Source organism: Vulcanococcus limneticus LL, assembly GCF_943369875.1.
Lineage (GTDB): Bacteria > Cyanobacteriota > Cyanobacteriia > PCC-6307 > Cyanobiaceae > Vulcanococcus > Vulcanococcus limneticus_A.
This window is the reverse complement of record NZ_CALROT020000019.1, coordinates 1-44,308: the sequence shown is the minus strand read 5'-3', so window position 1 is coordinate 44,308 and position 44,308 is coordinate 1. Positions and strand designations below refer to the sequence as shown.

Genomic DNA, 44,308 nt, shown 5'->3' with positions numbered 1-44,308 from the left:
TCGATGGTCACCGCCAACCGCTTCTGGAGCCAGATCTTCGGGATCGCGTTCTCCAACAAGCGCTGGCTGCACTTCTTCATGCTGTTCGTGCCGGTGATGGGTCTGTGGACCAGCAGCATCGGCATCATCGGCCTGGCCCTCAACCTGCGCGCCTACGACTTCGTGTCGCAGGAAATCCGCGCCGCTGAGGACCCCGAGTTCGAGACCTTCTACACCAAGAACATTCTGCTGAATGAAGGTCTGCGCGCCTGGATGGCGCCGGCTGACCAGCCGCACGAAAACTTCGTCTTCCCTGAAGAAGTGCTGCCCCGCGGCAACGCTCTCTGATCCCGGTCGACGTGCAGGATCGAGCCATCGGACGATCCGGCTAGCTTTCTCCAGCGCCCCCCAACGGGGCGCTTTTTTATGGAGTTTTAGGCTGCCTCTCTGCTGGGGCGACTGCCGATGCCAAGGTTCTTCCCCGGCAGGGGGCGTGCTGTCGGTGGCGGCGTCCCGGGCCCGGTGGATCGGTCCGCCTGGCTCGTCTTCTGGTGTGCCTTTGCCCTCTACTTCGGGGCTGTCGTGGTGCGCCACGCCTGGTTCCAGACCTCCGCCTGGGATCTGGGCATCTTCGATCAGGCCGTCTATCTGATTGGCGAGGGCCAGCCGCCGTTCAGCAGTTTTCTGGGATTTCACATCCTGGGGGATCACGGAGCCCTCGTGCTCTATCCGCTGGGATGGATCGATCGGCTGCTGCCATCGGTCTACACCCTGCTGGCCCTGCAGTCGGCGGCCCTGGCCTCCGCCGTCTTCCCCCTGCATCGCCTGGCCCGGCGGCGCCAGCTGGGGCCGCCGGCGACCCGCACCAGCCTGTGGGTGCTGGTGCTCTACCCGGTCGTGTTCAACACGGCCATCTTCGACTTTCACCCCGAGACGCTCGCCTTCCCGCTGGTGATGCAGGCGATCGTGTTGCTGGAGGAGCGTCGCCGCAGCGCCGATTGGCAGGTGGTCGGCTGCCTGCTGTTGGCTCTCACCTGCAAGGTCTCCCTGGCCCTGCTGGTGCTGGGCCTTGGTGGTTGGCTGCTGTTGCAGGGCCGCCGCTGGCTCGGTTGGCTGCTCTGTGGCCTGGCGGTCAGCTGGTTGCTGCTGATCGGTGGCTGGCTGATCCCCGCCTTTGGCGGTGAGGCCGCGTCCCTCAGCCGCCACCTGGGCAAGTTCGGCCTGGAGAGGGACGGCGGCTCCGCCGCCGGGGTGGCCCTGGCGATGCAGGCGCTGGGTTCCCTGGTCGGCCAGCTCGTCTCAGGGGCCAACCTGGCCTATGGGGTGCTGCTGCTGGCGCCGGTGCTCTATCTGGTGCTGCACGCCCGGCGCTGGCGGTTGTTGGCGGGATTGCTGCCCTTTGCGCCGCTGCTGCTGCTCAATCTGCTGGCCTCCCAGGCGAGCCTGAAGGATCTCGTGCATCACTATTCGCTGTTTCTGGTGCCGCTGCTGGCGGCCCAGGTGCAGTCCACCCTGGCTCCCGTCGGCCCTGCAGGGGTGGCGGGCTATCCCAACTGGCTGCGGCCCCGCCTGCTGCCGGTGGTGGTGGGCTGGGCGCTGCTCGCCTTCGTGTCCCTGTCGCGGCTGTCGTTTTTCCTGGGCCCGTTTCAGGAGTCCCTCGACAATGCTCCGGCGATGCGCGAGGCGATGGCGCTGGTCCGCCCCGAGGCGTCGGTGGTGGCCACCAACGCCCTGGCGGCCCATCTGGCCCGGCGCCCTTCCATCGATCTGCTCCGTTCCGAGACGGCCCGCAACCTCTCTGCTGTGGATCAGGTGCTGGTGGATGCCCGCCGCGGCAGCTGGAAAGCGTCGCCCAAGTTGATCCGCACGCTGCTGCGTCAATTGCGGGCAGATCCGGCCTGGTCAACCCGCTTTCAGCGGGACGACATCTGGCTGTTTGATCGCCGCTCGACCGCGAACTCCCCTACGATGGCGAGGTCCCGTCAGCAGTGATGTGGGCAGGGTTGTCGCAGCTCGTCTGCCGTCTCCCTGTTCCGAATGCATCGCCGGCTGTCAACCATCCAAACCAAGGAGGAGGTGCCCGTGAGTCACAGTTGTTCCAAGCAGGGTCTGCTGATCGCGGAGAACGCCGGCTGATTTCGGCGCCTGATTCCTGATCATTCGGTTCCGCGGCAAAGCGGACCCGGCGAGAGCCCCTGGGAGACAGCCGTCAGGTTGTGTCCCAGGGGCATCGTTTTGGTCGCAGGTTTTTGGCCAGATGGTCTTGGTTGAGCCATTTGGCTGAATCTTTTGACCGATTGTTGTCGGCAAGGTGTTTCGTCCCGGTTGTTTTCGGGTGCATGATTTCGGTTGAATGATTTCGGTCTACAAGTTTCGGCCCAAAGATTTCGCCTCGATGATTTCGGTCCAATGAATTCGGCCCAAAGGTTTCGGTCGAATCGTTTCAGCCCCTTCGCTTTGGCGCTCAGTTCGATCGAGTCAGTGGTTCGATCTGTCGCCCTCGTTGCACCGGGCGGCGACGTTGCACCGGCGGCGATGGCTCGCCTAGTCCCGGTCCTCAGCGCTCCAGCCAGGGAGCCAGGGCCTGGCGGGCGGCCGGGTTGTCGGGGCGGCCGCGCTGCAGGATGGCCACGCCGTCGCGGACGGTCTGCACGCCATAGCTCCCGGTGAGCTCGCGCAGTTGCTCCTGGCTGCGCTCCAGGGCCCGTTGGTCGCGGCGAAAGGCCACCCCGTAGCGCCGGAACCAGTCCAGATCAACGGCGATCCACTCGACCTGCCGCTCCTGGCCCGCCCGATCCCGATAGGTCACGCCGTCGGGGAAACGCACCAGCACCTCGCGCTGGGCCAGGTGGGGCACCAGGGGCGTGCTGGCCGCCACGCTCGCTCCCGCCGGGATCAACTGCAGGGCCCGCTGGGCCTCCTGGCCGTGCTGCCACTGGGCCAGCGGCGCGCTGTAGACCCAGGGCTGAACGCTGTCGGGGATCAGAAAGGAGAGGCTGCGGTTGGGGTTGCCCCCCACGGTGAACAGCAGCGAGAGGGCGATGCAGCCCGCCCACACGGCCCGCAGCCGGCGCGACTGGAAGGCCTGGGCATGGCGTTCCCACCAGAGCACCGCGCCCGCGAACAGGCCCGGCACCACCAGCAGGGTGTAGCGGATGTTGATCGAGAGCGGGTTGTTGCTGCCCTGGGCCAGCAGCAGTCCCAGCAGCGGCAGCCCCATCAGCAGCCAGCTGTCCAGGGCCACCAGCGGCACCAGCATCAGCGGCAGCCCCTGGCCCAGCAGGTAGCGCAGGGTCTGCCCCGGCGGACTCACCAGCTCGCGCAGCAGGATCAGCGGTTGGCCCAGGGCCTGGCGCAGCACCTGCAGGCTGCTCGCCTGCTCCTGGCCGGGGATGTACTGGCCGAAGTTCTCCACCATGAAGCGGCGGGAATTGTCCTCGCTGAACAGCGGCATCAGCACGTTGGTCACGATCACCACCCAGGCCCCGCCGTAGACCGCCAGGGCCAGGGCCAGGGGCCAGCGATCCCGCTGCCGGATCGCCAGCCAGAGGCCGATGCCCACCAGCAGCACGCCGGTGTCCTCGCGGATCAGGGGGATCGGCAGGGCCGCCAGGGCGATTAGCCAGGGCCGACGGTGTTCGAGGGCCAGCAGCAGGGCAAACACGCAGATCGGCAGCTGGCAGAGGTCGGTGAAGTTGCCCCAGGTGGGCCCCAGCACCGCGTTGGCCCCGTAGAAGGCGATCGTCAGCATCGCCGCCAGGCCAGGCTCCAGGCGCCGGAGAGCCAGGCGATGCAACACCAGTCCGGCCCCGGTCATCAGCCCCACCTGCACCAGGGGCAGGGCCCACTTGCCCAGGAGCGCCACCAGGGGGATCCAGAGCGCCAGCACCGGTGTGAAGTGCTGGCCGAGGCGGTGATAGCCGAGGGCCGGCCACTCGCCGCCATGCACCACGTTGGTGGAGAGCTGGGAGGAGAGGGTGCTCTCGAAGGGGTGGCCCCGCAGGCCGTTCCAGAGCACCTGCAGGAAGATCCCCTGGTCGTAGGAGGCGGTGAGCACCTGCAGGCGCCACCACTGCAGCAGCAGGCCCACCAGGGCGAACAGCGCGGCCGCCAGCAGCACCCGCCGCTGCGGAGAGAGGCGGAGGGGGGCGGGGGACATGGCTGGACCGACGGGGCTCGGCCGGAAATCTATGGGGGCTGGGGAGGCTCCGGCCATGGCCGCTAGGGTCGACGGTGCCCCGGCCTGCCTCCCTCGCCGCAGTGCCCAGCCCCCACGCTCCTGTGACCCAGACCGCCCCCGATCATCCGCAGCGGATCATCCGCACCCCCTGGGGGGAGTTGCGGCCGACGGTGGATCTGGCGCCCCTGCTCTACATCCTGGTCCTCTACGGCGTGGTGTATTTCCTGCCCTTCGGGGTGTTCGAGGCCTGGCGCAAGGGCGAGGACGGGCCTGCGGAATGGGTTCATTTCTTCGGCTATGCCGGTGCCTGCCTGTGTTCGCTGCTTGTGCTGTGGCGGCGGCGGCGGCAGGCGTGGCGCCCTGGCTGGATCGCCTGGCTGCTGCTGGCCCTGTTCTGCTTCTACGTGGCCGGCGAGGAGATCAGCTGGGCTGAGCGGCTGACCCAGCGCGGGGTGGAGGCGATCCAGGCGATCAATGCCCAGAAGGAGACGAATCTGCACAATCTGCCGGTGCTGCAGAACTATCTCCACTTCTCGTTCATTGTCAGCGGTCTGTTCCTGGGCTGGTTCGGCTGGCGCCTCTGGCCCGGCATCGATGCCCTGCCCTCCCGCTGGTACAGCCTCTACTTTCTGATTGTCGCTCTCTTCTACACCTACTGGGATCTCTCCTGGATCACCCTCGGCGATCGCATCCGCAACGACCAGGAGGCGATTGAGGTGCTGATGGCGGTGGGGCTGTTCCTGCACGCCCGATCGTTCGCCTTCCCGCCCAGGCGCCCGGACCCGCAGGGCTGAAGGGTGCCGCCGGCCGTCCTCAACGGGTCTCGGCCTTCACGGCGCTGATGGCCGCGGGCAGGCTCTGGCGCAGCTGCAGAAGGGCCTGGGGCTGGCCGCAGAGGCCCTGGCTCAGGTCGCGCAGGGCCTGGCGGATCGCCGCGGCGCTCGACTGGGCGGATGGCGTCTCGAGGCCGCGCCCCGCCGCACAGGCCCGCCAGTCCGCCAGCAGGACCACACTGCGGTAGGCCCCGGGCCAGGGATTGCTGGGCTCGGCCTGCTCCAGCCGGCTGAACCACTGGGCGGCGCCGTTGGGCCGGTTGCGCAGCACCTCCAACAGGGCCAGGCTCCAGAGGGCGTCGCGGTCGTCGGGGCGGCGGCTGAGCCGGCGGCGGGCCCATTGCTCCACCCGACGTTGGTAGAGGAAGTGGGGATCGAGCTGGTGCTGGGGGCCGATCGCCGCGAACAGGGGTGGCAGGCCCTCCGCGCCCCGCTCCAGGCCGCGGGAGAGGGCTTTGAACTGGGCGTCAAAGCGCTGGGGTGGGCCCGCCTGTGGGCGCCGCTGCCACAGTTCCAGCTGGCGTCCCTGGCTCCAGGGCCAGCGCTGCACCATCTGGAAGCGGCCGTCGCTGCGGACCCGCCGGCTCAGCTGCCGGGCAGCGGGGCGGCGTGTGCCCTGATCGCCGGTGGCCAGCAGCAGCCACTGGCTCTGGGCCAGCACGGGCTCGTGATCCTGGGGCCGTTGGCCCAGGCGGCGGGCCAGCACGGAGGCCCCCGCCAGGCGGCCGAAGCTGGTGAGGGTGTGCTCGTTCAGATCCTCGGTGTTGGCCACCAGCATCAAGGTGGCGGGGCGCTTCCCCAGCCGCTGGCGCAGGCTTGCCATCACCTCCGCCGCCGGCGACCCCGCGCTCCGCTCGATGGCCTGGGCCTGCTGCTGGGCCGTGCTGCCGGCGGCGCCGAGCAGCCCCAGGCCCAGCAGCCCCGCTGCTGTGGGGCGGCCCAGGCGTGGCTGCAGCCAGATCCCCAGCTCCCGCCAGCCCCAGCTCAGCATCAGGACCAGCAGGGGCAGCACCGGCGCGAAGTAGCGCGGATCCTTGTTGGGGCTGAGGCTGGTGAGCAGCCAGCCGCTCAGGCCGCAGCCCAGCAGCCAGGGCCAGCCGGGAGGCAGCTCCCGCAGCGGCTGATGCAGCAGCGACGGCAGCCTGCGGCGGCAGCGCCAGGCCGCCAGGGCCAGCCCCCCCAGGCCCACGCCCACGGTGAGGAGCCCCAGCTGGGAGGGCCACAGCCGTGGATACCAGAGCAGGCTGGCGAGGCCGAGGCCGGAGGGATCCCCCTCGGCCGCGCCCGACTCCACCACCGCCCGCTCGGTGCCCCCCAGGGTGGTGATCCAGTTGTGGTGCAGCCAGGGCAGCACCAGGACCAGCACCAGCGCCAGGACCGCCAGCACCTGCAGGCGCCGGCCCCGCTGCGCCAGACCCCGCCCCGCGGCCCAGAGGCAGGGGGGCACGAGCACCAGCAGGGCGCTCTGCTTCACCAGGATGGCGGCGGTCACCGCCAGGGCCGCGGCGATCGCCTGGGGCCAGCGGCCGGCGCCGGGGGCCTGCCAGCGGCCCAGCAGCCACAGCGCCAGCACGGAGGCGGCACTGACGGGCAGGTCCAGGGTGTAGTCCACCCGCAGGCTGGTCAGGGCCGGTGCGCTGGCCACCAGGGCTGCGGCCAGCAGCCCGAAGCGGCGCCCCTGCAGCTCCCGCCCCCAGCAGGCCACCACCACAAGCAGCAGGCTGTGCCAGAGGGCCAGGGCCCAGCTGGCCTGGTCAGGGGCCTGGCCGCTGATGGCCATCACCGTGCCGTTCACCAGCGAGGCCAGCGGCGGGATCTTGGGCGAGAGGTCCAGCAGGCCCTCCCACCCTGGCCAGCCACCGCCAGCCAGCAGCCCCAGGGCCCGGCCATGGTCCACGGCGCTGTTGAGGTAATCGGCCTGGTCCCAGGCGGGCAGGCGCTGATCCAGGGCCAGCCAGAGCCGGTCGGCGGCGGTGCTCAGGGCCCAGAGCCCCGACAGGGCAAGCCACCAGAGCCAGGGGCGGCGGTCGAACGGACTGGTCAGGGGGGATCCGGCAGTCAGCCGGCAGTCTGAAACGCGGGCCAACGGGCATCCCAGCCGACGTGTGTTCTGGCACACCCGACCTGGTGGTTCCCTCGGCCTGGCCAGAAACTGTGGACCTGGCGCATTGCGCCTTCCTCTTTTGGTGTGAGGACCATGAAACTGTTCCAGAAGCTTCTTCTGGCGCCTGCTGCCCTGGGCCTGATGGCTCCGATGGCTGCATCCGCCGCTGACCTGAATCTTGCCGGCGTCAACCAGTACGCCACCAGCGACGAGCAGGTGACCTCGATCACCCAGTTCTCGGACGTGCAGCCGACCGACTGGGCCTACCAGGCTCTGAGCAACCTGATCGAGCGCTACGGCTGCGTCGCTGGCTACCCCAACGGCACCTTCAAGGGCAAGCAGGCGATGACCCGCTATGAAGCGGCCGCCCTGCTGAACGCCTGTCTCGACCGGATCACCGAGGTGACCGACGAGCTGAAGCGCCTGATGAAGGAGTTCGAGAAGGAACTCGCCGTGCTGAAGGGCCGCGTGGATGGCCTGGAGGCCAAGGTGGGTGAGCTGGAAGCCACCCAGTTCTCCACCACCACCAAGCTGAAGGGCATCGCCACCTTCGTGCTCGGCGCCAACAGCTTCGGTGGTTCGGTTGAAGGCCTGCGTGACGCCGCTGCCGCCGTGGAGGGTGCCACCACCTTCAACTACGACGTTCGGCTGAACTTCGACACCAGCTTCACCGGCAAGGATTTGCTGCGCACCACCCTGCGCGCCGGTAACTTCGCCGACTCTGCCTTTGGCAACGGTGGCCTGAACCAGCTGGAAGTGGCCTTCCAGGAAGATTGCGGCACCGACGCCGACTGTGGTGACGTGGTGGCGATCAACCGCCTCTTCTACCAGTTCCCCATCGGCAGCAACTTCACCGCCACCATCGGTGGTCGTGTTCGCCAGGACGACATGCTGGCCATGTGGCCCAGCGCGTATCCCGCTGATACCGTCCTGGACATCTTCACCTACGCCGGTGCTCCCGGTACCTACAACCTGAACCTGGGTGCCGGTGCCGGTATCTGGTGGCAGAGCAACGGCTGGAGCATCAGCGCCAACTACGTGGCCGCCAACGGTGACGTGGGCAACCCCAACAACGGTGGTATCGGCACCGATGGTTCCCAGGAAACCGGGACCGTTCAGCTCGGTTACGCCGCCAAGAACTGGGGCCTGGCCGCCGCCTACAACTACAGCAACGGTGTGAGCCCCGCCAGCGGCACCCCCCTGGCTGTGGGTCTGGGCAGCACGGGCGCCTTCTTCGAGACGGTGAACTCCGTCGGCATCAGCGGCTACTGGCAGCCCACCACCAACGGTTGGGTTCCCTCCATCAGCGCTGGCTGGGGCATCAACTCCTACAACGAGGACAACGACGCCGCCAACTTTGATGGCGTGGCCAGCCAGTCCTGGTACGTCGGTCTGCAGTGGCAGGATGCCTTCATCAAGGGCAATGCCCTTGGTATGGCCGTGGGTCAGCCCACCTTCGTCACCAGCTGTGGCGACTTCTGCGACAAAACCCCCTTCGATGCCGGCTACGCCTGGGAGTGGTGGTACAAGTTCCAGGTCACCGACAACATCAGCGTGACCCCCGCCATCTTCTACCTCAGCAATCCGCTGGGTTCCGTTGGCAACGCTGCCCGTGTTGCCGCTGGCGAGAATGGTGCTGCTCTGACCAACTTCGGCGGTCTCGTCAAGACCACCTTCAAGTTCTGATCCAGCGCTTCGGCGAACTGATCCGGTCCGGTCTCAACCCTCACACAGTCCGGACCTTTTCCTCCTCACAGTTCTCGTTCACCTCATCTTCTGGCCGCGGCAACTGCCGCGGCTTTTTTATTGCCCAGGCGATCCACCAATCCGTGCTGGGGTGTCACCCTTGCGCTGCCGTCCAGGGTCCAGCTGGCCGACCGCATCGCCATGCCCCCGGCGGTCTTCCGGTTGCCCTGCCGCCTGGCCCAGGACACGTTCAACGGTGGTCCCGCCCCCAAGGACCGGGGCAGCCCCAACAGCTTCGGCTCCAGGGTGTAGACCACCTTCCGCCGCTGAGCGGATGGTCTGATCCCGGATGATGGGACCTGCTCCGCCGCTCGCCCATGCCCCAGGCCGCCCCCGACCCCTATCAGGTGCTCGGGGTGGCGCCCCTGGCCTCGGCCGCCGAGATCAAGGCCGCCTACCGCGCCCTGGTGAAGCAGCACCACCCGGACACCGGCGGTGACGCCCACACGATCCTGGAGCTCAATGCGGCCTGGGAGGTGCTGGGCGACGTGGACCGCCGCCGTCGCCACGACCAGCTGCGGGGCGGGGCTGCTGGCTCGGTGGCGGCGGCCCCAGGGGTGAGGACCGCGGCGGCCGGGGCCCGCGCGCCTGGAGGCGCGAGCTCAGGTCCGACCCGTCGGCGTCGTGCCGCCGACCAGGACAGCGAACTGGGCCAGTGGCTGCAGCTGGTGTATGCCCCGATTGATCGCCTGCTGGGCCAGGTGATCAATCCCTTCCCGGCCCAGTTGCGGGCCCTGTCGGCCGACCCCTACGACGACCAGCTGATGGAGGCGTTCTGCGCCTACCTCGAGCAGAGCCAGGCCCGGCTGGAGAAGGTGGTGGGTCTCTACCGCTCCCGGGCCTGTCCAGCCTCGGCCCAGGGGTTTGGGCTCAGCCTGTACCACTGCCTCAGCCAGGTGCAGGACGCCCTGGCCGAGCTGGAGCGCTACACGATGGGCTACGTGGACAGCTATCTCCACGACGGCCGCGAGATGCTGCGCGAGGCCAAGCGCCGCCGCACGCGGCTGCAGGAGGAGCGCCGGCGCCTGGATCTTTGAGGCCAGGGCCGCGTTCAGCGGCGATCCGCCGGCCGCGACGGACTCAGTAGGCCAGCAGCTGGTCGAGCCGCAGCCAGATGTCGGGCACGGGACGACGGAAGCGCAGCTGGGCGTAGTCGCCCTTCAAGGCCAGGATCTCGGCGGGACCTTCAAAGAGATAGTCCGGTGCGACGGGGTCGCTGGCGCCGGCCTCCAGGCTGCCGGCGTAGGCGGCCCGGTTCACCTTCACCAGGCTCCCCTTCTTGAGGGGGGCGGATGTCGGCGCTGGGCTCGGCGTCGCTGTCGGCGTCTCGGCCATGGGGAAGCGGGCGGTATGCCCAGGCTAGAGCCCCTGGTGCTGACTCTGGTCCGGGGGAGGCGATCCCGCCCTGGCGCTGGCCTGCCCTGCCGGTCCCTAGCCTGCGGCCAACCTTCGTGCGGTCTCGGCGTGCGCATTCTGCTGGTGGGCTGCAGCGGCTTCGTGGGCGCTGAACTGGTGCCGCTGCTGCTGGAGCGGGGCCATCAGCTCAGCCTGGTGAGCCGCCAGGCCCGGCCCCTGCCGGCCGTGGCCGATCCGCGCCTGGAGCGCCTGCAGGCCGACCCCGCCGATCCGGCCAGCTGGCAGCGCCCGGACCTGCAGGCGGCCCTGCAGGCCGCCGAGGCCGTGGTGAACCTGGCGGGCGAGCCCATCGCCGACCAGCGTTGGACGCCGGACCAGCTGCGGCTGCTGGAATCCAGCCGCGTCGCCACCACCCGCGCCCTGGTGGCGGCCCTGGCGGCCCGGTCCCAGCCCCCCGCCGTGCTGGTGAACGGCTCGGCCATCGGCTACTACGGCACCAGCACCACGGCCCGCTTCGATGAGAGCAGCCCTGCCGGTACTGACGTGCTCGGCCGGCTCTGTCAGGCCTGGGAGGCGGCGGCGGCCGAGGCGACGGCCTTCACCCGCCTGGTGATCCTGCGGATCGGCATCGTGCTCGCCCCCGGCGGCGGCGCCCTGGGCAAGATGCTGCCGGTGTTCCGCACGGGCTTCGGTGGGCCGATCGGCAGCGGTCGCCAGTGGATGAGCTGGATCTGCCGCACGGACCTCTGCGCCCTGATCGCTGCCGCCCTGGAGGATCCGGCCTACAGCGGCACCTACAACGCCGTGGCCCCCAACCCCTGCACCATGACGGCCTTCGCGTCTGAGCTGGGACGCACCCTCGGCCGCCCCAGCCTGCTGCCGGTGCCGGCGCCGGTGCTGCAGCTGCTGCTGGGGGAGGGCGCCCAGGTGGTGCTGGAGGGCCAGCGGGTGCAGCCGGCCCGGTTGCAGCAGCAGGGCTTCGCCTTCCGCTACCCCGAGCTCAGCGCTGCCCTCGCCGCTGCCACCAGCCCAGCAGCCCGCTGACCAGGGCGGCCGCCATCAACAGGCCGATGGCGGGGGTGAACAGGGGCTCCCAGAGCCTCTGGAACAGCGCCAGCGGTCCCCCGATCCCCTGGCCCTGCAGCACCACCGCCACGGCGAACCACAGGGCGCCGGCGATCACCAGGAACACATCGGCCACCAGCAGGCCGTCGAGCCAGCCCTTCAGGCGCTGCGGCAGGCCGGGATTGGGCGTGGTGCTGGGGGCCGTGGCGTTGGCGCTGGACTCAGGCATGGGGCTGGGGAACCGGGGCCGCGCCCTGCAGCTCGGCGCGGATGTCGGCGGCCATCCTGGCGGTGCCCCCGGGGCTGCCGATCCGCTCGCGGCCATTCGTCACCAGGGCGGTGTGGAAGCCGGGATCGCGCTCCAGCCGCTCTAGCAGAACCGCCACCAGCTGGGCGGTGCCCCGCAGCTGTTGCTCACTGCCGGGGCCGCCCCTGGCGCAGCTCAGGGAGGGCCCCAGCAGCCGGCGCTGGGCCTCGGCGAAGTTCTCCGTGAACTGGGGCCCTGCGCCCGCCAGCTGCAGCACCGGCTTGCCCAGCCCCACGGCCTGCTCGGCGGCGGTGCCGGCCGCCGCCAGCAGCAGGTCGCACTGCTGCACCACCGCGGCGAAGCGGCCCCACTCCAGGCCCACGGCCAGGGGGCCGCGCCGCAGCCAGCCCTGGCCTTCGCCCGCCAGCTCCAGCCGCCAGCCCAGCCGTTGGGCCAGCGGCGCCAGGGCGTCGCCATGGAGCTTGCCCACCAGGGCCGCATGGATGCCGAGGCGACCGGGGTCCTGCCAGGGGGCCTCCAGCTGTTCCAGGCTGCGCAGCATCAGCTCCAGGTTGTGCAGGGCTTCCGGCAGCCGGCTGCCCGGCAGCAGGCCGAGGCGCTGCTGCGGTGCCGCGCAGCCCGGCCCGCCGGAGGAGGGCGGCTGGGCCAGGGGCTCGGCTGGGGTCAGGGCCCCATCGAAGAACGGATTGCCCAGAAACTCCACTGGCCGCCCCAGCTGGGCGCTCAGGTCGCGGGCGGTGAGGGCATCGCGGCTGAACACCCGGCGGAAGCGGCGGCTGCGCAGGCAGGCGCCACAGGGCCAGGGCAACCGCAACCGACCCTCGTAGTGGCTCGAATAGGCCACCAGATAGGTCACCACGGGCCGGCGCGTCAGCCAGGCGGCCACCACCGGGATCACATCGCCCACCACCACGACCAGGGCATAGCGGCCGGCGATGCGGAACAGCAGCAGCAGGCGCCGCACCAGATAGGCGGCCTGGCCCTCCAGCACCTCCTTCAGGCGGGCGCCGCCGCTGGTGTATCCCAGGCCGCCGGTGCTGTATTCGCGGGTGCGGCCCAGCAGCGGCAGCCCGGCCTGGAGGTAGGCGCGGCCGTGCCCCACCAGCGGCAGGGCCTCCACCTCCAGCCCCTGCCGGCGCAGTTCCGTGCCGATCAGGGCACCGCTGAGGTCCTCCCCGTGGCCGTTGCTGACCAGCAGGATGCGGGCGCTCAAGCCGTCAGCCAGGCCTTGACCTTCTCCAGGGCCTGCCAGTCGGGCCGCCGGGCCAGGCCATCGGCGATCGACTCATCCAGCTCGGCCGCCAGTTCCGGGGCCATCAGCCGGATCCGCTTGACCAGATCGATGTGCTCGCGCACGCCCTTGGCATTGGTCTCCAGCATCGCCAGGCTGAGGTTGATGCGGGCCTGGGGGTCCTGGGGGTTGAGCTTCACGGCGGTGCGCGCCGCCCGCAGGGCCGTCTGGGGCTGGTTGTCGAGCAGCTGCAGCCAGGCCAGGCAGGTCCAGCCCGCCGAGAGCCGCGGCTCCTGCTGGGTGATGGTCACGAAGTCGTCGATCACCTCGGCCAGGGGAGCGCCCTGCTGGTAGCGGCCGATGGCCTGTTCGAACAGGGAGGCCCCCGCCGAGGGCGTGCTGGCGTCGGGGCTGGCGTCTCCCGTGGCGGGGGTGGTGGCCGTCATGGCGCTGCAGTGGGACGTGCGATGCCCTCAGATTGCCATTCGGGCGGCTGGCGGCGCCTCAGACGGCGAAGGAGCTGCCGCAGCCGCAGGTCTGGGAGGCGTTGGGGTTGCTGAAGTTGAAGCCGCCGCCGATCAGGGCCGTGGAGAAGTCGAGCTGCATCCCGTAGATGTAGAGGAGGCTCTTGGGATCGCTCACCACCGTGAAGCTGGGGGCGCCCTCCGGCTCGTAGAGGTACTGCTCGTCGTCGTCGCGGATCGTGCCGGCCTCCACGAAGTCCATCGTGTAGCTCATGCCGCTGCAGCCACCGGAGCGCACGCCCACCCGCAGCACCGTGTCGCCGCCCTGTTGGCTCATCAGCAGGGCCAGCTGCTTCATGGCCGGCTCAGTCACGAGGATGCCCTTGCCGCCCTGGGCCGTGAAGGTGGCCTGGGGCTGGTTGGTGTTGGCCTCCGGTGCTGCTGCAGCAGCCGGGGCGCCTGGATCGGTGGCGGCCGGGGTGGCCGCGGCAGGGGCTGTCGCGGTGGCCGTCGCGGTCTCGCTGGTCATGGCTGGCCTGACGCCGTTTGAAGCCACTCTATGGAGGCTGCCCCGGGCCTGGGCCGGTTTCCCCGCCCGCCGCTGCCCCCGCCGCCGGCAGGCCTCTCCATAGAGTCGTGCCCACTCAGGGAGCAGCAGGGTGCGCGTCGCCATCGTGGGTGCGGGATTGGCCGGTCTGGCGGCGGCGGTGGATCTGGTGGAGGCCGGCCACCAGGTGGACCTCTACGAGGCGCGCCCGTTCATGGGCGGCAAGGTGGGCAGCTGGGTGGATGGGGACGGCAACCACATCGAGATGGGGCTGCATGTGTTCTTCTTCAACTACGCCAACCTGTTCGCGCTGCTGCGCAAGGTGGGCGCCTTCGAGAACCTGCTGCCCAAGCCGCACACCCACCTGTTCGTGAACACGGGCGGCGACCTGCGCGAACTCGATTTCCGCTTTGCCCTCGGCGCTCCCTTCAACGGCCTCAAGGCCTTCTTCACCACCCCCCAGCTCGACTGGGTCGACAAGCTGCGCAACGCCCTGGCCCTGGGCACCAGTCCGATCGTGCGCGGCCTGATCGACTACGACGGCGCGATGAAGGTGATCCGCGATCTCGATCGCATCAGCTTCCAGCAGTGGTTCCTGGGCCACGGCGGCAGCCAGCAGAGCATCCAGCGGATGTGGAATCCGATCGCCTACGCCCTGGGCTTCATCGACTGCGAGGCCATCTCGGCCCGCTGCATGCTCACCATCTTCCTGATGTTTGCGGCGAAAACCGAGGCCTCCAAGCTCAACCTGCTCAAGGGCTCGCCCCACCGCTGGCTCACCGGCCCGATCCTGGACTACATCCAGCAGCGGGGCGCCCGCCTGCACCTGCGCCATCGGGTCACCGAGATCCACCACGAGACGGCGGCGACCGGCGAGACCCAGGTGACCGGCCTCACCCTGGGGACCCCCGACGGCGAGATCCAGGTGCAGGCCGATGCCTACCTGGCCGCCTGTGATGTGCCCGGTATCCAGCGGATGATCCCCGAGGCCTGGCGTCGCCACAGCCTGTTCGACAACATCTACAAGCTCGAGGCCGTCCCCGTGGCCACGGTGCAGCTCCGCTACGACGGCTGGGTGACGGAGCTGGGCGATTCCCCGGAAGCCCAGGCGGCCCGCGGCGATGTGAACCGCCCCGCCGGCCTCGACAACCTCCTCTACACCGCGGACGCCGACTTCAGCTGCTTCGCCGATCTGGCCCTGGCCAGCCCCGTCGACTACCGCAAGCCGGGTCTGGGCTCGCTGCTGCAGTGTGTGCTCACCCCCGGCGATCCCTGGATTCCCCGGAAAACCGAAGAGATCGTCGCCGCCACCGATGCCCAGGTGCGGCGCCTGTTTCCCTCGGCCGCCGGCCTCACGCTGGTGTGGAGCAACGTGGTCAAGCTGGCCCAGTCGCTGTATCGCGAAGCCCCCGGCATGGAGCCCTACCGGCCGGATCAGCGCACGCCGGTGGCCAACTTCTTCCTGGCCGGCAGCTACACGAAGCAGGACTACATCGATTCGATGGAAGGTGCCACCATGAGCGGCCGCCTGGCGGCGGCGGCGATCCTCGACCGTCCCGTCGCCCTGGCCGGCCAGGCGGTGCTCGCCCACTGACCCTCTTGCCCACTGCCCCGCGCACTGACCCCCCGCACCTCCTCCCATGGGCCGTTGGCTCGAGCACAGTGTCACCGCCGAGATCCAGGCCCCGGCTGATCGGGTCTGGACCGTCTGGGCTGACCTGGAGGCGATGCCCCGCTGGATGCGCTGGATCGAGTCGGTGGTGACCCTCGACGATCCCGACCTCACCGACTGGACCCTGGCGGCCCAGGGTTTCCGCTTCCACTGGAAGGCCCGCATCACCCAGCGGGTCGAGGCCCAGCAGCTCCACTGGGAATCGGTGGGGGGGCTGCCGACCAAGGGGGCGGTGCGGTTCTATCCCCAGGGCCCGGAGGCCACCACGGTGAAGCTCACGGTGAGCTACGAGCTGCCCGGGGTACTTGCGCCGCTGATGGAACCCAGCATCCTGGGGGGGATTGTGACCAAGGAACTCCAGGCGAACCTCGATCGGTTCCGCGATCTGGTGGAAAGCGGCTATGGCAAGGGCTGAGACGAGAGCGGCGACACGCAGGGGCCGTGGAGGATCCGGTGGTATCACCGTGCCCCCACAAGGGCGGGTGATCGCGCGGTTTCAACGGGCGGTGAGCCTGGTGGGGGCGTTCCCCCTGCTGCTCCTGGGGGCCTGCGGTGGCCCGCCGCCCCCGGCCGCTGAGGTGTCCGCCGTCCCGGCACCGCCACCGCCGCCGCCCGCTCCGGCGAAGCCCCTGCCGGCCTCCGCCTCGGTCACCCCCGGCTTCACGCCGCTGCCCTCGCCCCAGCAGGTGGTGGGTCCCCTGGCCAAGGGCCGCCCGGACCCCTTCGCCAGCCTGGAACTGGCCGGGCTGGGCACGGCGGGCGGGCCGGCCAAGCCCCAGCCGATCGCCCTGCCCTCCGGGTTCCGCTTCACCGGCGTGATCCGCAGCGGCGGCCAGTCCCAGGCGCTGGTGGAGGTGGGCGGCGAGGCCGGCCCGCTCTGCCTCGGCGCCAGGGGCAGCTGCCCGGGCACCGCGCCGCTGCTGCCGGCCGGCTGGAGCGTGGCCGCCATCGACGTGCAGAACGGCCTGCTGTCGCTGCGTCAGGGCAAACAGGCGCTCACCCTGTCGCTCTGAGGGCCTGGGCGCAGGCGGCCACCAGGCCATCCAGGTCGTAGGGGTGGGCCTCGGCGTCCACCCGACCCAGCAGCTCGCGGCAGGTCCGGCTGGTTTGGGGACCGATCGACACCAGGGCCACCGACGCCAGCCGCTCGCTCCAGGCGCTGCCGAACTGGCGCTCCAGCAGCTGGACAGTGTGGCGGACGGTCTTGCCGCTGCTGAAGGTGATGGCGCTCACGTCGCCGGCCGCCAGGGCCGCGGCGGTGGCGGCCGGCAGGGCCTCGGGGCAGCGGGACTCGTAGGCCGGCACCTCCACCACCCGTGCCCCGGCCTCACCGAAGGCCTCCGCCAGCAGGGTGCGGCCGCCGCTCTGTACCCGCGGCAGCAGCAGCCGCTGCCCCCAGCCCGACACCGGGAAGTGCTCGATCAGGCTGTCGGCCACGAAGTCCGGCGGCACGAAATCTGCCGGGGCGCCCAGGGCCTCCAGGCTGGCGGCCGTCTTGCGGCCCACCGCGGCGATCTTCAGGCCGGCCGGCCGGCCGGCGAGGCCGCGGCCCTGTTGCCGCAGCCGCGCCTCCACCGCCTCCACGCCGTTGGCACTGCTCACGATCAGCCAGTGGAAGTCCTCCAGTTCCGCCAGGGCGTCGTCGAGGGGGCCCCAGCTGTCGGGCGGGCCGATCACCAGGGCCGGCAGATCCAGCACCGTGGCGCCGGCCTGCTCGAACAGGCGGCGCGCTTCGCCCAGCTGCTGTTCGGCCCGGGTCACGGCGATGCGGTGGCCGCGCAGGGGCTGGGCCAGGGACTCGGCGGCGGCTGGGGTCTTGTTGGCGCTCGGGTCCGAGGGGGACGCCCCGGAGGGGGCTCCCGCGGGGATGGGCTCAGGCATCGGCTCAGGCCTCCAGCTTCACCATGGCGCCGGCCTGGGCCTGCAGCTGGGCGGCCTCGGCGCTGCGACCCTGGGCTGTCAGCAGCGCGATCGCCTGGCGGAAGCTGGCGCGGCAGCCCTCGATGTCCCCCCCCAGCAACAGCGCCACCGCCAGGTTCTGGTGGGTTTCGGCGTGCTCGGGACTGAGCCGCCGGGCCTCGCCGTAGGCCTCCAGGGCGCCGGCCAGATCGCCGGCCCGGCGCCGGATCAGCCCCAGGTTGTACCAGCCCAGACCCACCTCGGGCGCCACGGCGGTGGCGGTGCGGCAGAGATCCTCGGCGCCGCTCAGGTCGCCCTGGTGCAGCAGCAGGGCCGCCAGGTTGAGGCGGGCCGCCAGGGTGAGCCGTGGCGGCAGCGGCAGCGCCAGGGCCTGGCGGTAGAGCAGGCGGGCGGCCTGGGGATCGGCGGGGGCCACGGCGATGGCCTGGTGCAGCAGCAGCTCGTAGCGCTCGGGGTGGGCGCCCTCCGGGCAGTGCTCCAGGCCGCGGCGCAGCAGCGCCAGCCCCTGCTCCAGCCGGCCCTCGCTCACCTCCAGACTGCCGAGCTTGGCGCAGGCGTAGGGGTCGTTGGGACGTGCGGCCAGCTCGGCCTCCATGGCCTGCCGCAGCTGGGCCGCCTTGCGGCCGTCGGCCAGCAGTTCGGGCCGATAGCCGTCGTGGATCAGGGCGGGTTCGGGGCAGTCGGCGACGCGCCAGTGGGGTTCGGCGGCCTGCAGGGCGTCCACGCTGTCGTCCACCAGGGCGTGGTAGGCGCGGCTCCAGCGGATGGCGGGGTGGCGCCGGAACAGGCGGCTGACGCTGGAGTACGGCGACTGGGCCGCGCCCCGCTCGAAGCGCAGCAGGTTGATCAGCAGCACGTCGGGCTGGGCCATCAGGGCCCGCAGCGGCGCGATGGCCTCCGGCCGCAGGGTCTCATCGGCGTCGAGCACCAGCACCCAGTCGCCGTGGACGAACTCCAGCGCCTGGTTGCGGGCCGGGGCGAAGTCCCCCGGCCAGGGGATCCGGTGCACCGTGGCCCCCAGGCGCTCGGCGATGGCGACCGTGTCGTCGCTGGAGCCGGTGTCCACCACCACCAGCTCGTCGGCGAAGCCCTGCACCGAGCCCAGGCAGGCCTCCAGCCGCTCCGCCTCGTCGCGCACGATCATCGACAGGCTGAGCATGGGCGGCCGGCGGCGGGGAGGCAGGCCCGAGGCTAGGGGCACTGGGCCAGCGCCACGGCGCGGCCTCAGTCGGTGAAGCCGCCCTCCAGGGCTGCGGCCGCTAGGCCCAGCCGCTCCAGCAGCACCGCCTGGGCCTGGGGCATCTGGCCGGGGCTGAAGGCCGCCGGGATCCCCGCCGGCACCAGGGGGCGCAGCCGCTCCCACAGGTAGGGGCTGCCGTAGACCGCCAGCCCCGCCAGCCGATCTGCCGCCAGCAGCTGGGCCAGGGCGGCGGGCCAGGGCTCGTCGCCGCCGGCGCTGCCCCGGAAGGGGTTGCCCCGCACGAACAGCTGCAGCAGCACCGGGCCCGCCGGCAGCCGCTCCAGGGCCAGGGGAGCCGCGGGATCGCCGCTCCAGGGGCTGGGGCTGCGGCCCTCGATCAGGCAGGCCCCGTAGCCGGCGGCGGCGGGCCTCAGCAGGGCCGGGGCCATGGCGGGCAGGAACGGGCCGTTCAGGGCCGTGTCCAGCCGGATCAGGTTGACGCCGGGGCCCGCGGCCAGGACTGGGGTGGGGGTCTGGGCCTGCTCCAGGCTCAGCTCCAGCAGCTCCCGGCTCAAGGCCTGCTCCTCGGCCGACACCAGGCCGTCCAGGGCAACGTCCACCGGCTCCAGGGGCGCGTCGCCGAGCCCGGCCAGGGCCTGCTCCCGTCGCGCCAGGCTCTCCTCCAGGCGTGCCATCGCGATGCGGCCGCTGGCGAGGGCCGCCACCAGGCCGTCGATGGCCGCGTCGGCATCGGCCGGCATCAGGATCAGGTCGGCTCCGGCCCCAAAGGCCAGCACCGCCGCCTCGGCGGCCCCGTAGCGGCCGGCGATCGCCTCCATCACTAGGGCGTCGGTCACCACCAGGCCGCTGAAGCCCAGATCCCGGCGCAGCAGCCCCTCCAGCACCGCGGCCGAGAGGGTGGCGGGCCGTTCGGGATCCAGGGCCGGCAGCTGCAGGTGGGCCGTCATCACCGCGGCCACGCCGGCGGCGATGGCGGCGCGGAAGGGGGGCAGTTCCACCGCCTCCAGGCGGGCGCGGCTGTGGGGCAGCAGCGGCAGCTCCAGGTGGGAGTCCGTGCTGGTGTCGCCGTGGCCGGGGAAGTGCTTGGCGCAGGCCAGCACGCCGGCCCCCTGGCAGCCCTGAACGAAGGCCGCCGCCAGCGCCCCCGCCGTGGCCGGATCCTCCCCCCAGGCCCGCACGTTGATCACCGGGTTGGCCGGGTTGTTGTTCACATCGCACACCGGGCCCAGCACCCAGTTCAGCCCCAGCAGCCGGGCCTGGCGGCCGGTGCAGCGGCCGTAGCGCCCGGCCAGGTCCACCGCCCGCTGCGGATCGCGCCCGTACAGCCGGCCCACGGCCAGGGGAGGCACCAGCCAGCTGGCCCCCTCGAAGCGCTGGCCCACGCCCTCCTCCACGTCGGCGCACAGCAGCAGGGGCCCATCCGCCCAGCGGCGCAGTTGGTCGGTGCGCAGCCGCAGCTCGGCGGCGCTCCCCCCCAGCAGGATCACCCCGCCGACCCCGGCCTCCAGCAGTCGTTGCAGTTCGGCGTTGGGCAGCTCCCAGCGGGGGTAGCGGCGCTGGCCGTCGCTCCAATGGCCGCTGCCGCGCACCACCAGCAGCTGGGCCACCCGGCGGCGCAGGTCAGATGTCATGGCGCAGCGGTCCCGGTTCAGTCGTCATCGCCGCGGCCGGGCATGGGGCCGTCCTCGGGATCGCCGGACAGGCCAGCCTCGGGATTCGTTGCGGTCTCGACGTCGTCCGTGCCGGCGGGGATCTCGCCGCGCTCGCGGCGCCGCTCCTCCAGCTGGTTGAGCAGCCCCAGCACCGAGGTGCCCTTCTCGATGCCCCGGTCCAGCTGGAACACCACCTCGGGGGTGCGGCGCATGGCCAGGCGCCGGCTCAGTTCCCCCTTCACGTAGCCCGAGGCGGCCCGCAGGCCCGCCAGCACCTGCTGCTGGTCCTCGGGGGTGCCGTAGACGCTCACGAAGATCTTGCAGTGCTGCAGGTCGCCGGCCACGTCCACGTTGGTGACGCTCACCATGCCGAGGCCGACCCGGTCGTCCTTGATGCCGCTCACCAGCAGCTCGCTCACCTCGCGCCGGATCAGCGCTGCCACCCGTTCGACGCGCCTGCCCTGTGCCATCCCTATGCGATCGGTGCTGGGCTCACCATGGCACGCAGGATCAGGCCCAGGCTCAGCATCCCGCTCACCAGCGCACCGATCAGCGACACCGCCGTGACCGGGTTGCTGCGCCGCTGGGCCAGGGGTTCCACCACGGAGTTCAGCACCCCGAGCCCGAAGGCGATCAGGTAGCGGGGGTAGCGGGTGACGTTGACGAAGAAGTCCCTCATGGCGCTGGGCTGACGTGGCGGCTGGTCTGTGCTGGCTACTCTGCCGCCAGAGGCTGCCGTGGCGGCCCATCCGCCGCCCGATCCCCATGCTGGAGCTCCACCAGTTCCGCCATTCCGCCTTCTGCGAGAAGGTGCGGCTGATCCTGGCGGCCAAGCAGCTCACCTACGCCGTGGTGGAGGTCACCCCGGGCCTGGGCCAGCTGGAGCTGTTCCGGCTCTCGGGCCAGCGCCAGGTGCCGGTGCTGGTGGATGGCACCGAGGTGATTGCCGACTCCAGCGCCATTGCCCTCCATCTGGAGGGCAAGGTGACCTCGCCGCCGCTGCTGCCGGCCGATCCCGCCGCCCGGGCCCGGGTGCTGCTGCTCGAGGACTGGGCCGACACGGCCCTGGCCGCCGGGGCCCGGCTGGCCCTGGTGCAGGCCGCGGCGGCCGATCCGGTGCTGCGCGGCGCCCTGTTGCCGGAGGCCACCCCGGGCCCGCTGCGCTCCCTGGTGGGGGCGCTGCCGGGTCCGCTGCTCAGCGGCGTGGGCCAGGTGATCGACCACGGCGGCCTGGAGCAGCTGCGCCGCAATCTGGAGCAGCTCACGGCCCTGGTGGCGGCCGGGCCCTATCTGGTGGGCGAGCGCCTGTCCCTGGCGGATCTGGCGGTGGCGGGCCAGCTGTCGCTGCTCCGCTTCCCGGCCGCCGCCGGCGCCCCCCTAGCGGGCCTGGGCGTGCCCGGCATCGCCGACGATCCCCAGCTGGAGCCCCTGTTCACCTGGCGCGATCGCATCGGCGCCGAGGTGGGGCGTCCCTGAGCAGGGCTGCAGGACGGTTCAGGGCTCAGGGGCTTCATCGGCTGGCACCTCGGCCAGCCGCTCCAGCACCAGGCTGCCGTGCCAGGGATGGCGGGCCAAGGCCGCCAGGCCCTCCGCCGGTGAGCCATAGCTGGCCTGCCACTGCTCAGCCTCGATCCGCCCTGGGCCCAGGCGGCGGTAGCGGCTCAGGGTCTCCACGCGGCTGACCCGCGGATCGCCGGGGCCGTGCAGCACCTGCAGGGAGAGTTCATCGGCCAGGAACAGGTCGGCTGGCCCCTGGGCCGCCGATCCCGCCGCCGATTCCTCCGCAGGTCCCGTCGCGGCCGCCATGCCGTCGCGCGGATCGGCGTCGCCCCCAGCCCCTGGCGCGGTGCTGCGCCGGCCGATCACGCTGGATTCCAGCTGGCGATCCCCCGTGAGCTGGGCCAGCTGCCGGTTGGGATTGCGGGGATCGTTGCGGACCCCCTGCAGCTGCTCCCCCAGCAGGGCGCGGCCGATGGCGGCGGCGTTGAAGGCCCGATCGCCCACCACCGCGCCGCGGCGATCCGGCCCGAAGCGCACCACGTAGCTGAGGTCCGGCTCCTGGCCCGAGAGGTCGTGGCTGCGGGCCCGCCAGGTGCCGGCAAACCAGGCGGGATAGGCCAGATCGGTGTGGCCCGGCCGCGGCAGGGGCGCCGGCAGGCTCCAGTCGGGCCAGTGGGCCAGGCGGTTGTCCAGCCAGTCGGCATGGGCGGCGGCCGTCGCCGTCGCTGCCGTCGGCACGCCGGGAGCTGGGGCCACGGCCGCGAGGGCCGGTGCGGCCGTGGGGGCCAGCCCGAAGAGGAGCATGAGTGCGATGGGCAGGCCCAGGTGCAGAGCCACGGGCAGGCCCAGGCGCAGGCCCGCCGCCCGAATGAGCCGCAGGACCGGGAACAGGACCGGAAGCAGGATCGACACGTCGGGTCCGGGTGGGGCCGCTGGGTGGGGCGATCCTGGCGCGCCGCCCCAGGGGCAGCGCCCGTTCCGCCAGGCTGGAGCTCTCCAGGTCCGCCGCATGTCCGATCCCCTGATCCGCGAGCTCGACCACTACGTGCTGCTGGAGCCAGGCCGCCCCCAGCAGCTGCTGAGCGCCGCCGAGACCCTGGACTGGCTGGTCGCCCGCCTGGATGGGCTCGACCCCCTGCCCGCTGATCTGGCCGCCCTGCCCAGCTCCCGCGCCCGGGCCGAGCGCCTGCTGGAGACCGCCTGCGAGCTGGAGCTGGCCCCCGGTGAAGTGGTCCAGTGGTTCGCGATCCGGCTGGAGCCCCCCGGCGCCAGCGGTGATTCCGTCAGTTGATCGAGGGGGTCGCTGCCCCATCGGCGTTGAGCACCGTCACCGCCTCCGCAGGCCCAGCCGGGCGCTGCCTGAGGATCCCGGGCAGGGCCTCCAGCAGCTGCCAGGCCACCTGCTCGGGCGGGCGGCCGTCCTGGACGATGTGCAGATCGGCCTGGGCATAGAGGGGCCGGCGCTCCTCCAGCAGCTCCGCCAGCCGGCCGGCCGGATCCTCGGCCTGCATCAGCGGCCGCGGCGTGGGATCGGCGGCCAGGCGCTGCAGCAGCAGGGCGTCGGGAGCATCGAGCCAGATCACCACCCCCTGGCGCAGCTGGCCCCAGTTCTGCGGGCGTGTCACCACGCCGCCGCCGGTGGCCACCACCAGGGAATGCCAGGCCGCGATCTGGTTGAGCACGGCGGCCTCCAGCTCCCGGAAGCCCGCTTCCCCTTCGCCGGCGAACAGCTCCGGAATCGAGCGGCCGGCCACCTGCTCCAGGCTGGTGTCGGCATCGAGGAAGCGGTAGCCGAGGGCCTCGGCCAGGGGGCGCCCCACCGAACTCTTGCCGCTGCCCATCATCCCCACCAGATAGAGGTTGACCCCCTCGAGGCGCCGGCGCAGCTCCAAGGCCAGCTCCGTGGGCGCCTGGGCGGTCGCTGCGGGGGTGGCTGGGGCGGACTGAACCTGCGCGGCCTCGCCGGCGTCGGGGGAGGACTCCGCCATGACAGTGGGTGACGTTTCTAGGATGCTGCCTCACGCCCTGCGCTGCCATGACTCCGCCCGTGATGGCGGCGCCCCCTGGGGCCCCCGTCTCGCCCGAGGCCCCCGCCGCGGCCCATCCCCATGGCCGCGGCCGGCCCTGCGTCATCACCCGCCGCGCCACCTTCAGCGCCAGCCACCTCTACCGGCTGCCGGAGCTCACGGAGGAGCAGAACGCGGCCCGCTTCGGGCCCTGCGCCCTTGCCCCCGGCCACGGCCACAACTACGAGCTGATCGTGGCCATGGGCGGCGGCCTCGACGCCGACGGCATGGTGCTCAACCTCTCGGAGGTGAAGCACGCCATCCGCGCCGAGGTGACGGGCCAGCTCGATTTCCGCTTCCTCAATGAGGTCTGGCCGGAGTTCGACCTCTCCCGGCCGGAGGGGATGCTGCCCACCACCGAGGGCCTGGTGCACGCCATCTGGAAGCGCCTGGCCCCGCAGCTGCCCCTGATGGGCCTGCGCCTCTACGAAACCGACAAGCTCTGGGCCGACGTGATCGGCGATGCCATGGAAGCCTTCCTGACGATCCGCACCCACTTCGCCGCCGCCCACCGCCTGGCCCGGCCGGAGCTCAGCCCGGAACAGAACGACGCCATCTACGGCAAGTGCGCCCGGCCCCATGGCCACGGCCACAACTACCTGCTGGATGTGACCGTGCGCGGCCCGATCGATGCCCGCACCGGCATGGTGTGCGATCTGGCGGTCCTGCAGCAGCTGGTGGACGATCTGGTGGTGGAGCCCTTCGACCACACCTTCCTCAACAAGGACGTGGCCCACTTCGCCACGACGGTGCCCACCGCCGAGAACATCGCCCTGCACATCGCCGATCTGCTGTCGGGGCCGATCGCCGCCACGGGCGCCGCCCTGCACAAGGTGCGCCTGCAGGAGAGCCCCAACAACGCGGCCGAGGTGTTCGCTGAATCGCCCCAGCTCGGCATGCGGCCCCTGGCCCTCGAGGCCCTGGCCGCCGGCTGAGCCCTTGCCGGCTGCCGTACCCCAGCCCGACCCAGGCGGGTCCGGCCCGGCCCCAGGGCTTCCGCAGACTGCGCTGCCGCAGATCCGGTTGGTGCTGGCGGTGAGCCTCGATGGCCGCCTGGCCCCTCCGGCCGGCGGCGCCGCCCAGTTGGGCGGGGCTGGGGATCGCCGCGTGCTGGAGGAGGCCCTGGCCTGGGCCGATGCCGTCCTGATCGGTGCCCGCACCCTGCGCCTGCACGGCAGCACCTGCCTGATTCACCGGCCCGAACTGCTGGAGCAGCGCCGCCGCGCCGGACGCAGCCTTCAGCCCATGGCCGTCGTGGTGAGCCGCAGCGGCCAGCTGGAGCCGGACCTGCCCTTCTTCCGCCAGCCCCTGCGCCGCGGCCTGTTGCGGCCCGATGCCCCCGGGGGGGCGGCGCCCCGGCCGCCAGGCTTTGAGCAGTGCTGGCCGCTGGAGACCTGGCCCCAGGCCCTGGCAGCCCTCGGCGCCATTGGCCTGGACCGGCTGGTGCTGCTGGGGGGTGCCGAGCTGGCCGGCGCGCTGCTGGCCCTGGATCTGGTGGAGCAGCTGCAGCTCACGCTCTGCCCGCTGCTGCTGGGCGGTCCCCACAGCTGGCTGCCGGAGGGGGTGGCCCTGCCTGCCGGCGGCTGGGAGCTGCAGGAGCAGCGGCCCCTCGGCGACGGCGAGCTGCTGCTGCGCTACGGGCGGCGGCGGCCCTGAGCAGCGGTGCTCCTGGGGACTCTGCGCTCCTGGAGCGGGGCCTCAGGGCTGAAGCAGGCTGCCCGGATCCACGGGGTTCAGCTCCGCCGGGCCAGGCGTCTGGGGCCGGCGGCCACTGAAGCGCCGCTCCAGATCCCGTAGGGGCACCGCCTGCAGCGCGTCCGGCGGCAGCCCCACCAGGCGGGCCAGGCAGCGCTTCACCACCACCTCGCCGTCGTTGCCGACGCGACCCGCCAGCAGTTCGCTGGCCACGCCGAGGCTGCGGCCGCTGCGGGAGGTCTCGTCCACCAGGCAGCGGCTGGTGGGTCCCGCCAGGCGGCGACAGGGCTGGCGCAGGCTGGCGGCGAGCTGGGGATCGCCACCGCTGAGCCAGTCCTCGCAGCGCTCCGCCAGGCGCCGCTCCACCTGGGGGCGCAGCAGGCCGAGCAGGGGGGCCAGCAGGTCGGCCCGGGCCGGTGGGGCCGTCAGCAGGGCCACGGCCGCCAGCAGCAGCAGTGCTGGCAGTTGCCGGCCCGGCCGCCGGCGCCGCGGCAGCCGCCGGGCCTGCGGTCGCCCTTCTGACGGCGTGATCGGGGTCCAGCTGGTTAGCGTTGCGGGCCGGTTCCGTTGCTCCGCCGTCCGGCGGTTCGTCGCCTGCCCATGGCTGAACTTGAGGCCCGCTGGCACGCGTCGATGGCAGAGATTCCGGAGGCGCAATGGCAGGCCCTCACGGCGGCAGCGGGGCTTCCCTTCTACTCCTGGCGCTGGCTCAACGCCCTGGAGCGCTCCGGCAGCATCGCGCCGCGCCAGGGCTGGCAGCCCGTGCACCTGGGCCTCTGGCGCGGCGAGAGCCTGGTCGCCGTGGCGCCGCTGTATCTCAAGGGCCACAGCTACGGCGAATTCGTCTTCGACCAGTCGTTCGCCCAGCTCGCCGGCCAGCTGGGGCTGCGCTACTACCCCAAGCTGCTGGGCATGAGCCCCCTGAGCCCGGTGCTGGGCTACCGCTTCCACATCGCCCCAGGGGAGGATCCGGCTGCCCTCACGGCCCTGATGCTGCGGCTGATCGATGGCTTCTGCGCCGAGCACCGCCTGCTCAGCTGCAATTTCCTCTACGTCGACCCCAGCTGGCGGCCCCTGGCCGAGGCCGCCGGCTGCGCCACCTGGCTGCACCAGCAGAGCCTGTGGAGCAACCACGGCTACCGCCACTTCGACGACTACCTGGCCAGCTTCAACGCCAACCAGCGCCGCAACATCAAGCGGGAGCGCCGGGCGGTGGCCGCCGCCGGCCTCACGGTGACGCCGATCGTGGGCGAGGCGATTCCGCCGGCGCTGCTGCTGCGCATGCACGGCTTCTACGAGCAGCACTGCGCGCGCTGGGGCCCCTGGGGCAGCAAGTACCTCACCGAGGAGTTCTTCGCCCAGGCCGCCGCCGAGCTGCGTCCCCACCTGGTGCTGTTCAGCGCCCACCGCGGTGATCCACTCGATCCGGTGGCGATGTCGCTGTGTGTCCACACCGAGCAGGAGCTGTGGGGCCGCTACTGGGGCAGCGACGAGGAGATCGAGAACCTGCACTTCGAGGTCTGCTACTACGCCCCGATCGACTGGGCGATCCAGCGCGGCATCCAGCAGTTCGATCCCGGCGCCGGTGGCAGCCACAAGCGCCGCCGCGGCTTCGTGGCCCGGCCCCACGCCAGCCTGCACCGCTGGCAGCATCCCCGCTTCGAGGCCATCGTGCGCCGCTGGTTGCCGGAGGCCAACGCCCAGGAGCTGGAGGAGATCGCGGCCATCAATGCCGAGCTGCCCTTCACGGCGGCCCCGCCCCCCCTGGCGGATGCCGCCGATCCCGCTGCGTAGCATCGGGCCATGGCCACCACCCCCGCCAGCTTCGGCATCGAGCAGCGCCGTGCGCTGGATGCGCACCTCTCCCAGCGCTTCATCGCCCTCGATGCCGCCGGCTACTTCCTGATCAAGGTCGACCACGCCGCCGGTGAGCTGATCGCCGAGCACTACGGCAATGGCATCGACGAGCGCGGCCTCGCCACCGACCCCGAGACCGGCGAGGTGATCAGCTGCCGCGGCGCCGGACCGCGCCAGCCCCTGGCGACCTACCGCGCCCGCTCGGCCAAGGAACTGGGGATCGCCCTGACGGAAGGGGACGGTCCCCATCCCATCAGCTGCCTCGACCACGCCCTCTACCTGGGCCGCGAATTCCAGCGGGCCGAGCTCTGCCTGGAGCAGGGCCAGCCCTACATCCAGGACTGACCCCCTCGGGGAGCGCGCTCAGGCCGGCTGCAGCTCGCGATCGGCGGAGGCGGGGGCCGTGGGCGGCTCGGGGGGCAGGGCGGCCAGCTGCTGCTCGATCTCGCGCGTCACCACGCCGCGGTATTCCTGGAAGTGCTCGTTGTGGGCGAGCGTCACCAGGAACTGCTCCAGGTTGGCGGGGTTGCAGCGGGCGATCTTGAGGATCGAGCGCCAGAAGCGCCAGCGGGTGTCGCGCAGCACGCCCTGGCGCCAGATCACGATCAGCAGGGCGCGCACGTCGGTCCAGGAGGGCAGGCTGGCCTTGCCGAAGGCCACCGTCGGCACGTACTTCTGCCAGCGGGGCATGCCCACTTTCGTGTAGTAGTGCGTGACCCGGTCGATGTAGGCATTCGGCTCATAGAGCCGGCAGAAGGCATCCACGTACTCGTTGGCGATGTCGCGGATCGGCCGGGTGGGCACGAAGTTGAGCAGGTTGGTCTGGTTCACGCCCTTGGCGTCGGCCTTCTCCTGGATCAGGCGACCCTCCTTCTCCAGGCGGTGCCACAGGCCGGTGTTGGGCAGCGCCTGCAGCATGCCCATCATCGCGGCGGGAATGCCGGTGCGGCTCACGAAGGTCACGATGCGATCGCCGGCCCCGGTCTTCTCTCCGTCGAAGCCGATGATGAAACCGGCCATCACCCGGATGCCGTAGGAGGTGATCCGATCGACGGACTCCTCCAGGGAGCTGCGGGTGTTCTGGTGCTTGCCGGCGATCGAGAGGCTGGCCTCATCGGGGGTCTCGATGCCGAGGAACACCGAGTCGAAGCGGGACTCGGCCATCATCAGCATCATCTCCTCATCGGAGGCCAGGTCCACCGAGGCCTCGGTGGCGAAGCTGAAGGGATAGCCGTGCTCGATCTGCCACTGCTTGAGGGCCGGCAGCAGCAGCTTGGCGTTGCGCTTGTTGCCGATGAAGTTGTCGTCCACCAGGAAGATGGAGCGGCGCCAGCCCAGGTCGTAGAGGGTCTGGAGCTCGGCGATCAGCTGCTCCGGCGTCTTGGTGCGCGGCTTGCGGCCGTAGAGCACGATGATGTCGCAGAACTCGCACTGGAACGGGCAGCCCCGCGAGAACTGCACGCTCATCGAGTCGTAGGCGTCGAGCTCCAGCAGGTCGAAGCGCGGCACCGGGGTGGAGGTCACATCGGGCTTGTCGCCGTTGGCGCTGAAGCGGCCCGAGCGCTCGCCCCGCTCGATCGCCTCGATGAACAGCGGCAGGGTGATTTCTCCCTCGTCGAGGATCTTGAAGTCCGCCAGGGCCAGCTCGGGGGCGTCGGGGGTGGAGCTGGCGAAGGGGCCGCCCACGGCCACGGGCAGGCCCCGGGCCTTGGCCTTGCCGATCTGCACGGCCATGTCGGCCTTCTGCACGATCATCCCGGAGATGACCACCAGCTCGGCCCAGGCCCACTCCGCCTCGGTCACCTCCCGCACGTTGCGGTCGACCAGCTTCATCTCCCAGCGCTGGGGTAGCAGCGCCGCCACCGTCACCAGGCCGAGCGGCGGCAGCAGCACCTTGCGGTTCACCAGCTCGAGGATCTTCTCGTAGCTCCAGAAGGTCTTCGGGAACTCCGGGTAGACGAAGAGGGTGCGCATACCGATCGGGGGGTGACGTCCCGGTGGGACCGGAAGAATTCGGCCTGGCCCCGCGGGGAGCGGACCGGTGGGTAGTGCGCAACACCCTAGGTGGAGTGCCCCGCGGCGGGTGGCCTTTCTGCTGTAATGGCCACGACGTTTTGGGATGGCCGCCCATGGGTGCCGCGATTTATCTGGCTCTGGTGGGTGGTGGTCTGGCCATCGCCGCCGCCATCTCCCTGGTGCTGCGCGGCGTCAAGCTGATCTGAGGCCACTGGCCCCGGCAGCCCAGGCTCCAGCTCAGCCCGCCGTGAACCGGGGCTCCAGCTGGAGCCGGCGGCGCTGCAGGAGCTGCCAGGCCCCAAGGGCCACGCCCAGGCTGCCCAGCAGCCCGAAGCAGGCGCTGAAGCCCGCCTGCAGGGTCAGCCCCGCCGCCATCAGCCCACTGAGTCCGCCCCCGCCGAGGAAGGCGATCTGGCCCAGGCCCGCCATGCGGCCCCGCAGTCTCTGGGGCGCGTGCACCTGGATCAATAGGTTCGTGCCCGCCAGCAGGCAGGCGGTGCCGGCCCCGATCAGGTAGGCCATCGCCAGTCCCCACAGGGGACTCCAGGGCAGGGCCAGGCCCACCTGCGCCCCGCCGGTGACCAGGGTGGCTAGCCCGAGTAGCAGACCCGGCCGCTCGCCCAGGAGGTTGGCCCGCCGCTGCAGCAGCACGCCGCCACTGATGCTGCCGGCCGCCACCACGCTGGTGAACAGCCCCAGCTCCTGGGGGCTCGGCCCCAGCAGGCGGCTGGCCATCAGCGGCGCCAGCCCCGGGTGGAAGAAGCCCACCAGGCAGGCCACGGCCGTGAACACCAGCACGTGGCGCAGCCCCGGTCCGCACTCGCGCCAGGCGGTGGTGAGGCTGGCGGCCGCCCCCCGCTGGCTGCGCTGCTCCCACTCCCGGTGCGGGGCCATCAGCCACAGCAGCGTGCTGATCGGCAGCAGGTAGGTGGCGGCATCCAGGGCCAAGGCCAGGGTGGGCCCGGTGGCCGCCAGCAGCAGACCCCCCAGGGGCGGCCCCACCAGCTTGCCCACGTTGAAGATCACCGAGAAGCTGGTGAGGTAGGGCCCCAGCTGCTCCGGGGTGTCCACCAGCAGGGCCACGTACTTGTTGCGGGCCGTGAGTTCGTAGGCGCTGGCGGTGCCGATGCCCAGGGTGCTGAGCAGCAGCAGCGCGGCCTGGGTGCTGCCCGTGCTGATCGGGATGGCGATGGCGCCGAGCACGGCGGCGACGAACAGGCCCCACTGGGCCCGCACCAGCACCCGCTCGCTGCCGAGCCGGTCGGTGAGCACGCCCGCCGGGCCGCTCACCACCAGGGTGGGCAGGGTGAGCAGGGCGAAGTGCAGGGCCAGCAGCAGCGGGTTGGCATTGCCGTGCATCAGCAGCCAGCCCTTGGCGGTGAGGCCGGCGAACGATCCCGCGGTGCTCAGGCCCGAGGCCAGCAGGAAGGTGGTGCGCTGATGGCGGGTGAGCCGGCGGCGCAGGCGTCCCAGCTGGGCGCGCAGGGCCAGGAGCGGGGGCGGCGCTGCGACGGCAGACCGCCCGGGGGACCGGCTCGGTGTCTCGTCGGCGCGAGGGGCCTGGCTGGGGGCCTTCGGCAGGCTCAAGCGCCTGCCTGGCGGGCGGCGAGGGCGTCGCCCACCATCGCCTTCGCCCCCACCACTTCACCCACCAGGTCGTAGGTGTCGGCGGCGGTGATGCGCACCGGCACCATGGTGCCCGGCGCCGCGCACAGGCCCCCTTCGCCGGGGAGCACCCGCACCTCGCCATCCACCTCGGGGGCGAACCGGGCGCAGCGGCCCAGCATCTCGCCCGTGCTCGGGTTCTCCTGCTCGATCAGCACATCCACGATGCGGCCCACCCAGGCGGCATTGCGCGCGGCGGCGATCGGCTGCTGCAGGGCCATCAGCCGGTCCTTGCGCTCCTGGGCCACCTCGGGCGGAACCTGATCCGGCAGTTCGGCGGCGGGGGTGCCCTCCTCGGGCGAGAAGGTGAACACGCCCACGTGGTCGAACTGCTGCTCGGCCACGAAATCCAGCAGGTGCTGGAACTGCTCCTCGGTTTCGCCGGGGAAGCCCACGATGAAGGTGGTGCGCAGCACCGCATCGGGCAGTTGCTCGCGGATGCGTCGCAGCACGCCGCCGGTCACCTCGGCCTGCCAGGGGCGGTTCATCGCCCGCAGCACCTCCGGGTGACTGTGCTGCAGGGGCAGATCCAGATAGGGCAGCACGTTGGCCACCTCGCGGTAGGCCGCCAGCACCGGCTCCGTGAGGCCGGTGGGGTAGGCGTAATGCACGCGGATCCAGGGGATCTCCACCTCCCCCAGGGCCCGCAGCAGCTCCGCCAGCTGCGGCTTGCCGTAGACATCCAGGCCGTAGTTGGTGGTGATCTGGCTGATCAGCACCAGCTCCTGCACCCCCTGGGCCGCCAGCTGCTGCGCCTCGGCCACGATCGACTCGATCGGGCGGGAGCGCTGGTCGCCGCGCAGGTGGGGAATGATGCAGAAGGCGCAGCGGTAGTCGCAGCCCTCGGCCACCTTCAGGTAGGCGATTGCCTCACTGGTGGTGCGGTAGCGGGGCAGGTGCTCATCGCCCACGAAGGTGGGGTTGGTACTCACCTGGTTCACCCGCTCACCGGCCTCCACCCGCTCCAGCACGCTGACGATGTGCTGGTAGTCGCCGGTGCCCACGATCGCCCTGGCCTCGGGCAGGCTCTCCAGCAGCTCCTCCTGGAAGTGCTGGGCCAGGCAGCCGGCGATGATCAGCTCCTTGCCCTGCTCCGCCAGCTCCACCAGGGTGCGCACCGACTCCTCGCGCGCCTCCTGGATGAAGCTGCAGGTGTTCACCACCACCACGGTGGCGTCGGATTCATCGGCGCTCACCCCATAGCCGGCCTCGGCCAGCAGGCCGAGCATGTGCTCGGTGTCCACCCGGTTCTTCTCGCAGCCCAGGTGGGCGAAGGCCACGGTTTTGCGGGACGCTTCTGTCCTGCGCGGCTCAGCGGCGTCGCCTGGCTCAGGGGTGTGGCGGGGGGCGGCGTCGCTGGCGGTCGGGCTCATGGCGTCGGGTGCGGCTGTGGGGCTATCCGGGGTCTGGCTGCGGTGGCACGGGGGGCGCTGGCCCGCTCGCCTGGGCGCTGGGGCGGGGCCACCGGGTGCTGCTGCTGATCGCTGGCCGCGCGCCGGCCAATCCTTCACCCTACCCAGACGTGTCGCGACCCCGTTCCCTCCCGCCATGGCTGACGCTTCCCACTGGCAGCGGCTGTTCCCCCAGGCCTGCCCCCTGATCGGGGTGGTGCACCTGTGGCCCCTGCCGGGCTCGCCCCGCTGGGCCGGTGACCTGGCCGCGGTGGAGCGGGCGGCCCTGGCGGACGCCCAGGCCTACCTGGACGGCGGCGCCGATGGCCTCATCGTGGAGAACTTCGGCGATGCCCCCTTCTTCGCCAGCGCCGTGCCGCCGGAAACGGTGGCGGCGATGGCCCGCATCGCCTCGGCCGTGGTGGCGATGGCCGGGGAGCGCCCGGTGGGGATCAATGTGCTGCGCAACGACGCCCTGGCGGCCCTGGGCATCGCCGCGGCCAGCGGCGCCCGCTTCATCCGCGTGAACGTGCTCACCGGTGCCACGGTGACGGACCAGGGGCTGATCCAGGGGCCGGCGGCCGAGCTGCTGCGCCGGCGCCGCCTGCTGGGCTGTGATGGCGGTGGTGCCGATGGCCGCGGCCCTGGCACCGGTGGGGCCGACCGCATCGCGATCCTGGCGGATGTGCTGGTGAAGCACGGGGCGCCCCTGGCGCCGCTGCCGTTGGAGGAGGCCGTGCGCGACACCCTGGAGCGCGGTGGCGCCGATGCCGTGATCGTGTCCGGCAGCGGCACGGGCCAGCCCACTGCCCTGGCCGATCTGGAGCGGGCCCGGCGTGCCGCGGCCCAGGTGGCGGCAGGGGTCCCCGTGCTGGTGGGCAGCGGCGCCACCCTGGAGACCGCCACCGCCCTGGCCAGCCGCTGCGATGGCCTGATCGTGGGGTCCGCCCTCAAGCGCGATGGCCAGCTGGCCAGTCCCGTGGATGGGCAGCGGGTGCGGGCCCTGCGGCACCAGCTGCCGGGACTGCTGCCACAATCGCCCCAAGACTGAAGGGCCCCCGTGACCTCCTCCCGCCTGAGCGAGCGCCTCGGCAGCAGCCGGCGTCGCAGCGATCCCGGCCGCAAGTGGGTGCGGGTGGCAATGGCCGTGCTCGCCACCATCGGCGCCATCGACACCGGCTCCATCACCCTCAAGGCCTGGGGCCTACTCGGCGCCCTCAGCTGCCAGAAGGAGGCCTTCTTCGGCTGCAACGGCTGCGAGAAGGTGCTGGCGAGCGCCTGGGGCAGCCTGTTCGGCCAGCCTCTCTCCCTGTTCGGCTTTCTGGCCTACGGCTCGGTGCTTCTGCTGGCGGTGGTGCCGCTGGTGCTCCAGGGGGACCTCCGGAGCCGGCTGTCGCAGCCGAGTCAGTGGGGGCTGTTCCTGCTCAGCACCGCCATGGCGGTGTTCAGTGCGGTGCTGGTGGGCGTGATGGCCTTCGGCATCCGCGACTGCTGCCCCTTCTGCATCCTCTCGGCTCTGCTGAGCCTCTCGCTGTTTGTGCTCAGCCTGGTGGGTGCTGATTGGGAGGACCGGGGCCAGCTGCTGTTCCGGGGCGTGATCACGGCCCTGCTGGTGGGGGTGGTGAGCCTGGGCTGGGCGGCCTCGGCCAACCGCCCGGATGCCTCCCTCGGCCAGGGGGTGCCCCCGGCCGTCGTGGCCGAGAGCAGCCCCGCCAAGCTGGCCCTGGCCGAGCACCTCAGTGCCAGCGGCGCCCGCATGTACACGGCCTACTGGTGCCCCCACTGCCATGAGCAGAAGGAGCTCTTCGGCAAGCAGGCCACCGCCAAGCTCACGGTGATCGAGTGCGCCCCCGACGGCCGCGACAGCCAGAAGGCCCTCTGCGACGCCAAGAAGATCGAGGGCTTCCCCACCTGGGAGATCAACGGGCAGCTCGACTCCGGCGTCAAGCCGCTGCAGAAGCTCGCCGACCTGAGTGGTTACAAGGGGCCCCGCGGCTTCTGAGCCTCGGCCTGATGGCGAGGACGCCTCGGCGTGGGTGGCTCAGGCCGCCCGCACCGGCTCCGCGTTGATCGGATCGCTGATGATCGCCGCACGGAGGCCGATGGCCTCCGTGCGGATCCGCTGGCCCCGCTGCTGCAGGCTGTGGCGCCGCCAGAAGGGTTGGGCCGCCGGGGCATCCACGCGGAAGTGGCCGCCCCGGCTCTCCTGCCGGAACAGGGCGGCCTCGAGCAGCAGCTCCGTCACCGCCAGGCGCTGACGCAGTTCCTGGGCGGGGATCAGCCAGCGCTGGGCTGCCTCCCCGAAGCTCAGTTCCGCCTCCGGCGGGCTGGCCAGGACGTGCTGCAGCGCCGGGGTGGCCTCCACCGTGCGCCGCTCGTGGCGGATCTGGCGCAGGCCATCGGCGAGGGGACCCGCGAGTCGTTCCACCCCCGCCACCTGCCAGCAGCGCTGGCGCAGCTGCTGGATGCGCCGCTGCAGCGCCTCGGGATCGGGGCTGGTCAGCGCCGCTGCAGGCCTGGCGCCGTCGGACGCTGCCGGGGGCTCTGGCGATCCGGCCCTGGGTGGTGCCACCAGGCTGATCTCCCGCAGCTGGCGGGCGAACACCAGACACTCCATCAGCGAGTTGCTGGCCAGGCGGTTGGCGCCGTGCACGCCGGTGCTGGCCACCTCCCCCACGGCGTAGAGCCCGCTCAGGCTGGTGGCAGCGGCCAGGTCGGTGCGGATGCCGCCCATCCAGTAGTGGGCCGCCGGCGCCACGGGGATCGGCGCCGCCAGCGGTTCGAGGCCCAGCTCGCGGCAGCGCCCCAGGATCGTGGGGAACTGCTGCTCCAGCCGCGCCCGGCCCACCGGCCTCAGGTCCAGGCCCACATGGCTCAGCCGCAGTTCGCGCATGCGCCGCACCAGGGCCCGGCTTACGGCGTCCCGCGGCGCCAGATCGCCGCCGGCCAGCTGGGCCACCGGGCTGGCCCCATCCGGTTCCACCAGCCGCGCCCCCTCGCCGCGCACCGCTTCGGAGATCAGGAAGTGGGGGGCCCCCGGCAGCATCAGCGCCGTGGGGTGGAACTGCACGAACTCCAGATCGCGGATGGCGGCGCCGGCCCGCCAGGCCATCGCCACCCCGTCGCCGCTGGCCAGGGCCGGATTGGTGGTGTTGGCGAACAGGTGGCCGCCGCCGCCGCTGGCCAGCACCACCGCCCGGGCGCCGATCCAGTGGATGCGGCCCTGCTCGAGCACCTGCAGGCCGCAGCAGCGGCCGTCCTCCACCCAGAGCTGCAGGGCCACCGCATCGAGGCGCCGCTCCAGCCCCGGTCGGCGCAGCACCTCCCGTTCCAGGGCATCCACCAGGGCACCGCCGGTGCGGTCCTGGGCGTGCAGCACGCGCCGGTGGCTGTGGGCCGCCTCCAGGGTGGTGCTGAGGCCGCCGTCGTGCCGGTCGAAGTCCATGCCCAGCTGCAGCAGCCGCTCCACGCAGGCCGGGGCCTGGCGCACCAGCAGCTCCACGGCGGCCGGATCGCAGAGGCCGGCCCCGGCCCTGAGGGTGTCGCCGATGTGGCTGGCGAAGCTGTCCTCCGGGCGGGTCACGGCGGCGATGCCGCCCTGGGCCCAGCGGCTGGCGGAGCGCGGCGCCCGCTCCTTGCTCAGCAGCAGCACCCGCAGACCCGCGGGCAGCTCCAGGCAGGCCATCAGGCCGGCGGCCCCGCCGCCCACCACCACCACGTCCACCAGCTCGGCCATTCCGCGTTCACCACTGCCGGCCAGGAACAGCCGTGAAGCCAACAAAAAAGCCGCCGGGAGGGCCCGACGGCGTTCACCACTGAACCGAGATTAGGGGACCGGGACTGGCCGCCCAATCGCCGGCTCGGAGGCTGATCAGCGGTACTGACCGTCGTTGATCCGGTCGAAGCCCTCGTTCAGGGCGATGGAGGGGGCGGTGACGGTGAAGTTGGACTTGTACTTCTCGAACAGCTCCTTCTGGCGCTCGGTCAGGTCGAGCTTGAGCACGTCGTCGACGTTCTCGTAGGGGCCGCCCAGCACGATCTTGCCGGCCAGGGTGGGATAGAAGCCGGGGTACTGCTTGAAGCGCCGCACCGAGGAGTTGTTGAGGTCCACCTTGTCGCCCCGCTCGGCGAGCTTCTCGTCCGCCACGTTGCGGCGCTCGGCGGCCTGCACGCTGGGGGGCATCACCAGGCCGAGCAGCAGGCCGGCCAGCAGCACGCCACCCATGAGCCAGGAAACCAGCCGTTTCATCGAAAACTCCGTCTGAACGGGGATCTATGCGACTGCCGGGCAGTCAGAGCTGTCAACCTACAGGTGGGCCGCCTCGCCGCTGCCCCGGGCCCGGCAGGCTTTTGCAGTTCTTCAGATCAGACCCGAGCTCGGGCCTTCCCACCGGTCCTTCAGGTCCGCCCGTCAGATCAGGCCGCTCAGGTGAGGCGCCCACAGGGCGGCGGCCAGAAACAGGCCGTCCACGGCGAGGGTGGTGGCCAGGGCGGAGGCGGCGAGCCGCCAGGCCGGATCCGGGTGGGACCAGTAGCGGCGGCACAGGGCCGCCAGGGCCGTGCCCGCCAGGCTCACGGCCGCCAGGGGCAGGGGTTCCAGGACCCCCTGGGCCGCCTGTTGCAGCCGCAGCGCGGCGTCCGCCGGTGCGGCCTCCAGCACGGCGGTCCAGTGGCCCATCACGCCGGTGAGGGCCATGACGCCATCGGTGCAGGCCGTGCCCAGCAGCGAGGCCAGGTAGAAGCTGGCGGCCAGGCGCCAGCGCCTGGTCCACAGGCCCCCCAGGGCCAGGGGCAGGGCAAAGGCTTCGATCGGCAGGTGCCAGAGGGGGTGCAGGCGGAACCAGCCCCAGAACAGACAGCCCCCCAGCCAGCTGCCGCTGAACCCCACCAGCAGCGGCCCTGCGTCGGGCCAGCCGATGCTGCGGGGGCGCCGCAGCGCCAGCCACTCCAGGGCCACGCCCAGCAACAGCAGGGGCACGGTGGCCAGGGCGGCGCTGAAGGGGTGCAGCCGCACCCAGGGGGCCTGCAGGAACACCGGCAGGGCCACCAGCAGCGCCGCCGCGGTCGCCAGGCCGTCGCGGCGCTGCAGCGTCACCCGGCCCAGGCCCCCGGCCGTCAGGGCCAGAACCTGGGGGGCAGGCAGCGACGGGGCCGGCGTTCTGGTGGCAAGGCTGGGCCGGACCCCGATCACCTGGTTGTGAAGAAAGATGATCAACCTTAAGGGACGCCGCGGGTCCAGCGGGCGTCGTCCGGGTCCCGGCGGGATGGCCCAGCGTGTTCCCCGTGCTGGTCAAGGGAGCGCCGCCGCCATAGGGTCGGCGCCAAGCTCCTGACCCCGCGCCCATGGTTCCGATCGCCCCGCCGCAGGACATCGGGGTCGTCGAGGCCACCTGGCACTACGTGGTCCTGGGGGTGGTGCAGGGGCTCACCGAATTTCTGCCGATCAGCAGCACCGCCCATCTCAAGGTGGTGCCCCTGGTGCTGGGCTGGGGCGATCCCGGCGTCGCCGTCACGGCCGTGATCCAGCTCGGCAGCATCGCGGCGGTGCTCGCCTACTTCCGCCGTGACCTGGTGGAGGTCTGGGAGGGCATGGTGAAGGCCTTCCGCCAGCGCGACTGGCAGGAGCCCGAGGCGCGCCTGGGCCTGGCGATCCTGCTGGGCACCGTGCCGATCCTGGTGGCCGGCCTGGCCATCAAGCGCTTCATCCCCAACTACGACGCCTCGGTGCTGCGCAGCCTGCCGGTGATCGGCTGGGTGTCGATCGCCATGGCCCTCCTGCTGGCCCTGGCCGAGCGGCTGGGTCGCCGTCGCCGCTTGCTCGCCGAGGTCCGGGTCCGGGACGGTCTGCTGGTGGGCCTGGCCCAGGCCCTGGCGGTGGTGCCCGGTGTGTCGCGCTCCGGCAGCACCCTCACGGCCTCGCTGTTCGACGGCTGGCGCCGTTCCGACGCCGCCCGCTTCTCGTTCCTGCTGGGCATTCCCGCCATCACCCTGGCCGGGTTGATCGAGCTGAAGGATGCGGTGGCCCAGCCCGTCTCCGGAGGAGTGATTCCCCTGGTGGCGGGCATCGTCACGGCCGCGGTGGTGTCGTGGCTGGCCATCGCCTGGCTGCTGCGCTTCCTGCAGCAGCACAGCACCTGGTGGTTCGTGGGCTACCGCCTGCTGTTCGGTGTGTCGCTGCTGCTCTGGGCCGGTCGGCACAGCGGCGTCGCAGACTGAGGCCAGCGAGCAGAGCCAGGCCGCCTGTGTGGAATGAACCCTCGGCGGGCATCGCCCTGGCCGATCTGGGCGATCACCAGCGCCTGCCCCAGCCGGCGCTGGTGGAGCTGGTGGAGCCGGGATCCATCGCCGAGGAGCTCGGCTTCCAGCCCGGCGACAGGCTGCTGAGCATCAACGGTGTGCGCCCGCGTGACCTGATCGACTTCCAGTTTCTGGTGGGGGCCGAGGACCTCACCCTGGAGGTGCAGGACCCCGACGGCACCATCCACGTGGTGGAGCTGGAGAAGGACGCCGACGAGGGCCTGGGCCTGGGCTTCAGCGAGGCCCTGTTCGATGGCCTGAAGCAGTGCAACAACGCCTGCGCCTTCTGCTTCATCGACCAGCAGCCGCCCGGCCACCGCCGCAGCCTCTACCTCAAGGACGACGACTACCGCCTCAGCTTTCTCTACGGCTCCTACCTGACCCTCACCAACCTCACCGCCGCCGACTGGCGGCGCATCGAGGAGCAGCGCCTCTCTCCGTTGTTCGTGTCGGTGCACGCCACGGATCCCGAGCTGCGCTCGCGCCTGCTGGTGAATCCCCGTGCGGCCCTGTTGATGGAGCAGCTGGCCTGGTTCGCCGAGCGGCAGCTGCAGATCCATGCCCAGGTGGTGGTCTGCCCCGGCGTCAACGACGGCCCGGCCCTGGAGCGCACCCTGCTGGATCTGGCGGGTTTCGCCGGCGCCGACTGGCCCGCCGTGCTCTCGGCGGCGGTGGTGCCGGTGGGCCTCACCCGCTTCCGCCCTGAAGGGGATGGTCTGGAGCCGGTGGATCGGGCCTGTGCCCGGCGGGTGATCGCCCAGGTGGAGCCGCTGCAGCAGCGCTTCCGCGACCAGTTCGGCAGCCGCTTCGCCTGGCTGTCGGATGAGTGGTATCTGATGGCGGGCCTGCCGCTGCCCCCGCGGGATGCCTACGAGGACCTGCCCCAGGAGGGCAACGGCGTTGGCAGCATCCGTGCCTTCCTGGAGGCGATGGAGGAGGCCACCGCCGAACTGCCGGCCGCGCTGCCGGCGCCGCGGCGGGTGAGCTGGGTGGTGGGCAAGCTGGTGGCCGAGGCCCTGCAGCCGGCCGTCGATCGGCTCAACGCCGTGGCCGGTCTGGAGGTGCTGCTGCATGGGCTGCCCAGCCCCTACTGGGGGCAGGACCAGGTGGTGACAGGCCTGCTGACCGGGGCCGATCTGCTGGAGGGCCTCGCCGGCCGTGACCTGGGGGAGGAACTGCTGCTGCCGGCGGTCACCCTGCGCCAGGGCGAGCCGGTGTTCCTCGACGACCAGGCCCTGGAGGCCGTGGCGGCGCAGCTGCCCGTGCCGATCCGGCTGGTGCATGGGGCAGATGACGTCGTGGCTGGATGCCTGGCTGATTCGGGATCCACTCACTAAGCTCTGCCCAACGAGTAATCCGGGTCAGTAGGCGGTGGGACGTTCCTGGAAGGCATGGCTGGCACTCACGGGGGCCTGCCTCGCTCCCCTGCCGGTCACATCCGTGCGGGCTGAGCCCGTGGCCAAGCCTGCGGCACAGGCGGAGGTCGCCCAGACCACGCCTGGCACCACGGCGATTCCGATCCAGGCCGCCCCGGCTGCCGCCCAGGCGCCTGTGGCGGCGCCCCCGCCCGTCAATTCCTTCCCCAACCTCGATCCCCAGCAGCAGATCCTGCCGCTGGCCCCTAGCGTCAAGGGCTCCCGGCCCAAGTCCAACCCCAAGGTGCTGACCCCGGCCGCCACGCGGCTGGACCCGGCCCTGCAGCGCCTGGCGGCCCCCGCCACCCTGGCCCTGCCCACCACGGTGCAGCAGGTGATGATCCGCGAGCTGCGGCCCCTGGATCTGCGGGAGGTCGAGAACCTGGCGGAGGTGAACAACCCCAACCTCAAGGCCATCGCCAGCCAGGTGGAGCAGGCCAAGTCCAACCTGCGGGCCCAGATCTCGGCCTGGTACCCCACCATCACCCTCAACGCCCAGAACGCTCCGGGCCTGTTCCAGGCTGAGTCGTACAACGCCCTGCCGGACGGCTCCTTTTCCCAGGACGGGCTCTCCTTCACCAAGCTCGGAGGCGCCCAGGCCACCCTGGGCATCAACTGGGCCCTGATCAATCCCCAGCGGGTGCCCCAGATCGCCGCGGCCCGCGATGAGTTTGAGAAGGCCAAGAACCAATACCTGATCGGTCTGCGGGAACTTCGGCTGCAGGCGGCCCAGGCCTACTTCCAGCTCCAGCTCGCCGACGACCGGGTGCGGATCGGTCAGGAGTCGGTGCGGGCTTCGCTGGTCAGCCTGCGCGATGCGCGGGCCCGCTTCCAGGCCGGCGTGGCCACCAAGCTCGAGGTGCTCGAGGCCGAGACCCAGCTGGCCCGCGACCAGCAGCTGCTCACCAACTCGATCGCGGACCAGACCGTCGCCCGCCGCGACCTGGCCCGGATCCTGGATCTGCCCCAGAACATCACCCCCACGGCCAAGGAGCCCCTGCGGGCCCTGGGCGTCTGGACGCCATCGCTGCAGGAGAGCATCATCGCGGCCTATGCCTTCCGTGAGGAACTCAGCAACGCCATCCTCGACATCTCGGTGTCGAACAGCCAGGCCAACGCTGCCCTGGGTGCGGTTCAGCCGTTCCTGAACATCTTCAACAACTTCTCGGCCGAGCGCTTCGCTGGTGGCGCCACGCTGGGCACCAACACCGTCAGCTGGAGCGATTACCAGTACCAGATCAGCAACGCCGTGGGCCTCAACCTCAGCTGGCGGCTGTTCGACGGCGGCCGGGCAGCGGCCGAATCGCGCCAGTTCAAGCAGCGGGCCCAGGAGAACGCCTTCCGCTTCGCCGATCAGCGCGACACGGTCCGCTTTGAGGTGGAGCGCAGCTTCGCCGAACTGGGCAAGAACAACCGTGACATCCAGACCACGTCCCGCGAGGTGATCTCCACCCGGGAATCCCTGCGCCTGGCCCGTCTGCGCTTCCAGGCCGGCGTGAGCACCCAGCGGGAGGTGGTCGACACCCAGCGCGACCTCACCAACGCCGAGGTGCGCTACTCCCAGGCCCTCGCCCAGTACAACAGCAGCCTGGCCGAGCTGCGCCGCCGCACCGGCCTCGACACCGTGGCCGTCTGCCAGCCCCCGAATCTCGGAGCCGTCAAGCCCAGCACCGGCATCGATGTGCCCGTGCCGCCCGAGCCCCTGCAGCCTGCCTGTCAGGCCACCCTGCGCCGTGCCCCGGCCCCGGCCGGCAGCTGAGCCGACTCCCCACAGCGGCTGATCCGCGGCGCTTTCGTCCTAACCTCCACTCCCAGCTGAAGGTGGCCAGCTGACTCTCCCCCTCCCCCGCCTGCTGCGCCTCGGTCTGTTCCAGGCCTGTCTGGGCTGCCTGGCGGTGATCTTCGCGGGCATGCTCAACCGGGTGATGCTCAGCGAGCTGCAGTTCCCCGGCCTGCTGGTGGGTGGGGCCTTGGCCTTCGAGCAGTTCATGGCCCCCTCCCGGGTGCTGTTCGGGCAGATTTCCGATGCCCACCCCTTCGCCGGTCGCCATCGCGTCCCCTACATCCGCCTCGGCGCCGCCCTGTTCTCAGGCCTGGCGGTGGCGTCGATTCCGGTGATCTTTGCCCTGCACGGGGCCTTGGCCAGTGGCAGCTCCGCGGCCATTGCCGCGGGAATCGTGGCCCTCTGCGGCCTGTTTGCCCTCTATGGCCTGGCGATTTCCCTGGCCAGCACCCCCTACCTGGCCCTGGTGATCGACCTCACCGATGAGCAGGAGCGCCCCCGCGCCGTTGGTCTGATCTGGTGCATGCTCACGGTCGGCATCGTGGTCGGGGCGATCGCCACCGCCGTCAGCCTCAAGGGCCTCGATGGCGTCACCGATCCGGCCCTGCTGCAGCCGACGTTGCTCGGATTCATGGCCAAGGTGGGGGCCGTGGTGTTCGCCCTCACGCTGGTGGCCACCCAGGGCATGGAACCGCCCGCGGCCGACCGCAGCCGCAGCGCCGACCGCGAGGATGCCCTCACCCTCCCCCAGGCCTGGCGACTGATCACCTCCAGCCGTCAGGTGCTCGTGTTCTTCGCCTTCCTGCTGCTGTTCACCCTGGCCCTGTTCCTGCAGGATCCGATCCTGGAGAGCTACGGCGCCGAGGTGTTCGGCATGCCGATTGCCGCCACGGCATCCCTCAGCGCCACCTGGGGCATCGGCACCCTGGCTGGGCTGCTGCTGGCGGGATTCTGGATCGTGCCCCGGCTCGGCAAGTTCGCCAGTGCCCGGCTCGGCTGCCAGCTGATCCTGGCCACCCTGCTGCTGCTGGTGCTGGTGGGCCTCACGGCCAGGGTGCCGCTCCTGCAGCTGGTGATGCTGCTGTTCGGCATCGCCTCCGGCATCGGCACCAACAGCACCCTGTGTCTGATGCTCGATCTCACCTTGCCCGAGGCCGCCGGCACCTTCGTGGGCGTCTGGGGTCTGGCCCAGGCCATCTCGCGGGCCCTGGGCAAGCTGGTGGGGGGCGGACTGCTTGATCTGGCCCGTTGGCTCCAGCCGGGGGATGGCGTGTTTCTGCCCTTTGCCGCAGTGCTGCTGATCGAGGTGGCCATCGCCCTGGCGGCCCTGGTGCTGCTGGAGCGGATCAACCTGCGCCAGTTCCGGGCCGACACCGGCCAGAGCCTGCAGCGTGTCCTGGTCGCGGAACTCGGATGACGGTCTCCACCTCTGCCTTTCCCGCTGACCTGGCCCCCCTCGAAGCGCTGCTGGATCGGGTGGCCGACCGCCAACGCCAGGATTTCGGCCAGCTGGATTCCGAGGCCAAGCCCGATGGCAGCCTGATTACCGCCTGCGACCGCTGGAGCGACGCCACGCTGGTGGCGGGTCTGGCGGAGCTGTTCCCCGGTGAGGGGGTGCTGAGCGAGGAGGGAAACCAGTCCGTGCCCCGCAGTTCGGCCTTCTGGGTGGTGGATCCCCTCGATGGCACCACCAACTTCGCCGCCGGCATCCCCTACTGGGCCATCTCGATCGCCCGCTTTGAGGCGGGGGTGCCGGTGCTGGCGGTGCTGGATGTGCCTCCGTTGCGTCAGCGCATCGTGGCGGTGCGGGGCGCTGGCGCCTGGCGCAACCACAAACCGCTGGCGCCCCCCTCGGCCCGGACCCAGGTGGCCGGCTGCGCCTCGCTCTGCAGCCGTTCGATCGGTGTGTTGCAGAAGCTGCCCAACCGACGCTTCCCCGGCAAGATCCGCCTGCTGGGGGTGGCGAGTCTGAACCTGGTGAGCGTGGCCATGGGCCAGACCGTCGCGGCCCTGGAGGCCACCCCCAAGATCTGGGATCTGGCGGCGGCCTGGCTGGTGCTCACGGAGTTGCAGTGTCCGCTGCGCTGGCTGCTGCAGGATCCGGCCCGGCTCGTGCCCGGCGACGACCTTGCCCGGGCCGATTACCCCGTGCTGGCGGCCCGCAACGACGCGACCCTCAGCACCTTCCTGCCCTGGGCCGAGGCCCTGGTGGCAGGGGATCTGCCCACCTGACCCCACCCCGTTTGCAGGATCGGGGAGTGGGGTGTTATGGTTTTGGACTGCGCGGGAGCCGAGAGGCGAGCGTGCGGCGCCAAGGAGCCACCGGGGGAACCCGAGCGGAAATCTGAGGTGACTTACGACGAAGGAGGCGCGAGCCACCGGTGTTGTAAGTTCAAGAGGCGGTC

General features: G+C 71.5%; 43 protein-coding genes and 1 pseudogene. 23 read left to right on the top strand and 21 right to left on the bottom strand.

Translation table 11 applies throughout. The features are described from left to right. Together ACLV7J_RS15080 and ACLV7J_RS15075 are read left to right on the top strand one after the other, a co-directional pair. Window positions 1-327, top strand: a pseudogene (locus ACLV7J_RS15080) (photosystem II D2 protein (photosystem q(a) protein)); the annotation flags it as partial. Window positions 328-501: 174 nt separating this feature from the next. Further along, window positions 502-1,971, top strand: coding sequence for a DUF2079 domain-containing protein (locus ACLV7J_RS15075; protein WP_411869881.1), 1,470 nt, complete (start codon window positions 502-504; stop codon window positions 1,969-1,971). A 565-nt stretch (window positions 1,972-2,536) separates the two neighbouring features. Here the strand turns inward: ACLV7J_RS15075 and ACLV7J_RS15070 are convergent. Then, window positions 2,537-4,138 (bottom strand): DUF2079 domain-containing protein, encoded by a 1,602-nt coding sequence (locus tag ACLV7J_RS15070; protein WP_411869880.1) that lies wholly within the window; start codon window positions 4,136-4,138, stop codon window positions 2,537-2,539. Between the two features lie 122 nt (window positions 4,139-4,260). Here ACLV7J_RS15070 and ACLV7J_RS15065 point away from each other — a divergent pair, with 122 nt between their 5' ends. Next, on the top strand, window positions 4,261-4,953 hold the full coding sequence (locus ACLV7J_RS15065; RefSeq protein WP_411869879.1) for a pectate lyase: 693 nt from the start codon (window positions 4,261-4,263) through the stop codon (window positions 4,951-4,953). Window positions 4,954-4,972: 19 nt separating this feature from the next. Here the strand turns inward: ACLV7J_RS15065 and ACLV7J_RS15060 are convergent, their stop codons facing one another. Continuing rightward, complete coding sequence (locus tag ACLV7J_RS15060) at window positions 4,973-7,078, bottom strand: glycosyltransferase family 39 protein (RefSeq protein ID WP_411869878.1); 2,106 nt, start codon at window positions 7,076-7,078, stop codon at window positions 4,973-4,975. 111 nt (window positions 7,079-7,189) lie between these two features. Here ACLV7J_RS15060 and ACLV7J_RS15055 point away from each other — a divergent pair, with 111 nt between their 5' ends. Next, window positions 7,190-8,782, top strand: coding sequence for an iron uptake porin (locus ACLV7J_RS15055; RefSeq protein ID WP_411869877.1), 1,593 nt, complete (start codon window positions 7,190-7,192; stop codon window positions 8,780-8,782). Window positions 8,783-9,159: 377 nt separating this feature from the next. Further along, window positions 9,160-9,879 (top strand): J domain-containing protein, encoded by a 720-nt coding sequence (locus tag ACLV7J_RS15050; RefSeq protein WP_411869876.1) that lies wholly within the window; start codon window positions 9,160-9,162, stop codon window positions 9,877-9,879. Between the two features lie 43 nt (window positions 9,880-9,922). Here ACLV7J_RS15050 and ndhO read toward each other — a convergent pair whose 3' ends face one another. Further along, window positions 9,923-10,177 (bottom strand): NAD(P)H-quinone oxidoreductase subunit O, encoded by a 255-nt coding sequence (gene ndhO, locus ACLV7J_RS15045; protein WP_411869875.1) that lies wholly within the window; start codon window positions 10,175-10,177, stop codon window positions 9,923-9,925. A gap of 129 nt (window positions 10,178-10,306) precedes the next feature. On the opposite strand from ndhO, the gene ACLV7J_RS15040 reads away from it, so the two are divergent. Continuing rightward, window positions 10,307-11,242: a TIGR01777 family oxidoreductase gene (locus tag ACLV7J_RS15040; protein WP_411869874.1), complete on the top strand. Its 936-nt coding sequence runs from the start codon at window positions 10,307-10,309 to the stop codon at window positions 11,240-11,242. Here ACLV7J_RS15040 and ACLV7J_RS15035 read toward each other — a convergent pair. Genes ACLV7J_RS15035 through ACLV7J_RS15020 form a run of 4 tightly spaced genes read right to left on the bottom strand, consistent with a single transcriptional unit; the run spans window position 11,199 to window position 13,755 of the window. Further along, window positions 11,199-11,492, bottom strand: a complete 294-nt coding sequence (locus tag ACLV7J_RS15035) for a hypothetical protein (RefSeq protein WP_411869873.1) — start codon at window positions 11,490-11,492, stop codon at window positions 11,199-11,201. The genes ACLV7J_RS15040 and ACLV7J_RS15035 overlap by 44 nt on opposite strands. Further along, window positions 11,485-12,744, bottom strand: coding sequence for a lipid-A-disaccharide synthase-related protein (locus ACLV7J_RS15030; protein WP_411869872.1), 1,260 nt, complete (start codon window positions 12,742-12,744; stop codon window positions 11,485-11,487). Before ACLV7J_RS15030 ends, ACLV7J_RS15035 begins: the two co-directional genes overlap by 8 nt. Next, window positions 12,741-13,208, bottom strand: coding sequence for a hypothetical protein (locus tag ACLV7J_RS15025; protein ID WP_411869871.1), 468 nt, complete (start codon window positions 13,206-13,208; stop codon window positions 12,741-12,743). The genes ACLV7J_RS15030 and ACLV7J_RS15025 overlap by 4 nt, the downstream gene beginning before the upstream one ends. A 58-nt stretch (window positions 13,209-13,266) precedes the next feature. Next, the gene (locus ACLV7J_RS15020; RefSeq protein ID WP_411869870.1) at window positions 13,267-13,755 is read right to left on the bottom strand and encodes a HesB/IscA family protein; all 489 of its coding nucleotides are present in this window, start codon (window positions 13,753-13,755) and stop codon (window positions 13,267-13,269) included. Between the two features lie 130 nt (window positions 13,756-13,885). Between ACLV7J_RS15020 and zds the strand changes: the two genes are divergently transcribed. The 3 genes from zds to ACLV7J_RS15005 are packed head-to-tail and all read left to right on the top strand — an operon-like array spanning window position 13,886 to window position 16,458. Next, window positions 13,886-15,367 carry a 9,9'-di-cis-zeta-carotene desaturase gene (zds, locus tag ACLV7J_RS15015; RefSeq protein WP_411869869.1) on the top strand — a complete coding sequence of 494 codons (1,482 nt, stop codon included), beginning with the start codon at window positions 13,886-13,888 and terminating at the stop codon, window positions 15,365-15,367. A 46-nt stretch (window positions 15,368-15,413) separates the two neighbouring features. Then, the gene (locus ACLV7J_RS15010) at window positions 15,414-15,860 is read left to right on the top strand and encodes an SRPBCC family protein (RefSeq protein ID WP_411869868.1); all 447 of its coding nucleotides are present in this window, start codon (window positions 15,414-15,416) and stop codon (window positions 15,858-15,860) included. 49 nt (window positions 15,861-15,909) lie between these two features. Then, the gene (locus ACLV7J_RS15005; RefSeq protein ID WP_411869867.1) at window positions 15,910-16,458 is read left to right on the top strand and encodes a hypothetical protein; all 549 of its coding nucleotides are present in this window, start codon (window positions 15,910-15,912) and stop codon (window positions 16,456-16,458) included. On the opposite strand, the gene ACLV7J_RS15000 is transcribed toward ACLV7J_RS15005, so the two are convergent. The 5 genes from ACLV7J_RS15000 to ACLV7J_RS14980 all read right to left on the bottom strand — a co-directional run bounded on the left by ACLV7J_RS15000 (window position 16,442) and on the right by ACLV7J_RS14980 (window position 20,897). Further along, window positions 16,442-17,326 (bottom strand): uroporphyrinogen-III synthase, encoded by an 885-nt coding sequence (locus tag ACLV7J_RS15000; protein WP_411869866.1) that lies wholly within the window; start codon window positions 17,324-17,326, stop codon window positions 16,442-16,444. The two genes, ACLV7J_RS15005 and ACLV7J_RS15000, sit on opposite strands and share 17 nt — an antisense overlap. A gap of 4 nt (window positions 17,327-17,330) precedes the next feature. Continuing rightward, window positions 17,331-18,524 (bottom strand): glycosyltransferase, encoded by a 1,194-nt coding sequence (locus ACLV7J_RS14995; protein ID WP_411869865.1) that lies wholly within the window; start codon window positions 18,522-18,524, stop codon window positions 17,331-17,333. Between the two features lie 65 nt (window positions 18,525-18,589). Beyond that, complete coding sequence (locus ACLV7J_RS14990; protein WP_411869864.1) at window positions 18,590-20,197, bottom strand: glycoside hydrolase family 3 N-terminal domain-containing protein; 1,608 nt, start codon at window positions 20,195-20,197, stop codon at window positions 18,590-18,592. 17 nt (window positions 20,198-20,214) lie between these two features. Continuing rightward, a complete protein-coding gene (gene rbfA, locus ACLV7J_RS14985) occupies window positions 20,215-20,688 on the bottom strand; it encodes a 30S ribosome-binding factor RbfA (protein ID WP_411869863.1) in 474 nt (157 codons plus the stop codon). Window positions 20,689-20,690: 2 nt separating this feature from the next. Beyond that, on the bottom strand, window positions 20,691-20,897 hold the full coding sequence (locus tag ACLV7J_RS14980) for a DUF751 family protein (protein ID WP_255127494.1): 207 nt from the start codon (window positions 20,895-20,897) through the stop codon (window positions 20,691-20,693). Window positions 20,898-20,983: 86 nt separating this feature from the next. On the opposite strand from ACLV7J_RS14980, the gene ACLV7J_RS14975 reads away from it, so the two are divergent. Further along, the gene (locus ACLV7J_RS14975; RefSeq protein ID WP_411869862.1) at window positions 20,984-21,694 is read left to right on the top strand and encodes a glutathione S-transferase family protein; all 711 of its coding nucleotides are present in this window, start codon (window positions 20,984-20,986) and stop codon (window positions 21,692-21,694) included. Between the two features lie 18 nt (window positions 21,695-21,712). Here the strand turns inward: ACLV7J_RS14975 and ACLV7J_RS14970 are convergent, their stop codons facing one another. Beyond that, the gene (locus ACLV7J_RS14970) at window positions 21,713-22,630 is read right to left on the bottom strand and encodes a DUF6816 family protein (protein WP_411869861.1); all 918 of its coding nucleotides are present in this window, start codon (window positions 22,628-22,630) and stop codon (window positions 21,713-21,715) included. A 97-nt stretch (window positions 22,631-22,727) separates the two neighbouring features. On the opposite strand from ACLV7J_RS14970, the gene ACLV7J_RS14965 reads away from it, so the two are divergent. After that, complete coding sequence (locus ACLV7J_RS14965; protein ID WP_411869860.1) at window positions 22,728-23,009, top strand: chlororespiratory reduction protein 7; 282 nt, start codon at window positions 22,728-22,730, stop codon at window positions 23,007-23,009. Here the strand turns inward: ACLV7J_RS14965 and ACLV7J_RS14960 are convergent. Then, window positions 23,002-23,706, bottom strand: coding sequence for a shikimate kinase (locus ACLV7J_RS14960; RefSeq protein ID WP_411869859.1), 705 nt, complete (start codon window positions 23,704-23,706; stop codon window positions 23,002-23,004). The genes ACLV7J_RS14965 and ACLV7J_RS14960 overlap by 8 nt on opposite strands. A 62-nt stretch (window positions 23,707-23,768) precedes the next feature. Between ACLV7J_RS14960 and ACLV7J_RS14955 the strand changes: the two genes are divergently transcribed. Together ACLV7J_RS14955 and ACLV7J_RS14950 are read left to right on the top strand one after the other, a co-directional pair. Continuing rightward, a complete protein-coding gene (locus ACLV7J_RS14955) occupies window positions 23,769-24,719 on the top strand; it encodes a 6-pyruvoyl trahydropterin synthase family protein (RefSeq protein WP_411869884.1) in 951 nt (316 codons plus the stop codon). Window positions 24,720-24,807: 88 nt separating this feature from the next. Continuing rightward, the gene (locus ACLV7J_RS14950) at window positions 24,808-25,440 is read left to right on the top strand and encodes a dihydrofolate reductase family protein (protein WP_411869858.1); all 633 of its coding nucleotides are present in this window, start codon (window positions 24,808-24,810) and stop codon (window positions 25,438-25,440) included. Between the two features lie 42 nt (window positions 25,441-25,482). On the opposite strand, the gene ACLV7J_RS14945 is transcribed toward ACLV7J_RS14950, so the two are convergent. Beyond that, window positions 25,483-25,917, bottom strand: coding sequence for a hypothetical protein (locus ACLV7J_RS14945; RefSeq protein WP_411869857.1), 435 nt, complete (start codon window positions 25,915-25,917; stop codon window positions 25,483-25,485). A 162-nt stretch (window positions 25,918-26,079) separates the two neighbouring features. On the opposite strand from ACLV7J_RS14945, the gene ACLV7J_RS14940 reads away from it, so the two are divergent. Together ACLV7J_RS14940 and ACLV7J_RS14935 are read left to right on the top strand one after the other, a co-directional pair. Next, window positions 26,080-27,273, top strand: coding sequence for a GNAT family N-acetyltransferase (locus ACLV7J_RS14940; protein WP_411869856.1), 1,194 nt, complete (start codon window positions 26,080-26,082; stop codon window positions 27,271-27,273). A gap of 9 nt (window positions 27,274-27,282) precedes the next feature. Then, on the top strand, window positions 27,283-27,681 hold the full coding sequence (locus tag ACLV7J_RS14935) for a DUF4346 domain-containing protein (protein ID WP_411869855.1): 399 nt from the start codon (window positions 27,283-27,285) through the stop codon (window positions 27,679-27,681). An 18-nt stretch (window positions 27,682-27,699) separates the two neighbouring features. On the opposite strand, the gene ACLV7J_RS14930 is transcribed toward ACLV7J_RS14935, so the two are convergent. After that, the gene (locus tag ACLV7J_RS14930; protein WP_411869854.1) at window positions 27,700-29,310 is read right to left on the bottom strand and encodes a B12-binding domain-containing radical SAM protein; all 1,611 of its coding nucleotides are present in this window, start codon (window positions 29,308-29,310) and stop codon (window positions 27,700-27,702) included. A 155-nt stretch (window positions 29,311-29,465) separates the two neighbouring features. Between ACLV7J_RS14930 and ACLV7J_RS14925 the strand changes: the two genes are divergently transcribed. After that, window positions 29,466-29,558: a cytochrome b6-f complex subunit 6 gene (locus ACLV7J_RS14925; protein WP_255127507.1), complete on the top strand. Its 93-nt coding sequence runs from the start codon at window positions 29,466-29,468 to the stop codon at window positions 29,556-29,558. 31 nt (window positions 29,559-29,589) lie between these two features. On the opposite strand, the gene ACLV7J_RS14920 is transcribed toward ACLV7J_RS14925, so the two are convergent. Both ACLV7J_RS14920 and rimO read right to left on the bottom strand, forming a co-directional pair. Then, a complete protein-coding gene (locus ACLV7J_RS14920) occupies window positions 29,590-30,816 on the bottom strand; it encodes an MFS transporter (protein WP_411869883.1) in 1,227 nt (408 codons plus the stop codon). A gap of 119 nt (window positions 30,817-30,935) precedes the next feature. Then, entirely contained in the window at window positions 30,936-32,390 is a 1,455-nt protein-coding gene (rimO, locus tag ACLV7J_RS14915; RefSeq protein WP_411869853.1) for a 30S ribosomal protein S12 methylthiotransferase RimO, read from the bottom strand. A gap of 175 nt (window positions 32,391-32,565) precedes the next feature. Between rimO and ACLV7J_RS14910 the strand changes: the two genes are divergently transcribed. Together ACLV7J_RS14910 and ACLV7J_RS14905 are read left to right on the top strand one after the other, a co-directional pair. After that, window positions 32,566-33,459, top strand: coding sequence for a BtpA/SgcQ family protein (locus tag ACLV7J_RS14910; RefSeq protein ID WP_411869852.1), 894 nt, complete (start codon window positions 32,566-32,568; stop codon window positions 33,457-33,459). Window positions 33,460-33,468: 9 nt separating this feature from the next. Further along, entirely contained in the window at window positions 33,469-34,410 is a 942-nt protein-coding gene (locus tag ACLV7J_RS14905; protein ID WP_411869851.1) for a vitamin K epoxide reductase family protein, read from the top strand. A 39-nt stretch (window positions 34,411-34,449) separates the two neighbouring features. On the opposite strand, the gene nadB is transcribed toward ACLV7J_RS14905, so the two are convergent. The 3 genes from nadB to ACLV7J_RS14890 all read right to left on the bottom strand — a co-directional run bounded on the left by nadB (window position 34,450) and on the right by ACLV7J_RS14890 (window position 37,620). After that, entirely contained in the window at window positions 34,450-36,144 is a 1,695-nt protein-coding gene (gene nadB, locus ACLV7J_RS14900) for an L-aspartate oxidase (protein WP_411869850.1), read from the bottom strand. 135 nt (window positions 36,145-36,279) lie between these two features. Further along, entirely contained in the window at window positions 36,280-36,657 is a 378-nt protein-coding gene (psbU, locus tag ACLV7J_RS14895; protein WP_411869849.1) for a photosystem II complex extrinsic protein PsbU, read from the bottom strand. A 162-nt stretch (window positions 36,658-36,819) separates the two neighbouring features. Next, window positions 36,820-37,620 carry a DUF3120 domain-containing protein gene (locus ACLV7J_RS14890; protein WP_411869882.1) on the bottom strand — a complete coding sequence of 267 codons (801 nt, stop codon included), beginning with the start codon at window positions 37,618-37,620 and terminating at the stop codon, window positions 36,820-36,822. Between the two features lie 131 nt (window positions 37,621-37,751). On the opposite strand from ACLV7J_RS14890, the gene ACLV7J_RS14885 reads away from it, so the two are divergent. The 5 genes from ACLV7J_RS14885 to ACLV7J_RS14865 all read left to right on the top strand — a co-directional run bounded on the left by ACLV7J_RS14885 (window position 37,752) and on the right by ACLV7J_RS14865 (window position 44,135). Beyond that, window positions 37,752-38,624, top strand: a complete 873-nt coding sequence (locus ACLV7J_RS14885) for an undecaprenyl-diphosphate phosphatase (RefSeq protein ID WP_411869848.1) — start codon at window positions 37,752-37,754, stop codon at window positions 38,622-38,624. A 26-nt stretch (window positions 38,625-38,650) separates the two neighbouring features. Further along, a complete protein-coding gene (locus ACLV7J_RS14880) occupies window positions 38,651-40,042 on the top strand; it encodes a TIGR03279 family radical SAM protein (RefSeq protein ID WP_411869847.1) in 1,392 nt (463 codons plus the stop codon). A gap of 103 nt (window positions 40,043-40,145) precedes the next feature. After that, entirely contained in the window at window positions 40,146-41,879 is a 1,734-nt protein-coding gene (locus tag ACLV7J_RS14875; protein WP_411869846.1) for a TolC family protein, read from the top strand. A gap of 136 nt (window positions 41,880-42,015) precedes the next feature. Next, window positions 42,016-43,320 (top strand): BCD family MFS transporter, encoded by a 1,305-nt coding sequence (locus ACLV7J_RS14870; RefSeq protein ID WP_411869845.1) that lies wholly within the window; start codon window positions 42,016-42,018, stop codon window positions 43,318-43,320. After that, on the top strand, window positions 43,317-44,135 hold the full coding sequence (locus ACLV7J_RS14865) for an inositol monophosphatase family protein (RefSeq protein WP_411869844.1): 819 nt from the start codon (window positions 43,317-43,319) through the stop codon (window positions 44,133-44,135). Before ACLV7J_RS14870 ends, ACLV7J_RS14865 begins: the two co-directional genes overlap by 4 nt. The last annotated feature ends 173 nt before the right edge of the window (window positions 44,136-44,308 follow it).

Coding starts and splice junctions, on each gene's coding strand:
- ACLV7J_RS15070 (WP_411869880.1), bottom strand. CDS start 4,138: ATGTCCCCCGCCCCCCTCCGCCTCTCTCCGCAGCGGCGGGTGCTGCTG.
- ACLV7J_RS15055 (WP_411869877.1), top strand. CDS start 7,190: ATGAAACTGTTCCAGAAGCTTCTTCTGGCGCCTGCTGCCCTGGGCCTG.
- ACLV7J_RS15050 (WP_411869876.1), top strand. CDS start 9,160: ATGCCCCAGGCCGCCCCCGACCCCTATCAGGTGCTCGGGGTGGCGCCC.
- ndhO (WP_411869875.1), bottom strand. CDS start 10,177: ATGGCCGAGACGCCGACAGCGACGCCGAGCCCAGCGCCGACATCCGCC.
- ACLV7J_RS15035 (WP_411869873.1), bottom strand. CDS start 11,492: ATGCCTGAGTCCAGCGCCAACGCCACGGCCCCCAGCACCACGCCCAAT.
- ACLV7J_RS15025 (WP_411869871.1), bottom strand. CDS start 13,208: ATGACGGCCACCACCCCCGCCACGGGAGACGCCAGCCCCGACGCCAGC.
- ACLV7J_RS15020 (WP_411869870.1), bottom strand. CDS start 13,755: ATGACCAGCGAGACCGCGACGGCCACCGCGACAGCCCCTGCCGCGGCC.
- ACLV7J_RS15010 (WP_411869868.1), top strand. CDS start 15,414: ATGGGCCGTTGGCTCGAGCACAGTGTCACCGCCGAGATCCAGGCCCCG.
- ACLV7J_RS15000 (WP_411869866.1), bottom strand. CDS start 17,326: ATGCCTGAGCCCATCCCCGCGGGAGCCCCCTCCGGGGCGTCCCCCTCG.
- ACLV7J_RS14995 (WP_411869865.1), bottom strand. CDS start 18,524: ATGCTCAGCCTGTCGATGATCGTGCGCGACGAGGCGGAGCGGCTGGAG.
- ACLV7J_RS14990 (WP_411869864.1), bottom strand. CDS start 20,197: ATGACATCTGACCTGCGCCGCCGGGTGGCCCAGCTGCTGGTGGTGCGC.
- rbfA (WP_411869863.1), bottom strand. CDS start 20,688: ATGGCACAGGGCAGGCGCGTCGAACGGGTGGCAGCGCTGATCCGGCGC.
- ACLV7J_RS14980 (WP_255127494.1), bottom strand. CDS start 20,897: ATGAGGGACTTCTTCGTCAACGTCACCCGCTACCCCCGCTACCTGATC.
- ACLV7J_RS14975 (WP_411869862.1), top strand. CDS start 20,984: ATGCTGGAGCTCCACCAGTTCCGCCATTCCGCCTTCTGCGAGAAGGTG.
- ACLV7J_RS14965 (WP_411869860.1), top strand. CDS start 22,728: ATGTCCGATCCCCTGATCCGCGAGCTCGACCACTACGTGCTGCTGGAG.
- ACLV7J_RS14960 (WP_411869859.1), bottom strand. CDS start 23,706: ATGGCGGAGTCCTCCCCCGACGCCGGCGAGGCCGCGCAGGTTCAGTCC.
- ACLV7J_RS14955 (WP_411869884.1), top strand. CDS start 23,769: ATGGCGGCGCCCCCTGGGGCCCCCGTCTCGCCCGAGGCCCCCGCCGCG.
- ACLV7J_RS14940 (WP_411869856.1), top strand. CDS start 26,080: ATGGCTGAACTTGAGGCCCGCTGGCACGCGTCGATGGCAGAGATTCCG.
- ACLV7J_RS14935 (WP_411869855.1), top strand. CDS start 27,283: ATGGCCACCACCCCCGCCAGCTTCGGCATCGAGCAGCGCCGTGCGCTG.
- ACLV7J_RS14930 (WP_411869854.1), bottom strand. CDS start 29,310: ATGCGCACCCTCTTCGTCTACCCGGAGTTCCCGAAGACCTTCTGGAGC.
- ACLV7J_RS14925 (WP_255127507.1), top strand. CDS start 29,466: ATGGGTGCCGCGATTTATCTGGCTCTGGTGGGTGGTGGTCTGGCCATC.
- rimO (WP_411869853.1), bottom strand. CDS start 32,390: ATGAGCCCGACCGCCAGCGACGCCGCCCCCCGCCACACCCCTGAGCCA.
- ACLV7J_RS14910 (WP_411869852.1), top strand. CDS start 32,566: ATGGCTGACGCTTCCCACTGGCAGCGGCTGTTCCCCCAGGCCTGCCCC.
- nadB (WP_411869850.1), bottom strand. CDS start 36,144: ATGGCCGAGCTGGTGGACGTGGTGGTGGTGGGCGGCGGGGCCGCCGGC.
- psbU (WP_411869849.1), bottom strand. CDS start 36,657: ATGAAACGGCTGGTTTCCTGGCTCATGGGTGGCGTGCTGCTGGCCGGC.
- ACLV7J_RS14885 (WP_411869848.1), top strand. CDS start 37,752: ATGGTTCCGATCGCCCCGCCGCAGGACATCGGGGTCGTCGAGGCCACC.
- ACLV7J_RS14865 (WP_411869844.1), top strand. CDS start 43,317: ATGACGGTCTCCACCTCTGCCTTTCCCGCTGACCTGGCCCCCCTCGAA.